Origin of the sequence: Streptomyces sp. NPDC085596 (assembly GCF_044541565.1) — a bacterium.
GTDB lineage: Bacteria > Actinomycetota > Actinomycetes > Streptomycetales > Streptomycetaceae > Streptomyces.
Genome location: NZ_JBITTC010000001.1, coordinates 912250 through 969490, shown reverse-complemented (window position 1 = coordinate 969490; position 57241 = coordinate 912250). Strand labels below are relative to the sequence as shown.

Below are 57241 nucleotides of genomic sequence, written 5' to 3'. Positions count from 1 at the left end.
ACGCCGAGGGATACCGCAGAACGTCACTTTGTCCGCCCGCGGAGCGCGCCATCATGGAAGCCCCGACCCGGCGCCGGGTCACCGGCCTGCGGCGTGAGGAGCCGGCCATGCTCTCCGGCGTCAGCGTCACCCACTACACCCGCCTGGAACAGGGCCGCGCGGCCGGCGCCTCCGACTCCGTCCTCTCCGCCATCGCCCGCACGCTCCGCCTGGCCGACGACGAGACGGCCCACCTACGGGCCCTGGCCCGCCGGCCCCGCCGTACGACCCCGTCCCGCCCGGAACACGCGAGCGCGTCGGTAGGGCAGTTGCCGGCCGCGATGCCGGGCGTCCCCGCCCTCGCCCTGGACCGCCGCAACGACGTACTCGCCTGGAACAAGCCCGGCCACGCCCTCCTGGCCGCCCACCTCCCCTAGGCCTCACCGGAGTCCCGGCCACCCGCCCCAACCTCACCCACATGCTCTTCCTGGACGAGCCCTACCGCGCCCTCTACCGCGACTGGCCCGCGGAAGCGGTCCTGGCCGTCGCTTCCCTCCGCCAGGTGGCGGCCCGCCACCCCGACGACCAACGCCTCGCCGACCTGGTCGGCCAACTGACGATCCACTCAGACCTCAGAGCGGGCGCTCCGCGAGCTGACGCAGGTCGCTCCGAGGGCATACCCAGTCATTCCCCGATCTGCGGAGCGGTGATAACGGTGCCGTCGGCTCCCCAACCGAAAATCCTGGTCGGCCTCCACACCTTCACGAACACCAGTGCAACCCTCCCCCCTCCCCAGTAGTCAATCCGTGCATGACGCACCGGATATCACCCCGCGCCCGCCAGGGAGCGCTCGCAGCCGTTCTGGGCGGAGTGCTGCTCGTGCCCGTCGTCGGGGTCGCCCCCGCATCGGCCGCCACGGCGGTCACCTGCACCTCTGCCAAGGCCGGGCTCGCGGCCAAGCTCAGTAAGGACATCGGGGCCGCGCTCGCCAAGCGGAAGGGGAGTGTCGCGCTCGGGGTGTATGAGCGCGGCACCAACACCACCTGCACGCTGCGCGCGACGAGCGCGTACGACTCGGCCAGTACCGTCAAGGTCACCGTGCTGGCCACCCTGTTGTGGGACGCGAAGAAGAAGAACCGGTATCTGACGAGCACCGAGACCTCGCTGGCCACGGCGATGATCACGAAGTCGGACAACACCGCGACCAGCAAGCTGTGGAAGCAGCTCGGTGCGACGAAGGTCAAGGGCTTCCTGAAGGCCGCCGGGATGACGAAGACGACGCCGGGTGCGAACGGCTACTGGGGTCTGACCCAGATCAACGTCACCGACGAGCAGAAGCTGCTCAAGCTCGTCACCGCCAAGAACTCCGTGCTGAGCGACAACTCCCGTGCCTACATCCTGAAGTTGATGGGCAAGGTCGTCTCCTCCCAGCGCTGGGGCACCCCCGCCGGCGCCCCCTCCACCGTCGCCGTCCACGTCAAGAACGGCTGGCTCCAGCGCGCCACCCACGGCTGGCGCGTCCACAGCCTCGGCACCTTCAACGGCGCCGGCCACGACTACACGATCACCGTGCTGACCCAGGACAACAGCACGATGGACTACGGCGTCACCACCATCCAGACCGTCGCCAAGGCCATCCACAAGGACCTGGTCCCGACCACGTCGAAGACGGCCCTGTACGTCCCGACCAGCACGCCCCGCGAGGCGTTCGTCGCGACCCCGCCGCAGGGCTGATCCTTCACCGGGCGCTCTCCCGCCGGTCACCGCGCACGCCCTACGGTGACCGGCATGCGCCCACGCACCGTGCTCGCGGCCCTGGCCGCCGCCACCCTCGCCGCCACCGGCACCGCGAACGCCAACGCCCCCCAAAAAGAAACCTGTTCGGCCTCCGTCGCCATCGACAGCTTCTCCGACGCCCTCGACAAGACCGCCTACGACGGCACTTACGTCGGCAACCTCTCCGCCCTCGCCGTCGACCGCGACGGTTCGCTCGCCGCGCTCTCGGACCGGTCCACCCTGTTCCGGCTGGACGCGAACGGTCCGACCGCCGCCGTGACGCTCCCGGACGACCTGGATTCAGAAGGGCTCGCCATCGACCGGGACGGCACCCGCCTGGTCACCTCCGAGACCGAGCCCTCCGTGCACCGGTACTCGCGCGAGGGGAAGCTCCTGGAGCGGCTGCCCGTGCCCGATGAACTGAAAGTCGCCCCCGCCGGCCGCGCCACCGCCAACCAGACCTTCGAGGGCCTGACCCTCCTCCCCGGCGGCCACACCCTCCTCGCGTCCATGGAGTACGCCCTCGCCGGCGACGACCCCGGCACCGTCCGCTTCCAGACCTGGACGCGGGACCACGGCCGGTTCCGGCTCGGCGCGCAGTACGCGTACCGCACCGACGACCCGGCGCTCGGTGTCCCGGAGGTGCAGGCCACCCCCGACGGCCGCTTCCTTGTCCTGGAGCGCGGCTTCGAAGCAGGCGTCGGCAACACCGTCCGGCTCTCCCTGGCCGACCCGCGGCACGCCACGGACACGTCACGCGTCGAGCACCTCACCGGACAGCCCGGCGTACGTCCCCTCCGCAAGACCCCGCTCGCCGACCTCGCCGCCTGCCCCACCCTCGGCGCGACCGCCCGCCAGCCCCAGCCGAACCCGCTGCTCGACAACATCGAGGGCATGACCGTCACCGGCCAGGACCGTGCGAAGAGGCTGAAGGTGCTCCTGGTCAGCGACGACAACCAGAACCCGGCCCAGACGACCCGCCTCTACCGGCTGCGCGTGCGGACTACGCGTGCGGACTAACTGAGACTGCCGTCCGCGTTCCAGTCCTCCGGGATCTCCGACGACAGACCGAGCGCGCGGGCGCGGTCCTCGACGTGGCGGCGGATCGTGTCGTGCGGGTCGCGGCGGCCCCGGCCGACCGCGTGGATCGCCCGGTGCAGATCCTCCGCGCCGTGCAGGTCCGCCGGGCGGACGGGGTAGCCGCCGTCCGGGAGGGACCAGCCCTCCGAGGCGCAGTAGCGCCGGGCCGCCGCGTCCAGGTCGGCAGCGTCCGGTGTGTCGATGCTGCCCTTGTCCATACCCGCCTCCAGCGCAGAATCCCTACGACGCGACGCATTCCAGCACAGACACGGACACCCCGCCCGCCGGGCGCCACGCCCCCGCCCGGAATACCCCCCTGCCACCCCGCGTTTGTGCCTCACGGAAGATCAGGCAGAGCGACGGAGGACACCCGCGTGGGACCGCAACGGGGATGGGCACGACGGCTGGCGGGTTACGCCTGGCGCCATCCGAAGGACGTCGTCCTGGCGCTCGGCGCCTCCCTGGGCGGCATGGCCGTCATGGCCGTGGTCCCGCTGATCACCAAGGTGATCATCGACGACGTGATCGGCGGCCACACCCGGGACATGGCCCCCTGGGCGGGCGCCCTGCTCGCCGCCGCCGTGCTGATCTACGCCCTCACCTACGTCCGCCGCTACTACGGCGGCCGGCTCGCCCTGGACGTCCAGCACGACCTGCGCACCGGGATGTACGACACGATCACCCGGCTCGACGGCCGCCGCCAGGACGAGCTGTCCACCGGGCAGGTCGTCGGCCGGGCCACCAGCGACCTCCAGCTGATCCAGGGCCTGCTGTTCATGCTCCCGATGACCATCGGGAACGTCCTGCTCTTCCTGATCTCGCTCGGCATCATGGCCTGGCTGTCGCTCCCGCTGACCCTGGTCGCGCTCGCCGTCGCCCCCGCCCTCGGCTGGATCGCCCGCCGCAGCCGGACCAGGCTGCACCCCGCCACCTGGTACGCCCAGGCCCAGGCCGCCGCCGTCGCGGGCGTGGTCGACGGCGCGGTGAGCGGCGTACGCGTGGTCAAGGGGTTCGGGCAGGAGGAGCAGGAGACCGGGAAGCTGCGCGAGGTCGGCCGCAGGCTGTTCGCGGGGCGGCTGCGTACCATCCGGCTGAACAGCAGGTACACCCCTGCCCTCCAGGCCGTACCCGCGCTCGGCCAGGTCGCCATGCTGGCCGTCGGCGGCTGGCTCGCGGTGCGCGGGCACATCACGCTGGGCACCTTCGTCGCCTTCTCCACCTACCTCGCCCAGCTCGTCGGCCCGGTGCGGATGCTCGCCGTGGTGCTCACCGTCGGCCAGCAGGCCCGCGCGGGCACCGAACGCGTGCTGGAGCTGATCGACACCGAGCCGACCCTGAAGGACGGCACCAAGACCCTCCCCGCCGACGCGCCCGCCTCCGTCGAGTTCGACGGCGTCTCCTTCGGCTACGACCCCGGGCGCCCGGTGCTCGACGGGCTCAGCCTGGAGATCCGGCCCGGCGAGACCCTGGCCGTCGTCGGCTCCTCCGGCTCCGGCAAGTCCACCCTCTCCCTGCTCCTGCCGCGCTTCTACGACGTCACCCACGGCGCCGTCCTGGTCGGCGGCCACGACGTGCGTGAGCTGACGCTGGACTCGCTGCGCGCCGCGATCGGCCTGGTCCCGGAGGACTCCTTCCTGTTCTCCGCCACCGTCCGCGAGAACATCGCCTACGGCCGCCCCGACGCGACCCAGGACGAGATCGAGGCCGCCGCCCGCGCCGCCCAGGCCGACCGCTTCGTCAGCGAGCTGCCCGACGGGTACGACACCAAGGTCGGCGAGCACGGCCTGACCCTCTCCGGCGGCCAGCGCCAGCGCCTCGCCCTCGCCCGCGCCCTGCTCACCGACCCCCGCCTGCTGGTACTGGACGACGCCACCTCCGCCGTGGACGTACGGGTCGAGCACGAGATCCACGAGGCGCTCGCCCACGTCATGGCGGGCCGCACCACCCTGCTCATCGCCCACCGCCGCTCCACCCTCAGCCTCGCCGACCGCATCGCCGTGCTGGACGGCGGCCGCCTGGTCGGCCTCGGCACCGACGAGGAACTCCAGGAGCGCTGTCCGCTCTACCGCAGGCTGCTCACCGACCCCGACGAGCTGGGCGCCCCCTCACCGGGCCGCGCCCGCCCGGTCGAGCCGGCCGAGGACACCTCCGTCCGCGACGAGCTGGACGCCGAGTTCGACGCCGAGCGCGGGGTCACCCCCCGGCTGTGGACCGGCGACCGCACCCCCAGGGAAGAGACCCTCTCCGGCACCCCGGCCACGCCCGAGCTGCTCGCCCAGGTCGAGGCGCTGCCCCCGGCCACCGACACCCCGGACGTGGACGAGGCCCGCGCGGTCCGCGCCGAGGACTCCTACGGGCTGCGCCGCCTGCTGCACGGCTTCGGGCGCCCCCTGCTGATCAGCCTGCTGCTGGTCGCCGTCGACGCGGGCTCGGGCCTGCTGCTGCCGGTGCTGATCCGGCACGGCATCGACGAGGGCGTCACCCGTACCGCCATCGGCGCGGTCTGGGCGGCCTCCCTGTTCGGTCTGCTCACCGTGCTGGTGCAGTGGACGGCGCAGTACGGCGAGACCCGGATGACCGGCCGCACCGGCGAGCGGGTGCTGTACGCGCTGCGGCTGAAGATCTTCACCCAGCTCCAGCGGCTCGGCCTGGACTACTACGAGCGCGAGCTGACCGGCCGGATCATGACCCGGATGACCACCGACGTGGACGCGCTGTCCACGTTCCTCCAGACCGGCCTGGTCACCGCGTTCGTCTCGGTCGTCACCTTCTTCGGGATCATGGGCACCCTGCTGGTGCTCGACATCCATCTCGCGCTCGTCGTGTTCGCCACCCTGCCCCCGCTGATCATCGCCACCTTCTTCTTCCGCCGGGCCAGCGTGAAGGCGTACGAGCTGGCGCGGGAGCGGGTGTCGGTGGTCAACGCCGACCTCCAGGAGTCCGTGGCGGGCCTCAGGATCGTGCAGGCGTTCCGCCGCGAGCGGGACGGCGGGCGCCGGTTCGCCGAGCGCAGCGACTCCTACCGGCAGGCCCGTATCCGGGGTCAGTGGCTGATCTCGATCTACTTCCCGTTCGTCCAGCTGCTGTCCTCGGTCGCGGCCGCCGCCGTGCTGATCTCCGGTGCCGGGCGGGTGGAGGCGGCCACGCTGACCACGGGCGCGCTGGTCGCCTACCTGCTCTACATCGACCTGTTCTTCGCCCCCGTGCAGCAGCTCTCCCAGGTCTTCGACGGCTACCAGCAGGCCACCGTCTCCCTCGGCCGCATCCAGGAGCTGCTGCGCGAACCCGCCTCCACCGGGTCCGCCGCCGCCCCGCTGGACGTGCTCTCGCTGCGCGGCGACATCGCCTTCGAGGACGTGTCCTTCGCCTACGGCGACGAGGAGGAGGCGCTCACCGGCATCGACCTGGCCATCCCGGCCGGGCAGACCGTCGCCTTCGTCGGCGAGACCGGCGCGGGCAAGTCGACCTTGGTCAAGCTGGTCGCCCGGTTCTACGACCCGACCTCGGGCCGGGTCACCGCCGACGGCACCGATCTGCGCGCCCTGGACCTCACCTCGTACCGGCACCGGCTCGGGGTGGTGCCGCAGGAGGCGTACCTGTTCCCCGGCACGATCCGCGACGCCATCGCCTACGGGCGGCCCGACGCGAGTGACGCCGAGGTGGAGGCGGCGGCGCGGGCGGTCGGCGCGCACGAGATGATCGCCACCCTCGACGGCGGCTATCTGCACGAGGTCGCCGAGCGCGGCCGCAACCTCTCGGCCGGCCAGCGCCAGCTGATCGCGCTCGCCCGCGCCGAACTCGTCGACCCCGACGTGCTGCTGCTGGACGAGGCGACCGCCGCGCTGGACCTGGCCACCGAGGCCCAGGTCAACCACGCCACCGACCGGCTCGCGGGCCGCCGCACCACCCTGGTGGTGGCCCACCGGCTGACCACGGCCGCCCGCGCCGACCGGGTCGTGGTGATGGAGCACGGCCGGGTCGTGGAGGACGGCCACCACACGGAACTCCTCGCCCTCGACGGCCGGTACGCCGATATGTGGCGGACCTTCGTGGGCCAGTCGGAGCCGGAGGAGCCGGTCGGCGTCACCCCCTGAGCGGCGCGTTTCGCTGACGGCCGTGCAACCATCCGGCACAGCCGGTGCGTCCGTACATCAGTACGTAGATCGCAAAAGTGTGCCCGTGGGGCGGGGAGGGACGGCCGTGGACGGTGGGGCGATACGGCGGCTCGCGGCGCTCGGCACGGCCGCGCTGACCCTGTCCGGGGTGTTCGCCCTCGCGGCCCCCGGCACCGCCGAGGCCGCCACCGCCGGGCGGTGTGCCGGGCGCGAGGTGCGCGCCCTGCCGTTCGCCACCGGCACCGTCCACCTCTACCGGCACAACGGCTACGTCTGCGCCACCACCGTCGCCAGGAAGCCCGGCACCGGCGGCCTGCTGCTGGTCAGTGTGCAGGCGCGCGGCAACCGGCCGGTGACCGACCGGGGCCGCTACAAGCACCACGCCGGACCCGTCACCGTCCACGCCGGGCACCGGTGCGTCAAGGTGCGCGGAGCGGCCGGCCGGGGTGCCGTCAGCTCCGGCTGGATTCTGTGCTGATCGCGCGAGGTGGCCAATACCCTCTGGTGTGAAGGCAGTTGCTCGGATAGCTTCCGGCGGACATCTGTCTCACAGGGGAGAGTGCGCATGCGCAAGGCGCTGAGATGGCTGCTGGCGCTCACGGTGCTCATCGGCACACTGGGCACGGCGGGCACAGCGGGGGCGGCCACCACCGCACCGCCGGCACCCACGGACATCAAGGACCGGCTGCTGGCGATACCCGGCATCAGCCTGGTGGAGGAGAAGCCGTACACCGGCTACCGCTACTTCGTCCTGAACTTCACCCAGCCGGTCGACCACCGGCACCCGGCCAGGGGCACCTTCCAGCAGCGGATCACCGTGCTGCACAAGGACACCAGCCGCCCGACCGTCTTCTACACCAGCGGCTACAACGTCTCCACCACGCCGTCCCGCCGCGAGCCCACCCAGATCGTGGACGGCAACCAGGTCTCGCTGGAGTACCGCTTCTTCACCCCGTCCCGCCCGGCCCCGGCCGACTGGTCCAAGCTGGACATCTGGCAGGCCGCCAGCGACCAGCACCGCGTCTACGAGGCGCTGAAGCCGCTGTACTCCGCCAACTGGCTGGCCACCGGCGGCTCCAAGGGCGGCATGACGGCCACCTACTACGAGCGCTTCTACCCCCGCGACATGGACGGCGTCGTCGCCTACGTCGCCCCCAACGACGTGGTGAACAACGAGGATTCGGCCTACGACCGCTTCTTCGCGAGCGTCGGCACCAAGGAGTGCCGCGACAAGCTGAACGCCGTCCAGCGCGAGGCCCTGGTCCGCCGCGAGCCGCTGGAGAAGCGGTACGCCCAGTACGCGGCCGACAACGGCTACACCTTCACCACCGTCGGCTCCCTGGACAAGGCGTACGAGGCCGTCGTCCTCGACTATGTGTGGGGCTTCTGGCAGTACAGCGGCCTCGCCGACTGCGACTCCATCCCGGCGGGCGCGGCCACCGCGACCGACGACGCGATCTGGGACTCGGTCGACACCATCTCCGGCTTCTCCGCCTACGCCGACCAGGGCCTGGAGCAGTACACGCCGTACTACTACCAGGCGGGCACCCAGCTCGGCGCGCCCACCATCGGCTTCCCGCACATCGAGCGGAAGCTGATCCGCTACGGCTACCAGCCGCCGCGCAACTTCGTGCCCCGCTCCATCCCGATGCGCTTCCAGAAGGGCGCCATGCGGGACGTGGACAGCTGGGTCCGCCACGACGCCCGGCACATGCTCTTCGTGTACGGGCAGAACGACCCGTGGGGCTCCGAGCGGTTCCGCCCCGGCGCGGGCGCCCGTGACTCCTACGTGTTCACCGCGCCCGGCATGAACCACGGCGCCAATGTCGCGGGGCTCGTCGCCGACGAGCGGGCCTTCGCCACCGCCCGCATCCTCAAGTGGGCCGGGGTGGCGTCCCCGGCGGTCCAGGCCGACCCGTCGGCGGCGAAGCCGCTGGCCCGGTTCGACGGCAAGCTGGACGTACGGGACGTGGAGCGCGAGCCCGCGCTGCGCCCGTAGGCAGGCCGGAAAGGGGGGTGCCGGTTCGTCCGGTGCCCCCCTTCTCCGTTTTCCGTCGCGGTGGGTGATGCCCCGTGAGTTCCCTTGACGGAAAGAAACTTCCCGGATATTGGTGACTTCCGAAAGTTTCCTTCAGCGGTTCTCTCCTTCGGAAGGGGCGCACGTGCACCACACCAGCACGGGAAGCACGGGAAACACCGCGGGGCCCTCCAGACGGTCCCTGTTCGCCGCGACGGCCGGCCTCGGCGCCGCGCTCGCCGTCCCCGCCGCCTCCGGCAGGGCCCACGCCGCCGCCCCCGACGACGCGGCGCTGCGCGCGATCATCGCGCGGATGACGCTGGAGGAGAAGGTCGGCCAGCTCTTCGTCTCCCGGATCTACGGCCACTCCGCCACCGCGCCCGACCAGGCCGACGTCGACGCCAACGTCAAGGAACTCGGCGTCCGCACCGCCGACGAGCTGATCGAGCGCTACCGGGTCGGCGGCATCATCTACTTCACCTGGGCGCACAACACCCGCGACCCGCACCAGATCGCCGACCTCTCGGGCGGCATCCAGCGGTCCTCTCTCACCCGGCCGCGCGGGCTGCCCATGCTCATCGCCACCGACCAGGAGCACGGCGCGGTCTGCCGCATCGGCAAGCCCGCCACCCTGCTCCCCGGCGCCATGGCGCTGGCCGCCGGCCGCTCGCGCACCGACGTACGCACCACCGGCCGTATCTCCGGCACCGAGCTGCGCGCGATGGGCGTCAACCAGGACTACGCGCCCGACGCCGACGTCAACGTCAACCCGGCCAACCCGGTCATCGGCGTACGGTCCTTCGGCGCCGACCCGGAGCTGGTCGGCACCCTGGTGGCGGCCGAGGTGAAGGGCTACCAGTCGGCCGGGGTCGCGGCCACCGCCAAGCACTTCCCGGGCCACGGCGACACCGCCGTCGACAGCCACACCGGCTTCCCGGTCATCACCCACAGCCGGGAGCTGTGGGACAAGCTGGACGCGGTGCCGTTCCGGGCCGCCGTCGCCGCGGGCATCGACTCCGTGATGACCGCGCACATCCAGTTCCCCGCGCTCGACCCCTCCGGCGACCCCGCCACCCTCTCCCACCCGATCGTCACCGGCATCCTGCGCGGCGAACTCGGCTACGACGGAGTCGTCATCACCGACTCCCTCGGCATGGAGGGCGTGCGTACCAAGTACGGCGACGACGGGGTGCCGGTGCTCGCGCTCAAGGCCGGGGTGGACCAGCTGCTCAACCCGCCGTCCATGGACGTGGCCTGGAACGCGGTGCTGGCCGCCGTGCGCGACGGCGAGCTGACCGAGGCCCGCGTGGACGAATCGGTTCTGCGCATCCTGCGGATGAAGGCGAAGCTCGGCCTCTTCCAGGGCACCCGTGTCACCCGCGCCGAAGTCGACCGGACCGTGGGCAACCGGCAGCACCTGGCCGCCGCCGACCACATCGCCGAGCGCACCACGACCCTGCTCGTCAACGAGGGCCGCCTGCTCCCGCTCGACCGCCGCCGGCAGCCGAAGATCCTGGTCGTGGGCGCCGACCCGGCCTCCCCGTCCGGCACCACCGGCCCGCCCACCGGAGTACTGGCCGCCGCCCTCACCGAACTGGGCTTCACCGCCACGGCGTTGTCCACCGGCACCGCACCCACTGCGGACACCATCGCCAAGGCGGTCACGGCCGCGCAGGGCGCCGACGCGGTGATCGTGGCCACGTACAACGTGACGGCGGCCAACTCCCAGCGCACCCTGGTCCAGCGGCTGCTGGCCACCGGCCGCCCGGTGATCGCCCTGGCCATCCGCAACCCGTACGACGTCGCCCAGCTCACCGAGGTGAAGGCGCACCTGGCGGCCTACTCGTGGACCGACGTCGAAATCCGCGCCGCCGCACGCGTCATCGCGGGACGGGTGAAGCCGCGCGGCAAGCTCCCGGTGCCGATCGCGCGGGCCGACGACCCCGCCCAGGAGCTGTATCCCCTCGGCCACGGACTGACGTACTAGGGGCCCGCGAAAAAAATTGAGCGGGCGTGCAACCCTTCGCCGCCATCCGGTGTCGTACTACGCGTCAGGGCTTCGGGGGGGATTCCGTGGGGGGATTGCGAAGCTCTGACGGGTAGGGGGAAAGCCGAGGGGGCGTCCCCGGTCGATTCGACCGGGGACGCCCCCTCGAAATATGTCAGGCGTCCAGCGCCGCCACTTCCGCCGCCGTCGGGTACGACTCCTGCGCCCCGCGCCGGGTCACCGCGGCCGCGCCCACCCGCGCCGCGAACGCCGCCGCCTCCGCCAACTCGGCGCCCGCGCCCAGCCGCCAGGCCAGCGCGGCCGTGAACGCGTCCCCGGCACCGGTGGTGTCCACCGCGGCCACCGCCACCGACGGCACCGCCCGCGAACCCGAGGCGTCGCACACCAGCGCACCCCGCGCGCCCAGCGTCACCACCACCGAGCGCGGGCCCAGCGCCAGCAGCCGCCGGGCCCACTCGGCGGGATCGTCACCGCTCTCCCCGTCGCCGAGCAGCACCCGCGCCTCGTGCTCGTTGACCACCAGCGGATCGCACGCGGCCAGCACCTCGGCGGGCAGCGGGCGCGGCGGGGACGGGTTCAGCACGAACCGGGTGCCCTCGGGCAGCCCCCGCACCACGGCCGACACCGTCTCCAACGGGATCTCCAGCTGCGCCGACACCACCCGTGCCGCGCCCAGCACCCCCGCCCGCACATCACCCTCGGTGAGGCGGGCGTTGGCGCCGGGGGAGACCACGATGCTGTTGTCCCCGGACGGGTCGACGGTGATCAGCGCGACCCCGGTCGGCGCCCCGCCGGTCAGCACGGCGGCCGTGTCCACCCCGGCCGAGCGGAGCGAGTCCAGCAGCAGCCGGCCGTGGCCGTCGTCGCCGACCCGCGCCAGCAGCGCCGTACGGGCGCCGAGGCGGGCGGCGGCGACCGCCTGGTTGGCGCCCTTGCCGCCCGGATGGACGGCCAGGTCACCGCCGAGCACCGTCTCCCCGGCACCCGGCCGCCGCTCCACCCCGACCACCAGATCGGCGTTGGCGGACCCCACGACCAGCAGGTCGTAGTCGTACATCAAGGCTCCCTTGCAGATGTGAGGCGCGGTCAGCCGGTGAAGCCGGCCACGTTCTCCCGGGTGACGACCTTCACCGGCACCTTCACCATCGGCGCGACCTTGCCGCCGTCCAGCGCCTTGAGGGCGTTGGTGACGGCGATCCGGCCGAGCTGGGTCGGCTGCTGCGCCACCGACGCGTACAGACTGCCGTTCTTGACGGCCTTGAGCCCGTCCGGGGTGCCGTCGAAGCCGACGACCTGCACGGACTTGCCCGCCTTCGCGCCGAGTGCCTTGATCGCGCCGAGGGCCATCTCGTCGTTGGCCGCGATGACGCCCTGCACGTCGGGGTGCGCCTGGAGCAGGTTGGACATCACGTCGAGCCCCTTGGCCCGGTCGAAGTCGGCGGGCTGCTGGGCCAGCACCTTGATGCCGGGGAACTGCTTCAGCCCCTTGGCGAAGCCCTCGGCCCGCTCGCGCGCGGCGGAGGTGCCCGCCTGGCCCTGGAGGACGACGATCCGGCCCTTGCCGCCGAGCTTCTCCGCGACCGTCTTCGCGGCCAGCTCGCCGCCCGCCACGTTGTCGGAGGCGACCAGCGCGGCCACCGGCGCCTTGTTGACACCGCGGTCCACGGCGATCACCGGGATGTCGGCCTTGTTCGCGGCCTTCACCGAGTTGCCGGCCGCGTCGGAGTCCACCGGGTTGACGATGACCGCGCCGTAGCCGGAGCTGGTGAAGTTCTGGAGCTGGTCGGCCTGCTGGGAGGCGTCGTCACGGGCGTCGGTGACGGTGAGGTCCACGCCCCGCTTCTCCGCCTCCGCCTGCGCGCCGGCCCTGATCTGCACGAAGAACGGGTTGTTGAGCGTCGACAGCGACAGACCCAGCTTGGGGTTCGCGGGGGCCGAGCGGTCGTGCAGGAAGGAGGTCGCGCCGACGATCGCCACCGTCACCACGGCCGCGAGCCCGTACGTCGCCGCCTGCTTGCCCCGGTTCCCGCCGCCGGTACCGGCCGCCACCGGGGTCGCCCCGGCCTTGCGGCGCACGGTGTCCAGCAGCACGGCCAGCGCGATGACGACACCGATCACCACCTGCTGCCAGAACGCGGAGACCGAGAGCAGGTTGAGGCCGTTGCGCAGCACCGCCAGGATCAGGGCGCCGATCAGGGTGCCCGACGCCTTGCCGGTGCCGCCCGCCAGCGAGGCACCGCCGATGACGACGGCCGCGATGGCGTCCAGCTCGTAGCCGTCGGCGGCCTGCGGCTGCGCCGAGGAGAGCCGGGAGGCCAGCACCACACCGGCGACGGCCGCGAACACCCCGGACAGCGCGTACACGGCGAGCTTCTGCCGCTTCACCCTCAGGCCGGAGAGGCGCGCGGCCTCCTCGTTGCCGCCGATCGCGTACATGGACCGGCCGATGTAGGTCCGCCCCAGCACGAAGGCCGCGAGCAGCCCCATCACCACCATGACCAGCACGGGCACCGGCAGCCAGTTGCCGAGGGTGTCCCCGAGGTGCGAGACGGAGTCCGGGAACGGGATCGGCACGCCCCCGGAGATCACCAGCGACAGACCGCGCGCCACCGACAGCATGGCCAGCGTGGCGATGAACGGCGGCAGCTTCCCGTACGCCGTCAGGAAGCCGTTGACCAGGCCCGCCGCGATGCCCGTGGCGAGCGCGAGGACCACCGCGAGGGCGACCGGGACGCCGTGCGACGTGGCGCTCCAGGCCAGCACGGTCGCCGACAGCGCGGCCACCGAGCCCACCGACAGGTCGATGCCCGCCGAGACGATCACGAAGGTCACACCGAAGGCGAGGATCGCCGTCACGGCCGCCTGCACACCGATGTTGAGCAGGTTGTCCGTGGTCAGGAAGTCACCGGAGAGCACCGACAGGGCTATCACGAGGACGATCAGCGCGGTCAGCGCGCCGTTGTCGAGCAGCAGCCGGCCGAAGCCGCCCGCCGTGGAACTGCCGGAGTCCGCCCGGCTCTTGAGGGTGTCAGTGGCCACCGGGGGCCTCCGTTTCGGTACTGGGGTCGATCGTGGGGGTGCCCACGGCGAGGGACATGACGGCGTCCTGGGTGGCCTCGGCGGCCGAGAGTTCGCCCGCGATCCGGCCCTGGGCCATCACCAGCACCCGGTCGCTCATGCCGAGCACCTCGGGCAGATCGCTGGAGATCATCAGGACGGCGGCACCGGCCGCGGTGAGTTCGTTGACGAGCTGGTAGATCTCGACCTTCGCGCCGACGTCGATGCCCCGCGTCGGCTCGTCGAGGATCAGCACCCGCGCGTCGGCCAGCAGCCACTTGCCGATGACGACCTTCTGCTGGTTGCCGCCGGACAGGGTGCGCGCGTGCTGGCCGAGGCCCGCCATCCGCACGTTCAGCCGCTCGGCGATCCGCCCGGCGGCCTCGTGCTGGCTCTTACGGTCCACCAGCCCGGCCCGGCTGGCCGAACGCAGGGTCACCAGGCCCAGGTTCTCCGCCACGGAGGCGTCCAGCACCAGGCCCTGGCCCTTGCGGTCCTCGGGCACCAGACCGATCCCGGCGGTCAGCGCCGCGTCCACGTCGTGCCGGCGCAGCGCGGTGCCGCGCACCTTGACCGTGCCCGCGTCGTAAGGGTCGGCGCCGAACACCGCCCGCGCGACCTCCGTACGGCCCGCGCCGACCAGCCCGGCGATGCCGACGACCTCACCGGCGTGCACCTCGAAGCTCACGTCGTGGAAGACCCCGTCACGGGTCAGCCCCTCCACCGCGAGCAACGGCGCGCCCCGCTCGGGACGTTCACGGGGGTACTGCTGCTCGATGGAGCGGCCCACCATCAGCCGGACGAGTTCGTCCTCGGGCGTGGACGCGGGCACCTGGCCGACGCTGCGGCCGTCCCGGATGACGGTGACCCGGTCGCCGAGGGCGGCGATCTCGTCCAGGTGATGGGTGATGAACACGATGCCGACGCCGTCCGCGCGCAGCGAGCGCACCAGCGTGAACAGCCGGCCGACCTCCTCGGAGGTGAGCACCGCGGTCGGCTCGTCCATGATCAGCACACGGGCGTCCAGGCTGAGCGCCTTGGCGATCTCCACCATCTGGAGCCGGGCGATGCCCAGTTCACGCACCCGGGTGCGCGGGGAGACGTCCAGGCCGACCCGCTTCAGCAGGACCTCGGCGTCGGCCTCCATCTTCTTCCGGTCGACCATGCCGAACCGGCGCGGCTGCCGGCCCAGGAAGATGTTCTCGGCCACCGTCAGATCGGGGACCAGGTTGAACTCCTGGTAGATGGTGGCGATCCCGAGCGCCTCCGCGTCCCGCGCGCTCCGCACACGGACTTCCGTGCCGTCGGCCAGGATGCGCCCGGAGTCGGGCGGGCAGGCGCCGGAGAGGGTCTTGATCAGGGTGGACTTGCCCGCGCCGTTCTCGCCGAGCAGGACATGGACCTCGCCCCGGCGCAGGCCGAAGTCGACGCCGTCCAGCGCGACCACACCGGGGAATGCCTTGCGGATGCCCTCGACGCGCAGCAGTTCGTCGGGATCGCTCACGGTGTGCTCCTCTGCACGGGGGTGCTCCTTCGCATGGGGGACGTGGGAGGAATCAGTACGGACGCCGGGGCCCCGCACGAGCGGCGCACCACCAGCCGGGCGTCGAGGGTGACGGACTCGGCGGTCCGCCCCTCGATCCGGTCGACCAGGGCGCGTACGGCGGCCCGGCCGAGTTCGCCGGTGGGCTGGGCGATGGCGGTGATCGGCGGTTCGGTGTGCACGAACCACGGGATGTCGTCGAACACCGCCAGCGCGATGTCGTCCGGCACCCGCAGCCCGCGGGCCCGGATCGCGTCCAGCGCGCCCAGTGCCATCAGGTTGTCGGCGGCGAACACCGCCCGGGGCGGCTCGGGCAGCGCGAGGAAGCCCTCGGTGACCCGGCGTCCGCTGGCCGCCTGGAAGTCGCCGTGGCCGATGTACTCGGCCGTCAGCGGCAGCCCGTACGCGGCCAGCGCGTCCCGGAAGGCGGCCACCCGCTCGCTGCCGGTCGTGGTGCCGGCCGGGCCCGCGATGATGGCGAGCCGCCGGTGCCCGAGCCCGTGCAGATGCGCCACCAGCTCCCGCACCGCCCGGCTTCCGTCGGCCCGGACCACCGGCACCTCGGCGCCCGGAATCCAGCGGTCCACGAAGACCAGCGGGGTGCCCGCGCGGGCCGCGTCCAGCAGCAGCGGGGAGCCGCCGGGGGCGGGGGAGACCAGCAGACCGTCGATCCGGCGGTCCAGCAGGGTCGTCACGTGGTGGTCCTGGAGGTCGGGCCGTTCGTCGGCGTTGCCGATGATCACGCTGTAGCCCAGCGCGCGGGCCGCCTCCTCCACCGAGCGGGCCAGCTCGGTGAAGTACGGGTTGAGCACATCGCCGATCACCAGCCCGAGGGTGTGGGTCTGGTCGGTGCGCAGGGAGCGGGCCACGGCGTTGGGCCGGTAGCCCAGCGTGGCCACGGCGGCCAGCACACGGGAGCGCGCCTCGGCGCTCACCGAAGGGTGAGCGTTCAGCACGCGCGAGACCGTGGCGACGGAGACACCCGCCGCGGCGGCGACGTCCTTGATGCTCGCCATCGACGGCTCCACCTCCTTGTGGAATCGTTTACAACGACGTGTTCCGGAGGATTGGAATCGATTACACGGGCCCCGGACAACCCCCTCAGGGGTGGCTGAAATCAGATTGTGATGAACCCCGCTCAGATGAGCGTGACCGTCCGGGGGTTCCGCCCGCCCCCGCTGTCGGCCCCCGCCGGTACCGTCGTCCCATGGCTCAACAGGCGGGGAACCCCACGGGCGAACGGCACTTGGCCGAGTTGGAAGGCGTGCTGGAGCGCATCACCTATGCCGACGAGGAGACCGGGTACACCGTCGCCCGCCTCGACACCGGCAGAGGCGGCGGCGACCTGCTCACCGTGGTCGGCGCGCTGCTCGGCGCCCAGGTGGGGGAGTCGCTGCGGATGGAGGGCCGCTGGGGCTCGCACCCGCAGTACGGCAAGCAGTTCACCTGCGAGAACTACACGACCGTCCTCCCCGCCACCGTCCAGGGCATCCGCCGCTATCTGGGCTCCGGACTGGTCAAGGGCATCGGGCCGGTCTTCGCCGACCGGATCACCCGGCACTTCGGCCTGGACACCCTGCGCATCATCGAGGAGGAACCCAAGCGCCTCATCGAGGTCCCCGGCCTCGGCCCCAAGCGCACGGCACGCATCACCGACGCCTGGGAGGAGCAGAAGGCGATCAAAGAGGTGATGCTCTTCCTCCAGACCGTCGAGGTCTCCACCTCCATCGCCGTGCGCATCTACAAGAAGTACGGCGACGCCTCCATCTCGGTCGTCAAGAACCAGCCGTACCGGCTCGCCTCCGACGTCTGGGGCATCGGCTTCCTCACCGCCGACAAGATCGCCCAGTCGGTCGGCATCCCGCACGACAGCCCCGAACGCGTCAAGGCCGGCCTGCAGTACGCCCTCTCCCAGTCCACCGACCAGGGCCACTGCTACCTCCCCGAGGAACGCCTCATCGCGGACGCGGTCAAGCTCCTCCAGGTCGACACCGGCCTGGTCATCGAGTGCCTGGCCGAACTCGCGGCACCCGGCGAGGAGGGCGAGGAGCCCGGTGTCGTACGGGAGAAGGTCCCCGGACCGGACGGCGGGGAGCCCGTCACCGCCGTCTATCTCGTCCCCTTCCACCGCGCCGAACTCTCCCTCGCCGCCCAGCTGTCGCGCCTCCTGCGCACCGGCGAGGACCGGATGCCCGCCTTCCGGGACGTGAACTGGGACAAGGCGCTCGGCTGGCTGAGGGGCCGTACCGGCACCGACCTCGCGCCCGAGCAGGAGGCGGCCGTCCGGCTCGCGCTCACCGAGAAGGTCGCCGTCCTCACCGGCGGCCCCGGCTGCGGCAAGTCCTTCACCGTCCGCTCGATCGTCGAACTCGCCCGCGCCCGGCGGGCCAGGGTGCTGCTCGCCGCACCCACCGGGCGGGCCGCCAAGCGGCTGGCCGAGCTGACCGGCGCCGAGGCGTCCACCGTGCACCGGCTGCTGGAGCTGAAGCCCGGCGGGGACGCCGCCTACGACCGCGACCGCCCGCTGGACGCCGACCTCGTGGTGGTGGACGAGGCGTCCATGCTGGACCTCCTCCTCGCCAACAAGCTGGTCAAGGCCGTACCGCCCGGCGCCCATCTGCTCTTCGTCGGCGATGTGGACCAGCTGCCCAGCGTCGGCGCCGGGGAGGTGCTGCGCGATCTGCTGGCCGAGGGCGGCCCGGTGCCCGCCGTCCGGCTCACCCGCGTCTTCCGCCAGGCCCAGCGGTCCGGCGTGGTCACCAACGCGCACCGGATCAACGCGGGCCAACACCCGCTCACCGAGGGGCTGGACGACTTCTTCCTCTTCGTGGAGGACGACACCGAGGAGGCCGGCCGGCTCACCGTGGACGTGGCCGCCCGCCGCATCCCGGCCCGCTTCGGCCTCGACCCCCGCCGGGACGTGCAGGTCCTCGCCCCCATGCACCGGGGCCCGGCGGGCGCCGGAGCCCTCAACGGCCTGCTCCAGCAGGCCGTCACCCCCGGCCGCCCCGACGTGCCGGAGAAGCGGTTCGGCGGCCGGGTCTTCCGGGTCGGCGACAAGGTCACCCAGGTCCGCAACAACTACGAGAAGGGCGAGAACGGCGTCTTCAACGGCACCGTGGGCGTGGTGACCTCACTCGATCCGGTCGAGCAGCGGCTGACGGTGCTGACGGACGAGGACGAGGAGGTGGGGTACGAATTCGACGAACTGGACGAACTGGCCCACGCCTACGCCGTGACCATTCACCGCTCCCAGGGAAGTGAATACCCGGCCGTGGTGATCCCAGTCACCACCGGAGCCTGGATGATGCTCCAGCGGAACCTGCTGTACACGGCGGTCACCCGCGCCAAGAGGCTTGTGGTGCTGGTGGGTTCGCGCAAGGCGATCGGGCAGGCCGTGCGCACGGTGTCGGCCGGACGGCGGTGCACGGCGCTCGACTTCAGGCTCGCCGGTTCCGGACGCGTCCGCGAAAATGATCGATCAAATGAGTCGTGAAGGTCACAGAGCACTTCCGGATGCCCCGCCCAGGGGGCAGGATGAGCAGGTTGACGGCACTGAGTGCCGCCAGTGGGCCAAGTGGCGACCCCGAGTGCACTCTCCTGAGCCAAATGGGGGATGGTAGAGACAGTCAGGGCACCTCGAAGATGAGGCACTAAGTCGGTGAGGGAAGACGTGAGCGAGCACACCAAGAACGACGCGGTAGTACTGAGGGTCGGCGACGGCGAGTACACCTATCCAGTGGTCGAGAGCACCGTCGGTGACAAGGGCTTCGACATCGGCAAGCTCCGCGCCCAGACCGGTCTGGTGACCCTGGACAGCGGCTACGGCAACACGGCCGCGTACAAATCCGCCGTCACCTACCTCGACGGCGAGGCGGGCATCCTCCGCTACCGCGGCTACCCGATCGAGCAGCTGGCCGAGCGCTCCACCTTCCTGGAGGTGGCGTACCTGCTGATCAACGGTGAGCTGCCGACCGTCGACGAGCTGGCCACGTTCAAGAACGACATCACGCGGCACACCCTGCTGCACGAGGACGTCAAGAACTTCTACCGGGGCTTCCCGCGCGACGCCCACCCGATGGCCATGCTGTCCTCGGTGGTCTCGGCGCTGTCCACCTTCTACCAGGACAGCCACAACCCGTTCGACGAGAAGCAGCGCGACCTCTCCACGATCCGGCTGCTCGCCAAGCTTCCGACGATCGCGGCGTACGCGTACAAGAAGTCGATCGGTCACCCGTTCGTCTACCCGCGCAACGACCTCGGCTACGTCGAGAACTTCCTGCGCATGACGTTCTCGGTGCCGGCGCAGGAGTACGACCTCGACCCGGTCGTGGTCTCCGCGCTCGAGAAGCTGCTGATCCTGCACGCGGACCACGAGCAGAACTGCTCGACCTCCACGGTCCGCCTGGTCGGCTCCTCGCAGGCCAACATGTTCGCCTCGATCTCCGCCGGCATCAACGCGCTGTGGGGCCCGCTGCACGGCGGCGCCAACCAGTCGGTGCTGGAGATGCTGGAGGGCATCCAGGCCAACGGCGGCGACGTCGACTCCTTCATCCGCAAGGTGAAGAACAAGGAGGACGGCGTCCGCCTGATGGGCTTCGGCCACCGGGTGTACAAGAGCTTCGACCCGCGCGCCAAGATCATCAAGGCCGCCGCGCACGACGTCCTCTCCGCCCTCGGCAAGGACGACGCGCTGCTTGACATCGCGCTCAAGCTGGAGGAGCACGCGCTCTCCGACGACTACTTCGTCTCGCGCAACCTCTACCCCAACGTCGACTTCTACACCGGTCTGATCTACCGGGCCATGGGCTTCCCGACCGAGATGTTCACGGTCCTGTTCGCCCTCGGCCGGCTGCCGGGCTGGATCGCCCAGTGGACCGAGATGATCAAGGAGCCGGGTTCCCGCATCGGCCGCCCGCGCCAGATCTACACGGGTGTCGTCGAGCGCGACTTCGTGCCGGTCGAGCAGCGCTGAGCCGTACCGGCTGAAGCCCCGGCCTGGTCCGGGGCTTGAGGTACAACCAGAAAGCGGAAGGCGCCCTGGCGTCGGTCCCCCCACGGGCCGACGTCCAGGGCGCCTTCCCATGCCCCGGTGCGGATTCCCCCCACGGGATCCGGGCCGGGCGCTCGGAGAGACAGCGCCTGAATTCGCTGTCCGAGCAGGACGGGCGAACCCGCCGTGCTCCAGTGACGTAAAACGCTTGCGGTCTGCCGGGACAGCGCACGCTGGGAGGGCCGCTCAAAGCTTCCCGGTGTACGTGCCCCGGCAACGCATCTCTGAGGCGGTCCCCCAAGACAACCCCAGATGCCAGCCGGCGCCCCCCAAGACGCTGGACTGACACCGCCAACTTAGACCTTCGAACCCCTTCGATGGTTACGTTCGCGTCACTGTGATCTGCGTCTCTTGCATACGTCCCATAGGTGCGCAAGAGCCCCGATACGGCGATCGGGACCCAAGCGTAAGGAAGATGCGCGAGCCTTGTGAAGAGCTTATGTGAGGTGCGCGCCGGACTCCAGGGGGACTCTTACTTCTCCTCGGGTACTTATGCCCTGCGACTTCCTGGCCGGCCTCAGCGGAACCGGCGCAGCCGCAGGCTGTTGGTGACCACGAACACCGAGGAGAACGCCATCGCCGCGCCCGCGATCATCGGGTTCAGCAGGCCCGCCGCGGCCAGCGGCAGCGCGGCGATGTTGTAGCCGAAGGCCCACACCAGGTTGCCCTTGATGGTGGCGAGGGTGCGCCGGGAGAGCCGGATGGCGTCGGCGGCCACCCGCAGATCGCCGCGGACCAGGGTGAGGTCCCCGGCCTCGATGGCCGCGTCGGTGCCGGTGCCCATGGCGAGGCCCAGGTCGGCGGTGGCGAGCGCGGCGGCGTCGTTCACCCCGTCCCCGACCATGGCGACGGTCCGGCCCTCGCCCCGCAGCCGCCGGACCACGTCCACCTTGTCCTCGGGCAGCACCTCGGCGATGACCTCGTCGATGCCGACCTCGCGCGCGACCGCCTCGGCGACCGTGCGGTTGTCCCCGGTGAGCAGCACCGGCGTGAGACCCAGCGCGCGCAGTTCCCGTACCGCCTCGGCGCTGGTCTCCTTCACCGCGTCCGCGACGGCGAGCACCGCGCGCGGCTGCCCGTCCCAGCCCGCCACGACGGCCGTACGGCCCTCCTGTTCGGCCCGGGAGCGGGCGGTGGCCAGTTCCTCGGGCAGGGTGTCGTAGAGCCGTCCGGCGGCCACCTCGTGGCCGTCCACGCGGCCGCGTACGCCACGGCCGGGGACGTTCTCGAAGTGCGCGGCCGGGGGCAGCGTGCCGACCCGTTCCTCGGCGCCGGCCGCGATGGCGCGGGCCACGGGGTGCTCGGAGGCGTGCTCCAGGGCGCCGACGAGGCGCAGCACCTCCTTCTCGTCCTCGCCGGGGGCGGTGTACACCTCCTGGAGGGTCATCCGGCCGGTGGTGACGGTGCCGGTCTTGTCGAGGACGACGGTGTCGACGCGGCGGGTCGACTCCAGCACCTCGGGACCCTTGATGAGGATGCCGAGCTGCGCGCCCCGGCCGGTGCCGACCATCAGCGCGGTCGGGGTGGCGAGGCCCAGGGCACAGGGGCAGGCGATGATCAGTACCGCGACGGCGGCGGTGAACGCGGCGACCGTGTCCCCGGTGACGCCGAGCCAGACGCCGAAGGTGCCGAGCGCGATGAGGATGACGACGGGCACGAACACGGCGGAGATCCGGTCGGCCAGGCGCTGCACCTCGGCCTTGCCGTTCTGCGCGTCCTCCACCATCCGGGCCATCCGGGCCAGCTGGGTGTCGCCGCCGACCCGGGTCGCCTCGACCAGCAGCCGCCCGCCCGCGTTGACGGTGGCGCCGGTGACCCGGTCGCCGGGGGAGACGTCGACGGGTACGGACTCGCCGGTCAGCATGGAGGCGTCGACGGCGGAGACGCCCTCGATCACCGTGCCGTCGGTGGCGATCTTCTCGCCGGGCCGCACCACGAACCGGTCGCCCACGGCGAGCGAGCCCACCGGCACCCGTGTCTCGCGCCCGTTCCGCAGTACGGTCACGTCCTTCGCGCCCAGCTCCATCAGCGCCCGCAGCGCGGCACCGGCACGGCGCTTGGAGCGGGCCTCCAGATAGCGGCCGAGCAGGATCAGCGCGACGACCCCGGCGGCGACCTCCAGATAGATGACGGAGGTGCCCTCGGTGCGGGAGACGGTGAACGAGAAGGCGTGCCGCATGCCGGGCATGCCCGCGTGACCGAAGAACAGGGCCCACAGCGACCAGCCGAACGCGGCCAGCGTGCCGACCGAGACCAGGGTGTCCATGGTGGCCGCGCCGTGCCGCAGGTTGGTCCAGGCGGCCCGGTGGAAGGGCAGGCCGCCCCAGACGACGACGGGCGCGGCGAGGGTCAGCGAGAGCCACTGCCAGTTGTCGAACTGGAGCGCCGGGACCATGGCCATCAGGATGACGGGCGCGGCGAGCAGGGCGGAGACGAGCAGCCGCTGCCGGAGCGCGGACAGCTCGGGGTCGCGCTCGGCCGGCCCGTCGGACCCGGCGGCCGGTTCGGGCTCCGGGGGCGGGGGCTCCTCGGCTGTGTACCCGGTCTTCTCGACGACCGCGATCAGGTCCGCGACGCGGACGCCGTCGCCGAAGCTGACCTTCGCCTTCTCCGTCGCGTAGTTCACTGTGGCGCTCACGCCGTCCATGCGGTTGAGCTTCTTCTCCACCCGTGCGGCGCAGGATGCGCAGGTCATGCCGCCGATGAGCAGCTCGACCCGGTTGCCGGCCTCCGCGGGGGCCGTGCGCCCTGTCTCTGCGGTGGTGCTGGTCATGCCCGGACTCCAGACATCGGACCGGACCTTACGGAATCCAGTATGAGCTGGTCGGTACGGCCCGGTCGGGGAAGGGTTTCGCGGTCCGCGCGCGGGGCGCGCGGACGGTCGCAAGCGGTGGTGCTCAGACCCGGCCGGTCAGCTCGAAGCCCGCCTCGTCGACGGCGGCGCGCACGGCCTCCTCGTCGAGCGGGGCCGCCGAGACGACGGTGACCTCGCCGGTGGAGGCGACGGCCTTCACCGAGCTGACGCCGGCGATCTGGGAGATCTCGCCGGAGACGGAGCCCTCGCAGTGGCCACAGCTCATGCCGCTCACCTGGTAGACGGCGGTGACGGAGCCGGGGGTGTCGGTCTGGGCGCTCATGTCGTTCTCCTCGTCAAGCACGCGGTCGGGGGCAGGTGATGGCACCTGATACCCATGGGGTCCTCGGGGAACCCCCACTCTTCGAACACTATACCCCTAGGGGGTATTCCCCAAGGGGGTGCCGAGTCAGGGGTGAATTCTCCAGCACCCTATGTATACGCCCGCTTTGTCGCAGTGCGACGAACGCCCGCACACCGTCCCCGGGGGAGGTGTGCGGGCGTTCGTGGGTCGGGATGGCGGGCGTCAGTCGTCTCTGCGGCCCCGGTTGCCGGGCCGGGAGGCGACCCAGGCGCGCACGGTGTCGGCGTACCAGTAGGGCTTGCCGCTCTCCACGAGGTCGGGCGGTGGCAGCAGGCCGTGTTTCCGGTAGGACCGTACGGTGTCCGGCTGCACCCGGATGTGTGCCGCGATCTCCTTGTAGGACCAGAGCCTGCGGTCGGTCATGCGTCGCACCTCCTGCGCGCGCCGCGGGGGCGGCCGGGGAACGGCCGTCGGGGGAGCCGGGCGCTGTGCTGGTGATCACCAAGCCTGTGCCCGGTCAACGACGCAGAGTGACCACGAGCAAGCGGCTGTGTGCCGGGTGTGACCGAGAACCCGCGTACGCGCGACATATGTGACAGGAGGGGCGCGTTCGTGACACAACCACAGCAGAAGAAGCCGGCGCGCGCCGGGCGTGGCAGGTTGACGCGTCCGGGCTGGTCGTCGCGCACGCCCGCGCGCGGTGCGTTTCAGCGGTGCGTTTATACGCCGCACGACCTCAGGAACGCGCGGGTGCGGCGGGCGATCGGCAGGGGGCGGTCCGGCTCGCAGGGGTACATGTCCTGCTCCACGATGGCGAAGAGGTCGGTGTCCAGCTTCGCCGCCGCTTCCAGGACCGGTCCCAGGGCGGGTACCCCGGCGGGCGGTTCGCACATCACGCCCCGCGCGACCGCCGGGCCGAACGGGGTGCCGTCCGCGCGGACCTGAGCCAGGATCTCCGGGTCGACCTGCTTCAGGTGGAGGTAGCCGATCCGCTCGCCGTAGGTCTCGATCAGTCCGACGCTGTCGCCGCCGCAGTATGCGTAGTGGCCGGTGTCCAGACAGAGGGAGACCAGGGCGGGGTCGGTGGCGTCGAGAAAGCGGGTGACGTTGGCCTCGGTGTCGATGTGGGTGTCGGCGTGCGGGTGGACGACGATCGTCAGGCCGTACCGCTCGCGCACCTCATGGCCCAGCCGCTCGGTCTGCGCGGTCAGGTCGCGCCACTGGGCCGGGGTCAGCTCGGACGGCTCCAGCACCTCGCCGGTCTTGTCGTCCCGCCAGAAGGACGGGATCACGACGAGATGGCGGGCGCCCGTCGCCCGGGTCAGCGCGGCGATGGCGGAGACGTGCTCCCAGGTCCTCTCCCATACCGCGGGGCCGTGGTGCAGCCCGGTGAAGACGGTCCCGGCCGACACCTTCAGGCCACGCCGGGCGGTCTCCTCGGCGAGTACCTCGGGGTCGGTGGGCAGATACCCGTAGGGGCCCAGCTCGATCCACTCGTAGCCCGACTCGGCCACCTCGTCGAGGAAGCGCCACCAGGGGACCTGCCGCGGGTCGTCCGGGAACCAGACACCCCAGGAATCGGGCGCCGACCCGATACGGACGCGGGACAGTGGGGAGGACGGCATCGACGTCATGGCCGCCAGCGTGCGGGCCGTCCGAAGAGGGTGTCAATAGCTGGTCCGAATGTCTGGACAAAACGTTGACAGGGCTCACCGGACCGGACTAGAAAGCCGGGGGAGAGTCCTGACGAAGGGGAGTCGATGGCGTACGACCTGATCACCATGGGACGCATCGGGGTGGACCTCTACCCCCTCCAGACCGGCGTCCCGCTCGCCCAGGTGTCCTCCTTCGGCAAGTTCCTCGGCGGCTCCGCCACCAATGTCGCCGTCGCCGCCGCCCGGCTCGGCCTCCGTACCGCCGTCATCACCCGTACCGGTGACGATCCGTTCGGCACGTACCTCCACGAGGCCCTGCGCGGCTTCGGCGTCGACGACCGCTGGGTCACCCCGGTCCCCGGACTGCCCACCCCGGTCACCTTCTGCGAGGTCTTCCCGCCGGACGACTTCCCGCTGTACTTCTACCGGCTGCCCAAGGCCCCCGACCTGGAGATCCACCCCGGCGAACTCGACCTCGACGCGATCCGCGCGGCCCGCGTCTTCTGGGTCACCGGCACCGGCCTGAGCGAGGAGCCCAGCCGCACCGCGACCCTCGACGCCCTCGCCCATCGCGCGAGGTCCGGCACCACCGTCTTCGACCTCGACTGGCGCCCCATGTTCTGGGGTGACCCCGACGCGGCCCGTCCCTTCTACGCCGAGGCCCTGCGCCATGCCACCGTCGCCGTCGGCAACCTGGACGAGGTGGAGATCGCCACCGGCACCCGCGAACCGCACGCAGCCGCCCGCGCGCTGCTGGCCGCCGGAGCCGAACTCGCCGTCGTGAAACAGGGACCCAAGGGCGTGCTGGCCGTCCACCGCGACGGCGAGAGCGCCGAGGTGCCGCCGCTGCCCGTCACCGTCCTCAACGGCCTCGGCGCGGGGGACGCGTTCGGGGGCTCGCTGTGCCACGGTCTGCTTCAGGGCTGGGACCTGGAGACGGTCATGCGGCACGCCAACGCGGCCGGGGCCATCGTGGCCTCCCGCCTGGAGTGCTCGTCGGCGATGCCGACCCCGGACGAGGTGTCGGCCGCGCTGTCCGCCGGAGCGGTGCGATGAGCAGCGCCCAGGTCGACGTGGCCGCGCTGGTCCATCTGCGCACCCGGCACCCCGAGGCGATCGCCGAGGCCGCCGCCCGGCGCGTACGACGCCCGCTGCTCGGGCCGAGCGAGCGGCTGCTGATCGTCGCCGCCGACCATCCGGCACGAGGGGCGCTCGGCGCGGGCGGCCGTCCCTTCGCCATGGCCAACCGCGCCGGCCTGCTGGACCGGCTGTGCCTGGCGCTCTCCCGGCCCGGCGTCGACGGGGTGCTGGCCACCGCCGACATCCTCGACGACCTGCTGCTGCTCGGCGCCCTGGACGGCAAGGTCGTCCTCGGCTCCATGAACCGGGGCGGTCTCCAGGGTGCCCGCTTCGAACTGGACGACCGCTTCACCGGACACCGCCCCGAGGACATCCGGCGCCGCCGCTTCGACGCGGGCAAGCTGCTGCTGCGCATCGACCACACCGACCCCGGCTCCCTGACCACCCTGGAGGCCGCCGCCCGCGCCGTCGACGCCATGGCGGAACGCCGACTCCCCTTGTTCGTCGAGCCGTTCCTCAGCCGACGCGGCCCGGACGGGCGGCTGCGCAACGATCTGTCCGCCGAGGCCGTCACCACCTCCCTCGCCATCGCCTCCGGACTCGGCGGCACCTCCGCCTACACCTGGCTGAAGGTCCCCGTCACCGAGAACCCGGACGACATGGCCGAGGTCATGGCGACCACCACCCTGCCCGCCGTCCTGCTCGGCGGCGAGGCGGGCGGCTCCCCCCAGGAGCAGGCCGCCGCCTACGAGAAATGGCGCGGCGCGCTCCAACTACCCACCGTGCGTGGCCTGGTGGTCGGCCGCACACTGCTGTACCCGGCGGACGGCGATGTGGCCGCCGCCGTGGACACCGCCGCAGGACTGCTGTGAGGGCCCGTATGACCAGCACCCGACTCCACCTCCCGCACGGCGAAGCCGGAAGCGGCCCGTACGCGCTCGACATCGGGCCGGGCCAGGAGGGCTGGACACACACCCGCCTGCGCGTCGTGGCGCTGGAACCGGGCGGCACCCATACCTTCGACACCGGTGACGCCGAGTGGATCGTGCTCCCCCTCCAGGGTGCATGTACCGTACAAATTAACGAGAACGAGTTTCAGATCCGGGGCCGGGAAAACGTGTTCGCGGCAGTCTCCGACTTCGCGTACGCCCCCCGTGACAGCCGGGTCCAGATCGCCTCCGGCGCGGGAGGCCGCTTCGCCCTGGCAGGAGCGAAGTGCGAGCGACAACTCCCCGCCCGCTACGGCCCCGCGCCGGAGGTCCCCGTCGAAGAGCGCGGCAGCGGCACCTGCGCCCGCCAGGTGCGCAACTTCGCCGCCGCCGACGCCTTCGACTGCGACCGGCTCATCGCCGTGGAGGTCATCACCCCCGGCGGCAACTGGTCGTCGTACCCGCCGCACAAGCACGACGAGCACCGGCCCGGCGAGGAGTCCGAGCTGGAGGAGATCTACTACTTCGAGATCGAGGGCGGCGGCCTCGGCTACCAGCGGGTCTTCCCGTCCCGCGCGGGCGGCGCCGACCTGCTCGCCGAGGTCCGCACGGGTGACGCGGTGCTCGTACCCGACGGCTGGCACGGCCCGTCGATCGCCCAGCCCGGCCACGCCATGTACTACCTGAACGTGATGGCCGGACCCGGCGCCGGCCGCGAGTGGCGGATCAGCTTCCACCCGGACCACACAGGGGGTTACCGGTGACCACCAGGCTCACGGTCGCGCAGGCGCTCGTCCGCTTCCTCGCCGCCCAGTACACCGAACGCGACGGCGTACGGCAGCGGCTCATCGGCGCCACCTGGGGAGTCTTCGGCCACGGCAACGTCGCGGGCATCGGCCAAGCCCTCGTCGAATACCGGGAGTTGATGCCGTACCACCAGGGCCGCAACGAGCAGGCGATGGTGCACGCGGCCGTCGGGTACGCCCGTCAGTCGGGCCGCCTCTCCACCCACGCGGTGACCACCTCCATCGGCCCCGGCGCCACCAACCTCGTCACCGGCGCCGCCCTCGCCACCATCAACCACCTGCCCGTCCTGCTGCTCCCCGGCGACGTCTTCGCCACCCGCCCCGCCGACCCCGTCCTCCAGCAGCTCGAACTCCCTTACGCGGGCGATGTGTCGGTCAACGACACCCTGCGCCCGGTCTCCCGGTACTTCGACCGGATCACCCGCCCCGAGGCCCTGATCCCGAGCGCTCTCGCGGCCATGCGGGTGCTCACCGACCCGGTGGGCACCGGCGCCGTCACCCTCGCCCTCCCACAGGACGTGCAGGCGGAGGCGTACGACTGGCCGGAGGAGTTCTTCACCGACCGGGTGTGGACCGTCCGCCGACCGGGCGCGGACCCCACCGAACTCGCGGAAGCGGTACGGGCGATCAGGGCGGCCCGGCGTCCCCTCGTCGTCGCGGGCGGCGGGGTCCACCACAGCCGTGCCGAGGACGCGCTGGCGGAGTTCGCCGCCGCCGCCGGCATCCCGGTCGCCTCCACCCAGGCCGGCAAGGGCTCGCTGCCGTACGACCACCCGCAGGACGTGGGCGGCATCGGCCATACCGGCACCCACACCGCCGGCGAACTGGCCCGCACCGCGGACCTGGTGATCGGCGTCGGCACCCGGTACACCGACTTCACCACCGCCTCCGGCACCCTCTTCGAGGACCCCGGGGTGCGCTTCCTCAACCTCAACATCGCGCCCTTCGACGGCCACAAGATGTCCGGCCTCCCGCTGGTGGCCGACGCCCGCAGCGGCCTGGTCGAGCTGACCGAGGCGCTGGGGATGCATAAGCACGGGGTGCCGGCCGCCTACGTGGCCGAGTACACCGACGGCAAGGCCCGCTGGGAGGCCCGTGTCGACGCCTGCTTCGCCGCCGAGGACCCGGACGCGGTGCCGACCCAGCCGCAGGTGATCGGCGCGCTGGACGCCCTGGTGGACGAGAGCGACATCATCGTGGGCGCCGCCGGCTCCCTCCCCGGCGACCTGCACAAACTCTGGCGGACCCGCGCCCGCGACCAGTACCACCTGGAGTACGGCTACTCCTGCATGGGCTACGAGATCCCCGCCGCCCTCGGCGTGAAGCTCGCCGCGCCCGGGCGGAACGTCTGGGCGCTGGTCGGCGACGGCACCTATCTGATGATGCCGACCGAGATCGTCACCGCCGTCCAGGAGGGCGTGGCGGTCAAGATGGTGCTGATCCAGAACCATGGGTACGCGTCCATCGGCGGCCTGTCCGAGTCGGTCGGCGCCGAGCGCTTCGGCACCGCCTACCGGCACACCGCCGAGGACGGCACCTTCACCGGGCCGCCGCTCCCGGTCGACCTCGCCGCCAACGCGGCCAGCCTCGGCATGCGGGTGCTGCGCGCCCGGACCGTGGCCGAGCTGCGGACGGCCCTCGCCGAGGCACGCGCCGCCGACACTCCCACTTGTGTCTACGTGGAGACCGAAACGTCCGACAGTGTGTCGGGCGCGCCTCCCGCCGCGGCCTGGTGGGATGTTCCTGTGGCCGAGACCGCGACCAGGCCGTCCACGGTCAAGGCACGCGAGCTGTACGAACGGCACCTGCCGGCCCGCCGCCGCCATCTGTGACAAGGAGCCCGAGGACATGACGAAGATCGTCAACCACTGGATCGGCGGCAAGACCGCCGAGGGCGCGTCGGGCGCGTACGGGCCGGTCACCGACCCGGCGACCGGCGAGGTCACCACCAAGGTCGCCTTCGCCTCCGTCGAGGAGGTGGACGCGGCGGTCGCCGCGGCCAAGGACGCCTTCGCCACGTGGGGACAGTCGTCGCTGGCCCAGCGCACCTCGATCCTGTTCAGGTTCCGCGCGCTGCTGGACGAGCACCGCGACGAGATCGCCGCGCTGATCACCGCCGAGCACGGCAAGGTGCACTCCGACGCGCTCGGCGAGGTCGCGCGCGGCCTGGAGATCGTGGACCTGGCCTGCGGGATCAGCGTCCAGCTCAAGGGCGAGCTGTCCACCCAGGTCGCCACCAACGTCGACGTGGCCGCGATCCGGCAGCCGCTCGGGGTGGTAGCGGGCATCACGCCGTTCAACTTCCCGGCGATGGTGCCGATGTGGATGTTCCCGCTGGCCATCGCGTGCGGCAACACCTTCGTGCTCAAGCCGTCCGAGAAGGACCCGTCGGCCGCTCTCAGGCTCGCCGAGCTGCTGGCCGAGGCCGGGCTGCCGGACGGTGTGTTCAACATCGTGCACGGCGACAAGGTGGCCGTCGACCGGCTGCTGGAGCACCCGGACGTGAAGGCGGTGTCCTTCGTCGGCTCCACCCCGATCGCCCGCTACATCCACACCACCGCCTCCGCCAACGGCAAGCGTGTGCAGGCCCTCGGCGGCGCCAAGAACCACATGCTGGTCCTGCCGGACGCCGACCTGGACGCGGCGGCGGACGCGGCGGTGAGCGCCGCCTACGGCTCGGCGGGCGAGCGCTGCATGGCCATCTCGGCGGTCGTCGCCGTGGGTGCCATCGGCGACGAGCTGGTGCAGAAGATCCGGGAGCGGGCCGAGAAGATCAAGATCGGCCCCGGCACCGACCCCACCGCCGAGATGGGCCCGCTGATCACCGCGGCCCACCGCGACAAGGTGGCGTCGTACGTCTCCGGCGCCGCCGACGAGGGCGCCGAGGTGGTGCTCGACGGCACCGGATACACCGTGGACGGCCACGAGAACGGCCACTGGATCGGCATCTCCCTGCTCGACAAGGTGCCGACCAGCGCGAAGGCGTACCAGGACGAGATCTTCGGCCCGGTGCTGTCCGTGCTGCGCGTCGACACCTACGAGGACGGCGTCGCCCTCATCAACGCCTCCCCCTACGGCAACGGCACCGCGATCTTCACCCGCGACGGCGGCGCCGCCCGCCGCTTCCAGCTGGAGATCGAGGCGGGCATGGTCGGCGTCAACGTCCCCATCCCGGTCCCGGTCGGCTACCACTCCTTCGGCGGCTGGAAGGACTCCCTCTTCGGCGACCACCACATCTACGGCAACGACGGCACGCACTTCTACACCCGGGGCAAGGTCGTCACCACCCGCTGGCCCGACCCGGCCGACGCCCCCGCGGGCGTCGACCTGGGCTTCCCGCGCAACCACTGAGCCGCGCGGACATCCGGGCCCCGGGACAGCATCCGCTGTCCCGGGGCCCGGTTTTTTTCGGCCGGCGCCTGCGGTTCCCGTACGGGCGACAAGGGCGGAAGCGCCTGCGAGATGGTGCTGTTCACGTCGTCAACGGCGGCTGATACCTGCGGATTTCGTAGGTGGACACCCATTGACGCGACGGTTTTCGTCGGTGTTCGATGCAGCGCCGGGAGCGAGACGTACGACACACAGCGAGCCGCCGGAGGCGATACCGCTCCCGCCCGAGTCCTCACCGCACGAGTCGATCGGACCGCCGCATGACCGACACGCTCCGCCCCGCCGAGCCCGCCACCGCCGAAGAGACCGGCGACGGGAGGCAGAAACTCAAGCGGTCCATCGGCGTCGTCGGCGGCACCCTGCTGACCCTCTCCTGCGTGACGCCCGCCTCCACGCTCTTCGTGGTCGTCCCCGACCTCTTCGGCACCCTCGGCACCGCGACCGCCCTCACCATCGCCATCGGCTCCCTGCTCTGTATCGCCGTGGCGTTCTGCTACGCCGAGCTGGGCACCCTCATCCCCAGCGCGGGCGGCGAGTACGCCATGGTCTCCACCCTCGCCGGACGGCTCGCGGGCTGGCTGGTGTTCGTGCTGTCCCTGCTGGTCGTCATGATCGTGCCGCCCGTCATCGCCATGGGCACCGCCGACTACCTCGCCCCCCTCGTCCACCTGGACCCCGCCCTCACCGGCGCCGGCGTCATGCTGCTCGCCACCCTCGCCGGACTGCTCGACCTGCGCGCCAACGCCTGGATCACCGGCGTCTTCCTGGTCCTGGAGGTGATCGCCGCGGCCGTCGTCGCCGTGCTCGGCTTCTCCCACGCCCACCGGGGTGCGGACAGCCTGGTCTCCCTGCGGGTCGCCGACGCGCACGGCGGCACCGACCCCGTGACCGCCCTGCTGGTCGTCTCCGGTCTCGCCATCGCCCTCTTCGTCACCCAGGGCTTCTCGACCGCCGTCTACCTCTCCGAGGAACTGGAGCACCCGCGCCGCGACGTGGCCCGTACCGTGCTCGCCACCCTCGCCATCTCCACCGTGATCATCCTGGTCCCGGTCGCCGCCATCACCGTGGGCGCCACCGACCTCACGGAGCTGACCGGCGGCGACCTCAGCGCCATGGTCACCGCCTGGTCCAACACCGCCGTCGGCACCTTCGTCAGCCTCTGCGTCGCCCTCGCCATCGTCAACGCGGGCATCGTGATGGTCATCCAGAACTCCCGCGTCCTGTTCGCCTCCGCCCGCGACAAGGCATGGCCCGCCCCGGTCAACAGCCTGCTGTCCCGGCTCGGCCGCTTCGGCTCGCCCTGGGTCGCCACCCTCGCCGTCGGCATCCCCGGCGCGCTGTTCTGCTTCGTCGACCTGGACACCCTCTACGGCGTCACCGGGGTCTCCGTCACCGGCATGTACCTGCTCGTCGCCATCGCCGCCCTGCTGGGCCGCCGCGACACCCACCGGCACATCCCCGCCTGGCGGATGCCGCTGTGGCCGGCCGTGCCCGTCCTGCTCATCGCCGTCCTCGGCTACGTCCTCGTCCAGCAGGACCCCGCCTACCTGCTGTGGACCGGCGGCATCACCGCCGTCGCCACCCTCTACTGGGCGCTGTACCTGCGGCCCCGCCGCGACACCCACTGGCTGGTCTCGCTCCCCGAGGACACCGAAGCCTGACCGGAGACCCCCTACCGCGCCCGCAGTACACCCGACCGGGCCCGTACTCCCGAAGGAGGGGCGGGGGTTCAGCCCGGCGGCGCCGTCCGGCGGGGAGGGCGGCCCGTACCGTTGGGTCATGGATCTTCGAGTGTCCCGGCTGCTGAAGAGGCCCCGGCGGGCGGCCGCCGCACTGGGGGCCGCCGTGCTGCTCGCCGTCACCGGTACGTGGACGGCGGCCGCGTCCGGCACCGACACACCCCGCGCGCACCGCAGCGACCGGGTCCTGACCATGGCGGACGGCACCCGCGTGGACACCTCCTACTTCACCTCCGGGGGCGGCGGCCGCCGCCCGGCCGTCCTGCTCGCCCACGGCTTCGGCGGCAGCAAGCGGGATCTGCGCGCCCAGGCCGAGGACCTCGCCGGACACGGGTACGCCGTACTCACCTGGTCGGCACGCGGGTTCGGCCGCTCGGGCGGAAAGATCGGGCTCAACGACCCGGCGCACGAGGTCGCCGACGTCTCCCGCCTCATCGACTGGCTGGCCACCAGGCCCGAGGTCCGTCTCGACAAGCCCGGCGACCCGCGCGTGGGCATGGCGGGCGGCTCCTACGGCGGCGCGATCTCCCTGCTGGCCGCCGGACACGACCCGCGCGTCGACGCCATCGCGCCCGCCGTCACCTACTGGGACCTCTCCGACGCCCTCTTCCCGAACGGCGTCTTCAAGAAGCTGTGGACCGGCGTCTTCTTCAACTCCGGCGGCGGCTGCGCCGAGTTCGAGCCCGCGCTGTGCCGGATGTACCAGCGCGTCGCCCAGTCCGGCATCCCCGACGCCGACGCCCGCGCGCTGCTCCGGCAACGCTCACCGTCCGCCGTGGCCGACCGCATCAAGGTCCCCACCCTGCTCTTCCAGGGCCAGACCGACTCCCTGTTCACCCTCGCCCAGTCCGACGCCGCCGAGCGCGCGATCCGGGCCAACGGCGCCCCCGTCGACGTCGACTGGATCGCGGGCGGCCACGACGGGGGAGACCTGGAGACCGGCCGGGTCCAGGGGCGGGTGCGGGACTGGTTCGACCACTACCTGGGGGGCGAGTCGGCCACCGGCACCGGGCCCGCCTTCCGGATCACCCGCACCGGAGGCATCGACTCCACCGACGGCAGCACCCGCAGCCGGGGCGCCACCGCCGGCACCTACCCAGGCCTGCGCGGCGACCCCCGCACCGTCGCCCTCGGCGGCCGCGAGCAGCGCGTCACCAACCCGGCCGGCGCCAGCCCGCCCGCCGTCTCCGCCCTGCCCGGCCTCGGTGGACTCGGCGGCCTCGCCCAGCTCTCCGCCCTCGGTACCGGCGTCTCCCTCGACTTCCCCGGCCAGTACGCCAAGTTCGACTCCCGGCCCCAGCGCACCGCCCTCCGCGTGACCGGCTCCCCGACCGCCCGCGTCCACGTCAAGGCCACCGGCGACGACGCGGTCCTCTTCGCCAAGCTCTACGACGTCGGCCCGAGCGGCAGCCAGGTGCTCCCCGGCCAGCTCGTCACCCCGCTGCGGATCACCGGTGCCAAGTCCGGCAAGGACGTCACCGTCACCCTCCCGCCCATCGACCACGAGGTGCAGCAGGGCCACCGGCTCCGCCTGGTCCTCGCCTCCACCGACCTCGGCTACGCCTCCCCGACCGCCCCGGCGACGTACACGGTCTCCCTCAAGGGCCCCCTGAGCGTGCCCACGGCCCCCGCCGTCACCACCGCGGCCACCCCGCTGCCCTCCTGGGTCTGGTGGCTCCCCCTCGCGGGCGCCGCAGTGGCCCTCGCCCTCCTCCTCACCGCCCGCCGCCGCACCACCGCCCCCGCACCCGACCCCGAGCTGGCCGAAGTCCCGCTGGTAATCACCGACTTGAGCAAGCGCTACGCCCGCTCGTCCGACAGGTACGCCGTACGCGACCTCTCCTTCCGCGTCGAGAAGGGCCAGGTACTCGGCCTGCTCGGGCCCAACGGCGCCGGCAAGACCACCACCCTGCGCATGCTGATGGGCCTGATCCGCCCCGACGGCGGCGAGATCCGCGTCTTCGGCCACGCCATCCGCCCCGGCGCCCCCGTCCTCTCCCGCGTCGGCGCCTTCGTGGAGGGCGCCGGCTTCCTGCCCCACCTCACCGGCCGGGAGAACCTGGAGCTGTACTGGCGGGCCACCGGCCGCCCGCCCGAGGACGCCCACCTGGACGAGGCCCTGGAGATCGCCGGACTCGGCGACGCCCTGGCCCGCGCGGTACGCACCTACTCCCAGGGCATGCGCCAGCGCCTGGCCATCGCCCAGGCCATGCTGGGCCTGCCCGACCTGCTGATCCTGGACGAGCCCACCAACGGCCTCGACCCGCCGCAGATCCGCGAGATGCGCGAGGTGCTGATCCGCTACGCGGCCGACGGACGCACGGTCATCGTCTCCAGCCATCTCCTCGCCGAGGTCGAGCAGTCCTGCACCCACCTGGTGGTCATGGACCGGGGCCGGCTGGTCGAGGCCGGCGCGGTCCGGGACATCGTCGGCTCCGGCGACACCCTGCTCGTCGGCACCGGCACCCCCGTGGCCGAGCCGGTCGTGGAGAAGGTGGCCGCGCTGCCCGGCGTCGCCTCCGCCGTACGCGCCGAGGACGGGCTGCTGATCCGCCTCGAACCCGGCGGCACCGCGGGCGAACTGGTCGTGGACCTGGTCCGGCTGGAGGTGCCCGTGCTCTCCGTCGGCCCGCACCGGCGTCTGGAGGACGCCTTCCTCACCCTGATCGGAGACTCCGCGTGAGCACGCTCACCGAAAGCGCGGAAACGGCACCCGGCTACCGCGCCTCCCGCACCCTGCCCGTACGCGTGGAGCTCGTCCGCCAGCTCGGTCGGCGCCGCACCCTCGTCATGGGCGCGATCCTGGCCGCGCTGCCGCTGATCCTGCTGGCCGCGTTCGCGGTCGGCGGCGACCCGGCCGGGCGGGGACGCCGGATCACCCTGATGGACACGGCCACCGCGTCCGGCGCCAACTTCGCCGCCGTCAGCCTCTTCGTCTCGGCGGGCTTCCTGCTGGTGATCCCGGTCGCCCTGTTCTGCGGGGACACCGTCGCCTCCGAGGCCGGCTGGTCCTCGCTGCGCTATCTGCTCGCGGCACCGGTGCCGAGGGCCCGGCTGTTGTGGTCCAAGCTCGTCGTGGGGCTCGGGATGAGCCTGGCCGCGATGGTGCTGCTGCCCACGGTGGCCCTGGCGGTGGGCACGGCCGCGTACGGCTGGGGTCCACTGCTCGTCCCGACCGGCGGGGCGGTGGATGCCGGTACGGCGGTGGGGCGGCTGGCCGTGGTGGTGCTGTACCTCTTCGTCTCGCAACTGGTCACGGCCGGGCTCGCGTTCTGGCTCTCCACCCGGACCGACGCCCCGCTCGGCGCGGTGGGCGGCGCGGTCGGGCTGACGATCGTCGGCAACGTCCTGGACGCCGTGACGGCCCTCGGCGACTGGCGGGACTTCCTGCCCGCGCACTGGCAGTTCGCCTGGGCCGACATTCTCCAGCCCCACGCCGAGTGGGCGGGCATGGCCCAGGGCGCCTCGGTCTCGGTCACCTACGCCCTGGTCCTCTTCGCCCTGGCCTTCCGCGGCTTCGCCCGCAAGGACATCGTGTCCTAGGGGGTGTCTCGCAAGCCCCGGAAACACGGCGGCGGCCCACCGGTCGAAACCGGTGGGCCGCCGCTGCGGGGGCTCGATCAGCCGTTGCCGGCGCCGTTGCCGGACAGCGCGGAGATGTCGTCCAGGATGTGGGAGAGCGGCTCGTCGCCCTTGGCCTGGGTGGAGTTCTCGACGCACTGCTGGTTCTGCGGCGAGGACAGGACGGGGATGTCCTGGATGCCGACGTTGACCAGGGCCACCAGGGACTGGGCGTTGAGCTTCGCCGGCAGGCCGATGCAGGGCTTGTTCAGCGAACCCTGGACCAGAGCCAGCTGCGGGCTCATGTTGCCGTAGGTGGCCGAGTTGCCGAACGACTGCGAGGCACCGTTCCCGCTGAACGACGTGGTGCCGTGGTCGTCACCGATGGCCAGGGCCTGCGGGGCGGCCGCGCCCGCGAGACCGGCGACGGAGGCGGCGACGGCCGCGGTTGCCCACAGCTTCTTCATGTTGGTTCCCTTCGAAAGGCGGACTCCGGGGAGGAGCTGCGTGATCGTCAACGGGTCGGCGGCCGTCGGGGTTGCGGTCTTTGACCCTATCGGGGTAGCGCAGTCCGATAAGTTAACAAACGCCCCCCCTGTCGTGCCCGCCCCCGGAAACACCGACGGGCCGCCGGTCATGTCGGCGGCCCGGAGGGCCGGGCCCCGCGCGGGACCCGAGAGCGTACGGAGGCTCAGTTGTTGCCGGCGCCGTTGCCGGACAGCGCGGAGATGTCGTCCAGGATGTGGGAGAGCGGCTCGTCGCCCTTGGCCTGGGTGGAGTTCTCGACGCACTGCTGGTTCTGCGGCGAGGACAGGATCGGGATGTCCTGCACGCCGACGTTGAGCAGACCCACCAGGGACTGCGCGTTGACCTTCGCGGGCAGGCCGATGCAGGGCTTGTTCAGCGAACCCTGGATGAGCGCCATCTGCGGGCTCATGTTGCCGTACGTCGCGGAGTTGCCGAACGCCTGGGAGGCGCCGTTGCCGCTGAACGACGTCGTACCGGTGTCGTTGCCGATGGCCAGGGCCGGCGACGCGGCGGCGGCGGAGACGCCGGCAACGGACGCGGCGACCGCGGCGACGGCCAGAACCTTCTTGATCACTTGCGATTCCCTTCTGGAGAAACCCCGTCCATCGGAGTGCCCGGCTCAACTGCCGGTCCGGGGAAGGGGTTGCTCCCGTTCACTCGGATGGCCGACGGGGCGCGCGGGAAATCGGTCGCGCGCCGTCGGGCGAATTCCGTCTCCTCCGTGCACACGAAGAGATCCGATCGGGTGACTTGCCGCAACCAATCGGCGCCCTCCCGGTTGATGTCTCCGCAGGAACGAACGTCTGGCGAGCAGCCAGGAAAGGAAAACGAAATGCTGAAGAAGGCAATGGCCGCGGCGGCGGTCGCCGCGTCCTTCATGGGCGTGTCGGCGGCGGCGGCCCCTCAGGCGCTTGCCATCGGCAACGACACGGGCACCACGTCGTTCAGCGGCAACGGCGCCACGGAGGCGTTCGGCAACAACGTGACCAACGGCGATCTCAGCCCGCAGGCCACGCTCGTGCAGAGCTCCCTGAACAAGCTCTGCGTCGGTCTGCCGGTCAAGGCCAACGTCCAGTCGGTGCTGGCCCTGGTCAACGTCGGCGTCCAGGACATCCCCGTCCTGTCCTCGCCGCAGAACCAGCAGTGCGCCGAGAACTCCACCCAGGCGAAGAACGACGAGCCGCTCTCGCACGTGCTCGACGACATCTCCGTCCTCGCGGGCAACGGCGTCGCCAACGACTGACGCGCGCCGGGGCTCCGCAAAACCGCCCGGCGGCACGGGAAAACCGTGCTGTCCGGGCGGTTTTCGTTGTCCTTTCCCGGGGCTCTCGGGTTGCTCCAACCTGTCAATTCCCTGGGGGCGTACGAGTGAATTGACAGGCGACGCGCGTTCCATAGTTTCTTCCGCCGTCTATTCCTCGTTCTACAGCCTGCCGGTCATGGTGCGAGCCGTTCAAGCTGTGCTCGCTCGGTTTCGGCCGTCACAGGGCATGACCGCAGAGAAGGGAAAGACCATGAAGAAGAGCGCTGCTGTCGTCGCCGGCGCCATCCTGGCTCTGGGTGGGGCGGCTCCCGCCTTCGCCGACGCCGGTGCCGAGGGTGCCGCGGTCGGTTCGCCGGGTGTGCTGTCCGGCAACGTGATCCAGGTCCCGGTCCACATCCCCGTCAACGTTTGTGGCACCTCCATCAACGTGATCGGCCTGCTGAACCCGGCGTTCGGCAACGCCTGCGTCAACGACTGACGCGAATAACGCAAGGCACCAGCCCCACGGCTGCGTTCAGGCCGGCCCCGGACCGTTGATCCACTTTGAATCTGCGTTCCGGGGCCGGCCTTCCCACTTCTACGAGCAGAAAGACCACGAGATTGCGACAGACCCTGAGCAAGGGCATGGTCGTGGCCGCCGCCGCGACAGGTGTGCTGTCCTTGTACGTCAGTCAGGCGCTCGCCGATTCGGGAGCGCACGGAGCCGCACAGGGCTCTCCCGGCGTGCTGTCCGGCAACATTGTCCAGGCGCCGGTGCACATTCCGGTCAACATCTGCGGGAACTCCGTCGATGTCGCGGCCGCGCTGAACCCCGCTGTCGCCAACGCCTGTGTCACCGGCGCCCTTCCGAAGGCGCCCACCACGGCACCGCCCGCGTCGTCCTACGGTGACGACGACGAGCCGAGCGCACCGGAGACGACCCCGCCCGCGTACGGCAAGGACGACGAGACGACGCCGCCCGCCTCGTACGGCAAGGACGAGGAGACCACCGCTCCGCCGTCCTACGGCCACGACGAGCCGAGCGCACCGGAGACCACCGCGCCCGCCTCGTACGGGGACGACGACGAGGAGACCACGCCGCCCCCTTCGTACGGGGACGACGAGGAGACCACGCCTCCGCCGTCGTACGGACACGACGACGAGACGACGCCGCCCCCTTCGTACGGGGACGACGACGAGACCGCGCCTCCGCCGTCGTACGGACACGACGACGAGACCACGCCTCCGCCGTCGTACGGACACGACGACGAGACCACGCCTCCGCCTTCGTACGGGGACGACGAGGAGACCACGCCCCCGCCGTCGTACGGCGACGACGAGACGACGCCTCCTCCGACCGGGCACACGACGCCTCCGCCCTACGGCGGCGAGGAGTCCACGCCTCCTCCGACCGGGCACACGACGCCTCCGCCCTACGGCGGGGAGGAGACCACCCCTCCGCCCTACGGCGGCGAGGAGTCCACGCCTCCTCCGTACGGCGGCGAGGAGTCCACGCCTCCGCCCTACGGTGGCGAGGAGACCACTCCGCCTCCCGGCGGGCACACCACGCCCCCTCCGGGAGGTCACACCACACCGCCTCCTGGCGGACACACCACACCGCCCAGCCTTCCGCACACCGGTGGTGACTCGCGGACCCTGTGGGCCACTTCGGCCGCCAGCGCCGTGCTGATCGCCGCCGGAGCCCTGTTGTACCGGCGCGGCCGGACCACGTCCCGCCACCGGTGACCACCGGGTGCCGGACCCGAGCGCCCGGCACCCAGGGGTGACGGCGCCGTACCGCCACGGCGCCGTACCGCATCCTTTCGGGCCGCGTCCCGTCCGGCACCTCGCCACGCCGACGGGCCGGGAGCGGCCAGCCGGGCGGCCCCGCACGGAGAACTCCGGCGGGGCCTTCGCCGTTCACCCACACGGGGGCGCCGGCCACCCGCCGGCCGTAACCGCGCTGGCGAGCACCCGGCGCATGTGACTGGGTGTCAGTGAAGGCGTCTCACCGGACGCGAGGGCAGGGCCGGCGGAGGGAGGGGCCGACATGGCTCCACAGTGGCGCAGGACCCGGCGCGGACGGCTGTCCGTCCTCGCCGCGGCGATCACCGTGTCGGTCGTCCTGGCCGGCCCCGGCTTCGCGGCCGGACCGCACCGGGCGGCCCCCGAACCGACACCCGCCCCGACCGCGACCCCGGCGCCTCCGGCCAGCAGGTCGGGCCCCGATTTCGGGGCGTTCCTCGGCTCCGGCCCGCTCGGGGTGGCCCGGATCGCCGGGCTGAGCCACTGGCTGGGCGGGGCCGAGCTGAAGGTCGCGCACACCTATCTGCCGGGCGGCCGCTGGCGCGACATCGAGGGCGCCCCCGGCTTCCTGGACGTGTGGGCGCACTGGCGGCGCGAGAAGCCCGACCGCACGCTCGTCCTCAACGTGCCCATGCAGGAGCGCAACGAGGAGCATCTGTCCGACGCCCAGGTACGGCTGCTGCTGCGGCAGGCCGCCGCCGGGCAGTTCGACCAGCACTTCCGTGCCCTGGCCGAGAAGCTGGTCGAGCTCGGCGTGCCGGACACGGTGCTCGTGCTCGGCTGGGAGATGAACGGCATCACCTACACCCACCGCTGCGGGCCCGACCCCGAGGCGTGGAAGGCGTACTGGAACCGCATCGTCACCACCATGCGCTCGGTGCCGGGGCAGCGGTTCCGCTTCGACTTCGCGCCCAGCAGGGGCCGGGACGCCGTGCCGTGGACCGAGTGCTACCCCGGTGACGACACCGTCGACATCATCGGCATGGACTCCTACGACCAGCCCGCCGGGATGCCCTTCGACGAGCAGATCACCGAGCCCTACGGCCTCCAGGCCCACGTCGACTTCGCCAAGGCGCACGGCAAGCCGGTCTCGTACCCGGAGTGGGGGCTGTTCCGCAACGGCGACAACCCCGAGTACATGCGGCGGATGCTGGCATGGATGGACGAGCACCGGCCGCTGTACAACACCCTCACCGACTACTGCCCGCACGGCGTGTGGCAGTGCCCGACGAACCCGAGGGCGTCCCAGATGTACCGGTCGACGCTGTACGGGCGGACGGACCAGCCGACGCCGACGCCGACGCCGACCGCCACGGTCACGCCTGCGCCGACCCCGACGCCGACCCCTACGGACCCGGTCACCCCGACCCCGACAGAGATCCCGACCCCCGAGCCGAACCCCGGTGCCTCGACCGGGACCAAGTCGCCCGCCGACTGTTCGGACCTGGCGCTGGGGGACTGGGTGGAGTTCTGGCTCGGGGGCCGGGTCTGCCTCCGCTTCGACCGGCTGCCCGGCGCCCGCTAGCCCGGCCGGCGCTCGCCGAAGCGGGTCAGCGCCGCCTTGCCGTGCCGCCGTGCCGCCGCGTCGTACAGGGCGGCCGACAGCAGCGGGGCGGTGCGGCGGCGGGCCAGCAGCAGGCGGCCGCTGGGGGCCGGGTCGGGGCGCCAGTGGTGCTTGTAGGGTTCGTCGCCGCGCATCAGGCTCAGCGTGCCGTGGGTGCCCGCCGCGGTGTGGGCGGCGCACGCGTCGAGCAGTATGACGGCCACGTCCGCCTTGCGTTCGCGCAGGGAGGGATGGGCGCCGTAGAGGTAGCCGCCGGCGAGGCTCGGGGAGAGCAGTGTGAGGTCGACGGCGACGACCTCCTCGCCGATGCGGAACTCGGTGACGACCGCGTCCCCGGAGCGCACCATCGGCTCCACCGCGCGCACCAGATGCTCCTGGAAGCGGGGTCGCAGATGCTCGGGCGTCACCTTCCGGCCCTGCCACTGGAGCCGGTGCAGCTCCAGCAGCCGGGCCACCGCGGCCTCCGCCTCACCGGGACCGGCCGTGCGCCGGGCCACCCCGAGCGCGGTCAGCTTGCGCAGCTTGGCCCGCACCCGCTGGGCCTTGCCGGACGGCAGCCGGGCGAGCAGGTCGTCCATGGGGACGGGCGGCAGCTCCAGGCACAGCGAGTCCGGCACCCGTCGGCGCGGGCCGGGCCAGCGGTCGTAGACGCGCTCCGCCGCGCCGCCGGGGCGTACTTCGCGCAGATCGATCAGGGCGGTGCGGGCCGCCGTCCACAGGGCGTCGGTCAGGGCGGTGAGGGCGCGGCCGTCGTCGGCGTCGTCGAGCAGGACGTCGCCGTAGTCGGAGACCGTGCCGCCCAGCGGGACCAAGGCGGGCAGCGGGTACCGGGTGAGGTTCAGCGGGGCGGCGGCGAGCAGGTCGCGGCCGGAGCGGACCAGCAGCACGCGGAGCCGTCCGGGCCGGCCGTACGACAGCCACCAGGAGTGCAGCCAGGCGTGGCTCTGGAACGGGGTCGCGGCGGCGCAGCGCCGGTGCAGGCGGCCCCAGGCCGGGGCGAGCGCGGCGAACGCCGGCTCGTCGGTGAGGAGTTGGGTGGTGAGCGCGGGACGCGCGAAGGAGGCGGGGCGCGCCGCGTACGTCGCCGTCACAGCCGGCTGTGGACGTCGGCGGCGAAGGCCGGGCCGGGCAGCGGTGCCGGGCGGGCGGTGCCGGGTTCCTCCCGCCGGCCGGGCCGGACCAGCAGCGCGAGCCCGCCGAGCAGTCCGCCCGCGCCCGCGCCGACCAGCGTGGTCACCCCGGCGGACGCCGAGGACGGTCCGGCCGGCCGGACCGCGCGCGAGAACTGGAGCAGCTCGACGTGGGTGGCCTTCTTGCTCGCGTCGGCCTGCTTGGTGAGCGCCGCGGCGACCGCGTTGGCCATGGCGGCGGCCTGCGCGGGCTGCTCGGAGGTGGCGGAGACGGCGACCATCGGGGCGTCCGGCGACGTGGCCGTGCGCACGCTCTCGCTCAGGGTCGTCACCGGCACCCCGGCCTGCGCCTGCGCCTCGGCGAGCACCGCGGGCTGGGTGGCGACCCGGCCGTACGCCTGGGCGAAGCCGAGCGCGGCGGAGGTGTCGGAGCGTTCGGCGGGTACGGCGATGACATAGCTGGTCGCGGTGTACGCGGGCGGCTTCAGCAGGCCGTACCCACCGCCGATCAGCCCGCCCGCGACGATCCCGGCGGCCACCAGCGACCAGGGCGGCAGGGAACGGGAGCCCGGCAGACGGCCGGTGCGGTGGCGCCGGGTGGGGTTCTCGGTCATGAGGGGCTGCCTCCGTGAGGGTGTCGGGGCGAGGGGACGGTGCGGGCGAGCGCCGACGCGTAGACGTCCATCAGCCGGGCGGCGCTGCGGGTGATGCAGTAGTGGCGGGCCGCCTCCGGGACGGTGCGCGGGCCGGGCCCGGTGGCGCGGACCTCGGCGAGCGCGGCGGCGTACTCCTCGGCGCCGCCGCGTACGCGCACCGCGTCCGGGGCGGCTTCGGGCGGCAGGTCCTCCACGGCCGGGCAGGAGGCGTAGCGCACCGGGAGGCCGGCCGCGAGCGCCTCGACGACGGCCAGGCCGAACGCCTCCTCCAGGGAGGGGGCGGCGAGCACGTCCATCGCGGAGGTCAGCGCGGGCAGGTCCGGGCCGGGCGAGCCGTCGGGGAGGCCGGGGACCTCGCCGGTGAAGACCACCCGGTCGGCTACTCCCGCTGTGGCGGCGGCACGGCGCAGTGCGCCTTCTTCGGGCCCGCCTCCCACCAGCAACAGGCGTGCGTCGTAAGGGAGTCGGACGAGGGCGTGCACCAGGATGTCGAAGCGTTTGCCGGGGGCGAGGCGTCCGATACCGCCGATCACGAACGCGTCTGCGGGAATGCCCAGTTGGGCGCGGACGCGTAGGCGGCGCTCCGCATCGAAGCGGAAGGGGTCCAGGTCGATGCCGTTGGGGACGACCGCGATACGCGGCTCCGGCACGCCCCAGCGGGTCAGACGGGCGGCGACCGTGGGGGAGACGGCGACGGTCGAGCGGCCCAGGCGTTCCCCGGCCAGATACAGCGCGCGTACACCGGAGTTGAGGGGGCGGCCCTCCATCTGGGACTCGCCCAGGGAGTGTTCGGTGGCCACGACCGCGCGTACTCCGGCGAGCCTGGCCGCCAACCGGCCGTACAGACAGGCCCGGTAGAGGTGGGTGTGGACCAGGTCGTAGCGGCCGCGCCGGATCAGCCGGGCCAGCCGGGGCAGCGCGGCCAGGTCCCGGTTGCCGCCCATGGCGAGGTCGGCCACCCGCACCCCGTCGGCCCGCAGCCCGGCGGCCACCGGGCCGGGGTTGGTCAGCGTCACCACGTCGCACTCGACGGGCAAGTGGCGCAGCAGAAGCCGGAGTTGCTGCTCGGCGCCGCCGATACCGAGGCCGGTGATGATGTGCAGCGCCCTCATCACAGCCCCGCCACGGGTCGGCGGCGCAGCCGGTGCAGCCGGTACTTCAGGAACAGGCGCAGGGCGTTGTCGTTCTGCCCGACATGCACGCGGGGCAGGACGTGCGGGCCGCTCAGCTCGCCGGGGTCGATGGCGCAGGCGTAGCGGTAACCGGCGTCCCGTACGGCGTCGATGACACGCCGGTCGACCGTGCCGTACGGGTAGCAGAAGCCCTCGACCGGGGCGCCGGTCAGCTCGGTCAGCAGGGCGCGGCTCTCGGTGATCTCGGCGCGCAGGGTGGTGTCGTCGGCGTGGGTGAGGTCGACGTGGGTCAGGCCGTGGGAGCCGATCTCCACCCCGGCGTGGTGGGCCTCCCGTACGGCGTCGGCGGTCAGCAGGGGTTTGCGCGGGCCGAGCGGGTCCCAGGTGTTCTCCCCGCCGAGCCTGCCGGGCAGCGCGAACAGGGTGGCCGTGCACTCCCAGCGGGCCAGCAGCGCGAGGGCGTCGGTGACGAAGTCGGCGTACCCGTCGTCGAAGGTGAGGCCGACCAGCCCGCGCCCGGCGCCCCGCGCGCGGGCGGCCAGCAGCTCACCGACCGACACGCCCCGCAGCCCCCGCCCGCGCAGCCAGCGCAGCTGGCGCTCCAGCCGGGCCGGGGTGACGGTGACGCGGTAGGGGTCGTCGGAGCAGTCTCCGACCGAGTGGTACATGGCGATCCACGGGACGGGGCCTCCTCTGCCCGGCCCCGAGGAGCCTGCGCGGAGGACGGATACGGACTCAACGGAAGACGGCATGGGCGAGCCTTCGGGTGTGGGTGCGTACGGAACGGAGGGCGGGTGCGAAGCCCTGGGCGCCCAGGGCCCAGCCGAGCAGGACGAAGACGGCGGTCACGGTGAGACCCCCGGCGGCGAGCCCCGCGAGCGGTCCCGCGGGCAGGCTCGCGGCCCACGCCCCGGCCAGGGCGGCCCCGAGCGCGGCGCCGGCCGGGCGGCTCAGCTCGCGCAGCACGTGCCGGGTGCGGATCGGCACCCCGCGCCGCCTGCCGTGCCGGGGGCCGCGCATCCCGGAGAGCAGCAGGGCGGCGGTGAGGGTGATGCCGGTGGCGTTGGCGGCGGCGATCCCGGTCACGCCCCAGGTGCCGACGGTGGCCGCGCCGATGGCACAGGTGGCGAGCACGCCGGTGGTCATGGCGCCGAGCGGGTACCAGGTGGGGCGGCCCGCCGAGAAGTAGGAGCGGACCAGGACGCCGGTGAGGGTCTGGCCGAGCAGACCGACGGCGTACACGCGCATCACGTCCGCCGTCGCCGCCGTGTCCTCGGCGGTGAACGCCCCGCGCTGAAACAGGAGTTGGACGATCTGCGGGGCGCAGGCCACGACCGCCGCCGTGCCCAGCAGCACCAGGCCGGAGGCGACCGCGAGGTCCCGCTCCACCCGGACGCGGGCCCGCTCGGTGTCGCCCTCGGCGAGCGCCCGCGCGACCACCGGGAAGGTGATCGTGCACAGCATCATCGACATCGTCATGGGGATCTGCGCGATCTTCTGCGCGTAGTTCAGATGCGAGATGGACCCGGACGGCAGGCTGGAGGCGAGGAACCGCTCGATCAGCACCTGCGACTGCCGGCACAGCGCGAACAGCAGGACGGTCGCCATCAGTGACAGGTCCACCGAGTGCGGCTTGGCGGTGGGGAGGGCCGGGGGCGGGTCCTCGTTCTGGCGACCGCGTAACCGGCCTACCAGGAAAGGCAGTTGGGTGAGGACCATCAGCACCCCGCCCGCCGCGACCCCGAACGCCGCCGACCGCACCCCCCAGGCCCCGCCGAGCGCGAACATCGCCGCGACGATGCCCGTGTTGTACGCGACATAGATCGCCGCCGGGGCCAGGAAGCGCCGGTGGGCGCGCAGGGCCGCGCTGAAGTACCCGGCGAGCCCGAAGGTGAGCACACAGGTCGCGGTGAGCCGGGTGCAGTCCACCGCGAGCGCCGGGTCGGGCAGGCCGGGCGCGAGGACCTGGACGAGCTGGGGCGCGCCGGCCGCGAGCACCGCCCCCACCACGGTGAAGGCCAGCGTCAGCCGGGGCAGCGTGCCCGCGACCAGGGCCCGTACGGGATCTCCCGGAGCGCCCTGGGCACGGCGGGCCAGCGCCATGCTGAACGCCGGGATCAGCGCGAACGCCAGCCCGTCCTCGATCAGCAGCGTGGCCGCGAACTCGGGCACCGTCCAGGCCACCAGGAACGCGTCCGTGTCCCGCCCGGCCCCGAACAGCCGGGCCAGCGACTGGTCCCGGACCAGCCCGAGCAGGGCACCCGCGGCGGACAGGGACGCGGTGAGCAGGGCGGCCCTGGCGAGGAACCGCCGGGTCACCGGGGCGTGTTCGGGCTCGGGCGGCGGAGGCTTCCAACTGGTCGTCTCCGGTCCCGGAGCGGGCGTCAGCGTCATCGCGCACCCCCGTCCAGGGAGTCCGGGGCCGCGCCCACCAGCGCCCACCACGCCACCAGCCCCAGGCACACCGCCGTCAGCACGGTGGAGGGGCCGCCGATGTCGGCGTACACGAAGTCGACGAGCTGCCAGAGCAGCAGCCCGCAGCCGATCAGCGCGCAGTCCAGGCCCCGGCCCGTGCGGTGGGCGGCCCGCAGCCCGCGCAGCCCGAGCACCAGCAGCGCCAGCCAGCCGCCCGCCAGGCACAGCAGCCCGAGCAGGCCCTGTTCGGCGAGGACCAGCAGATACATGTTGTGCGGGGACAGCAGCGGCTGCCGGCGGAAGCCGACGCCCGCGCCCTCGGTGTCGCTGCCCGAGGACAGCGCGAGCGAGGCGTGGCCGTCCCGGTACTCCGGGAAGCCCTTCAACCCGACTCCGGTCAGCGGGTGTTCGCGCCACATGCCGGTGGCCGCCGCCCACATGGTGTACCGGTCGGTGACCGACTGGTCGGGGGCGTCGGCGACCTTGGTGATGCTGTCGATCCGCTCCTGGAGCATCGCCGTACCCACCCCGAAGCCGCCGACCAGCACCAACCCGGCCGCGACCACGACCGCGCCCACCTTCAGCGCCCGGCGGACCCCGGCCAGCAGCAGTTGCGCGGTGAGGGTGACGGCGGTGGCGATCCACGCGCCCCGGCTGAAGGAGAGCGCCAGCGGCACCAGCAGCGCCAGCGCGCACACCGCCGCGACCGTACGTTCGCGGGCCGGTGCCTTCCCCAGCGCCAGCCCCACCGCGCACAGCAGCCCGAACGCCACCACGGTGGCCATGCCCATCACGTCGTACGGCCCGAAGGTGCCGACCGCGCGGATCATCCGGCCCTGGTACGAGGCACCGGTCCCGGTGGCGTACTGCTTGACGCCGACCGCACCCTGCCACAGCGCGAGTCCCACCAGCGCCCAGGCCAGCAGGCGGAAGTCCCGGCGGTCGCGGATCAGGAGCAGCACGGCGGCCGGGACCAGCACGAAGACCTGGAGATAGCGGCCGAGTCCGGCCACTCCCGCGCCCGGTGAGGCGGCGCCCATCGCGGCGAGCGCCGCCCCGGCCACCGGCAGCCCCAGCACCAGCGCGGACCTGGCGGACAGCGGGCGGGCCCGCTCCCGCAGCAGCCGCAGTACGCAGGCGCCGACCACCAGCGCGGACGCCGCGTCGGCCGGGCCCGCGCCGCCCCCCTCGCTGGAGGAGAGGGGCAGCGCGAGCAGGACGAGCACGGCGAACACCGGCAGCACCGGGGACCAGTGCCGGGGGCGGCCGAGCGGCAGCGCGAGGCTCATCCGTCAGCTCCCGGTGGACCGGACGACGGCGGCCGCGGTGCGCAGCAGGATGCAGATGTCCTGCCACAGCGACCAGTTGTCGATGTAGGCGTTGTCGTAGCGGGCCCGGTCCTCGATCGAGGTGTCCCCGCGCAGCCCGCTGACCTGAGCCAGACCGGTGATGCCGGTACGCATCCGGTGCCGGGCGGCATAGCCGGGGTAGCACTGGCTGAACTGCGTGACGAAGTACGGGCGTTCGGGGCGCGGGCCGACCAGGCTCATGTCGCCCCGGAAGACGTTCCACAGCTGGAGCAGCTCGTCCATCGAGGTCCGGCGCATGAAACGGCAGAACGGGTTCATCCGCCGCTCGTCCGCCACGCTCCACCGGGTCGCCGACTCCCGCTCGTCCACCGGGCGGTAGGTGCGGAACTTCAGCAGGGTGAAGGGGCGCCCGTCCTGGCCGATGCGCTCCTGCCGGAACACCACGCCCGGACCCTGGCTGAGCCGCAGCACCAGCGCGCAGCACAGGAGCAGCGGTGCGGCCAGCACCAGCAGGGCGCCCGACACCCCGAGGTCCAGCAGCCGCTTGCCGAGGCTGCCGCGCCGCCGGGCGCCGAGGTCGAGCCGGCGCACCGAGAACCCGGCGAGCTGCTCGCGCATCTCGTACGCCGGGCAGTCCGCGTCCACCTCCCACACCGCGCAGCCCGACTCGGCGAGCGCGCGCAGCAGCGGGCCCTTCTCGGTGCGCACGGCGGGGTCGACGGTGAGCACGGTGCCCACGCCGTTCTGGATGAGCGCCCGCTCCACCTGCTCACCCGAGGTCAGCACGGGGAGCCCGGCGCCGCCGTCCGGGTGGTCGGTGACCACACCCACGGGACGTACCCCGCAGTCCGGCTGCCGCAGCAGCGCGGCCGCCACCCGCTGGGCGGTCGCGGCGGGGCCGATCACCAGTGCCGTGCTCGGCTGCCGCAGCCGCAGTACCCGGCGCCGCCGGTGCACGATCGTCCGGCCCACACAGGCCACCACCGCGTGCGCGGACCAGCCGACCAGCAACGCGGGCAGGGACAGGGCGCGGGCGGGCTCCAGGGCGGCGGCCAGCGCGCCGAGCGCCAGCCAGACGACCGCGATCCGGCCGCAGACGGAGGGGAGTTCGTCGAGCACGCCGGTCACCGCGCGCGCCGGGCGCGGCCGCAGCAGCAGGGCGGTGGCGACCAGCGCGACGACGACGAGCGGCCCGCGCACGGCCGCATCCAGCACGGCCGCGCCCGCCAGCGCGGCGGCGAGGTCGGCGGCGAGCAGGGGAAGGGCCGAGACGGTCGGGGAGTGCGGGCGCCGGGCCGCGAACCGGAAGCCCTGTACGGGCCTTACGGCGTATCCGGAGTCCATGCCGGAGGCGCTGGGGGAGGGGACGATGCTTTCCGCGGTCACGGCTGGGTCGACTCCCTGCACTCAAAGGACATGGACGGCCGGGGGCCGAGGAGGTCGCGGTAGAGGTCCGCGATCCGCTCGGCGGTCAGCCGTACGTCGTGCGTGGTCAGGACGTGCCGGCGGCCCTGGGCGCCGAGGTCCGCGCGCAGCGGCGCGTCGGACAGCAGTCCGGTCACGGCCGCGGCCAGCGCGGCCGGGTCCCCGGGCGGCACCAGGCAGCGCCCGGCGAGCGCGGGCGGCAGGCTCTCGCGGGCCCCGTCGACATCGCTGAGCACGACGGGCCGCGCGCAGGCCAGCGCCTCCAGCGGAGCCAGCGCCATGCCCTCCCAGCGCGAGGGCAGCACCACCAGGTCGGCGGCCCGGTACCAGGGCAGGACATCGGCGACATCACCCGCGAACAGCACGCCGGGTTGGTCCGGCCGGCTCAGCGCCTCCCGGTCGGGTCCGTCGCCGACCAGCACGAGCCGGGCCTCCGGCACCGCGCGCAGCACCCGCTCCCACGCGGCCAGCAGCACGTCCTGGCCCTTCTGCCGGCACAGCCGTCCGACGCACACCACCAGCGGCCCGGCCCCGAGCCCGGCCGGCAGCCCGGCGCGGGCCGCCGCCGCGGGTGCGGGGGAGAAGCGTTCGGGGTCGATGCCGTTGGGGACCACGGCGTACGAGGCGCGCACCCCGGCGCGCAGGCCGGTCGTACGCTCCGCCTCGCTGACACACACCACCCGCTCGGCCCAGCGGGCGCCGAACCGCTCCCAGCGCAGGGCGAGCGCGGCGGTGGCCCCGCCGACGGCCTCGAAGGACCAGGCGTGCGGCTGGAAGACGGTCGGGACCCGGCCGCGCAGGGCGAGCCGGGCGGCCAGCCCGGCCTTGGCGCTGTGCGCGTGCACCAGTGCGGGCCGTACCTCCCCGGCGAGGCGGGCGAGCCGCCGTACCTCGCCGGGCAGTGCGGGCCCCGGTGACCGGGTGGCCCGCCAGAGCCGCACCTCGGCGCCTATCTCCTGTGCCTCCGTGGCCAGTCGGCCTCCTGGGCAGGCGATCACGACGCGCACGTCCGCCGCGAGCTGGGCCCGCGCCAGGTCGAGCACGACCCGCGCGACACCGCCGTCGACGGGCTGCGCGACATGCAGGACCCGTTCTCGGGCGTCGGAAACTGGCTGGTGCATGGGCGGGGTACCTCGCTCACAGGGGCGCTCGGATCTGGTCGGGACCGCGCCTCGCTGCCGGGCGTCCTTCGCGGTGAAGAGCACACCGGCCCTCGCCGCGTCCCGGTGAGGAACGAGCAGGTGGCCCGGCGGGTCACCGCCGCGGACGCGTGGCGCGGCCGAGATCGGACACCCTCGGGCGCGCGGGCGGACGCGATGACGTAGCCGGCCTGGCGCCAGACCCGTACGCGCCCCGCCGCACCGGTCGTGCGCTCCGGTACGTCGTCCGGTGGACCCCCGCCCGGCCACTCCCGTGCGCCCGGCGTACGACGGCGCGGCACGGTGCCTCCCGGAAGCGTGAGCCGGTGCCCGCCACGCGCGGCGTCCGGACCTGGTACGGAGGAGAGGGCCGCGACTCTAGTGAGCGCGGGCGCCCGGGCGGCGCAACGACGCGAACGCGCGGCACCGGGGACCGCGGTTCTCGCGGAGATCACCCCTTTGGCGGCACAACCCCTCGGGTCGGCACGCGTTGACACAGAGTCGGGCAGCTCGCCCGGACGTTCGTCTCGATTTTCAAGGAGCACCTCTCCATGTCGCGTATCGCGAAGGGTCTGGTCCTGACCTCCGCCGCCGTGGCGGCCGTCGCCGGCGGTGCCGGTATCGCCGCCGCCGACTCCGGCGCGCAGGCCGTCGCCGCGAACTCGCCGGGCGTCCTCTCGGGCAACGTCGTCCAGATCCCGGTGCACGTGCCGGTCAACGTCTGCGGCAACACCATCGACGTCATCGGCCTGCTGAACCCGGCCTTCGGCAACACCTGCGTCAACGACTGAGGTCGCACGCACCCCTTCGGCCCGGCCGTCCGCACGCGCATACCGCGTGAGCGGACGGCCGGGCCGCTTGCGTATGTGATCGCCCTCTGCACCAGGGGAATTTCATATGTCTTGTGTACACACGGTTTCCGGCCCGGCCGCGACTCGTTAGGCACGGTGTCGGAGATCCCTGGGGCGACGCGAGTTGCCGAGGAGAGGAACATGATGAAGTCCCTGAAGGCCGCCGCCGTCCTGGCCGGTTCCGTCGCCCTCACCGGCGTCGCCGCGCCCGCGTTCGCCTACTCCGGCGACCTGACGCCCAGCAGCCTCAACGGCGCCGTCGACCAGGTCGCCAAGGGCGGTCTGACGGTGCGTGACGTGATGCCGCTCCAGCACCAGTCGGACGCGCTGAACACCGAGAACAAGGACTCCGTCCTCAGCACCGTCAAGGGCGCGACCACCGCCCTGAACACGCACAACCCGCTGCTCGGCGGCCTGCCGCTGCAGAGCTGAGTCACCGTGGGGGAGGGCCGGACCGCACCGCGCGGACCGGCCCTCCCGCCGTGTTCGAGGCTTTCCCCCGATCGTGTGGAGCACCTCCCGGTAGTCCCCCGGACGAGTGAGCGGCCCCCCGGTCGGGCCCCGGCCCGTGGATAGGGTCGCGCGGTGACCTCAACCACAAGCGAAGCCTTCCGCGCCGCAGACCTCGGCACCCTCGTCGTCCTGGCCTGGAGCGGCGAAGCTCCCGACGGCATGGACATGCCCTACCTGCTGGCGTACTCCCTCGGGGACGCCGAGGGCGGACCGCGCGCCACCTCGGCCGCCGTCACCCAGCTGCTGGAGATGAACGGCCTGACCATCGGCACCGTCATCGACGGCGCCACCCGGCCCAGCCTGCCCGTCTCCCTGCTCGTCGAGGCCGGCCAGGCCGTCGTCAGGATGCCCCAGCTCGTCGCCCAGGCCGACGCCCCGCCCGAGTGGCTGGACGCCGTCGCCCGGCGCGGACACGCCTACCTCGTCTTCACCACCCGCGCCTGGCCCGAGGGCCGCCCCGGTGTGTACGTCGACCCGGCCGCGCTGGCCGACTTCGCCGGCGCCGAGGAGACCCTGATGACCGCCGCCCACGTCATGCTGCCGGCGCGCAGCCTGCGCTGACCCTCCCCGCCTACCCGGATGGCCGCTGCGCGGTGACCCCGAGCGTCCTCGCGCGGTTACCGCTGTGGACAACCCAACTGCGGACGAGGGAGTGAGCGATGGTCGTCGATGCCGGTGGTGTGGCCGTGGGGGCGGAACGGCAGGTCAGAGAGGGCTCGGGCAGACCTTCACGGCGGGAGGTGGCCCGCGGCCTGCTGGCCTGTGTGGCCGCCCTGGCGCTGGCCCCGGTGGTCGCCGCCTCCCGTCCGCTGCCCCCGGCCAAGGAGCCGGACGGGAACTCCTTCGACGAGACCTACCGCGGCCACCGCATCCAGGGCTTCCTGGTCCCGGCCGTCGCGCGCAGGGCGGCCGAGGGCGACTGGCAGATCACCGTCGACGGACGCCCGCTGCACCTGATGCGCCGCGCCGACGGCACCTGGATGAGCATGGTCGACCACTACACCTCGTACGCCACCCCGCTGGAGGCGGCCCGTGCCGCCGTGGACGAGATCGGTCCCGGCCAGCGGCTGCGCGAGATGGCCCCCGGTCCGGTCGGCGGCGAGCACGCGGGACACGGGATGGGGGGCCTGCATGGCGTACGTGCGTAAGAACGCCGGAGCGCTCACCGCGAGCGAGCGGCAGCGTTTCGTCAACGCCCTGCTGGAGGTGAAACGGCGCGGCGAGTACGACGAATTCGTCCGCCTGCACATCGACTACTACACGGCGGACGGCGAGAAGGGCCTGCGTGCCGCCCACATGGCCCCCTCCTTCCTGCCCTGGCACCGGCGCTTCCTGCTGGAGCTGGAGCGGGCGCTGCGCCGGGTGGACTCCTCGGTGACCGTGCCGTACTGGGACTGGACCCGCGACCGCACCACGACGTCCGTGCCCTGGACGAAGGACCTCCTCGGCGGCAACGGCCGCAAGAGCGACCGGCAGGTGACCACCGGGCCGTTCGCCTACGCGGCCGGGCACTGGGCCATCAAGGAGGGCATCACCGACGGCAAGTACCTCACCCGCGACCTGAGCCGCGCCGCCAACCCGCTGCAGCTGCCCACCAAGAGCGAGCTGCAGTGGGCCCTGGACGACCCGGCGTACGACGTCTCCCCGTGGGACTCGACCGTCACGCGGGGCTTCCGCAACAAGCTGGAGGGGTGGGGTACCGGCGGCGGCAGCGCCTCCTGGCACAACCACAACCGGGTGCACCGCTGGGTCGGCGGCGCGATGCTCGGCGGCGCCTCCGTCAACGACCCGGTGTTCTGGCTGCACCACGCCTTCCTCGACTACCAGTGGTACCGCTGGCAGCGTGCGCACACCAGCCACCGGTACCTCCCGGCCGCACAGCCCCGACCCGGGGACAAGCAGCGCGGCCGGGTCGTCGCGCGGTTCGACAAGATGCCGCCGTGGAACGTCACCCCGGACTCGCTGGAGGACGTGAGCGGGATCTACCGGTACGCGTGAGGCGTAAGGCGCTCGGGCATGTGGTCCGGGCATGCGAAGAGCCCCGGCGCTCAGGGTGCCGGGGCTCTTCGCGGGGGTGGGGCTCAGTTGCCGTAGCCACTGTCGCCGTAGCCGCCCTCCGGCGTTTCCTGCACCGGCTCGGGCTCGGTGGGCTCGCCGACGTTGGCGCAGGTGTTGCCGAAGGCCGGGTTCAGCAGGCCGACCACGTCGATGGTGTTGCCGCACAGGTTGACCGGGATGTTGACCGGGACCTGGACCACGTTGCCGGAGCCCACGCCGGGCGAGCCGACGGCCGCACCCCCGGCGTTCGCGTCGGCCAGCGCCAGACCGGCGCCACCGACCAGCACGGCACCGGTGCCGAGGGCCACGACGGCTGCCTTCGCAATGCGAGACATCACGTTCTCCTTATGTCGCTCGGGGGAGGGGAGGCGGCAGGGATCACCGCCGCACTTCCCGTACAACGGCACGCGGGGGAGGGGGTCACGGGGGAAAGGAGCGGGATCACCCTTTTACTGGGGGTGAATCTCGGGGAGGGTGATTCGCGGTGGTATGTCTGTCGGCGCTCTTGGGCACGGTGAAGGCGGGTTCCTCGGAGTCCTTGAGCAGTGGGCGAGTGATCAGCCGGTGAAGGACTCCGGGCCGAAGCGGCCCCAGGCGATGAAGGCGGCGAGTGCGAGGTAGGCCAGGTTCAGCGCCACGAACCCGAACTCGCGGCGCCGGCCGTGGGTGAGCATCGCCCCGATCATCAACAGCACCCAGCAGGCGGCGGTCACCGGGACCAGGACGGGCGCGCGGTCCAGAAGGGCGGGGAGCACGAGCCCGACGGCGGCGAGCAGTTCGAGCACGCCGAGTGCCTTGACGCTCCGGGTGTCGACTCCCTCGGTCCACCCTCCGCCATGCACGGAGGCCAGCTTCTCCTTCGGCACGAAGGTCTTGCTGACTCCGCCCACGAGAGCCACTACGGCCAACGCCCAGGCGCTGATCCACAGAGTGAGGTCCATCTGTCCCACTTCCCTTGCCGGTCGACATCGCTTCCGGGAAGGAGACGGGGGACAGTCGCGTTTTGTGACATGCCCCGGCTCAGTGAAACTCGTGTACCGACACGGCCGTTGCACGGGCCACGCAGTTTCGGGGCGGAACCGTCCGTAGCGGGTTCGCTGTCGTGTCCTGTCGTGAACAGACCCGACTCCTGCCTCCCTTGGGCGGCCTCCGCGCTGTTCGGCGCTCTCGTGGGCTGCGCCGCGTGGTCGTTGACCGTCTGGGCCCGCGCGTACTGCGACGCGGGGTACGACGCAGGGGGGCGCTTCGAGCTCAACTTCCTGCTCCCGGTGGTCCTGGGAGCGGAAGCGCTCGCCGGGCTCTCCTCTCGAGCGATCGGCCGCTGCCTGGCACGTGGCACGCCGGAGGTGGTCCGCGTCTGGCTGCCGACGATGGTGGTGGTCGTCGTGACGGTGGGGTCGGCGTGGTGGTTCTTCGCATCCCGAGGGACCTTGGAGGGCTACCCCGGCGACTCCGGCTCGTGCCCGGCGAGCAATGTTCCGCCGCAGTGGCCGGGGTGGATTCCGGTGTGAATGGGCCAGTGACGAGGCTGGGTTGGTCGTCAGGCAGCGGGGCATCCTTCCCGGTCGGTACGGGTGAGCCTTGAACCCAGCGGAGCCACGTCATCGGCCTCCCTGGCAGTGCAGGGGAGTGGAACCTCCCTCAGCCTGCCTTCGTGCAGCATCCAGAGCCCGAAGCATTCGTCGTCCTGGTCCCGAAGCAGGACCTGAACCGACTCAGGGCTGGGCCAGGCCATCTGCTCCAGGTGAGGCAGGAGTCCTGCCCAGTTGAGTCGCCAGAAGTCGATGGACCATGCGTCCATGCCAGGGATCAGTTCAAAGCACTGGTGCCATTCACGATGCTCGTCGGGCTGAGTAAGAGGCTCCATCACGTCGCGGGCTCCGCGAGCGATGACGATGACTTCGCAGTCTCTACTCATGCGCGCCATGATCAGGCCCGCGTTCGGAAGAGGTCAACGGCCGACCGCGCACGAGTGGCCCCGGGCCACCTACGCCCGGTGCGTCGAGGGACAGCTTCCCGGCCTCAAGGGGCGGCTGGGGCGGACTTCACGGCGCGACCACTGTCATGTCACGAACGTGTCCGGAAGACGATCAAGAGGCAACTCGGGCGCCGGCACCGGCCGTCTGGGAAAACAGAAAGCCACACGGGCGAACAGTCGCCCAGCTCACTCGCCCGCTCTCCACGAGCGGCAGCCCCACGCAGAGGACAGGCACCAGCATGCGCACTCGGAAGATCTCGGTACTGACCATGACCGCAGTGGCCCTCGGCCTGGCGCTGACGGCATGCAACAACGACGGCGGCGAAAGCACGCCCTCTTCCGCGAGCAGCTCATCGGCGACGGCCACGAGCACCCCGCAGTCCGACACTGCGGAGGGCAAGTCGTCCGGCACGCCCGCCAAGTCCGGCACGAAGTGCACGGACCAGATCGACTACGCGGGCGACTCCCGTTCGAACGCCGAGATCAACTCCATCGGCGAGGACAGGGGTGCGTGCCCGCCGGTGCAGAAGTCCGGCGCGGCGTCGG

Annotated in this window: 50 protein-coding genes; 29 read left to right on the top strand and 21 right to left on the bottom strand. The window is 72.5% G+C overall.

Annotated elements, in window-relative coordinates; genetic code table 11:
• Window positions 1-53: 53 nt before the first annotated feature.
• Genes ACIGA3_RS04415 through ACIGA3_RS04400 form a run of 4 tightly spaced genes read left to right on the top strand, consistent with a single transcriptional unit; the run spans window position 54 to window position 2775 of the window.
• Window positions 54-416: a helix-turn-helix domain-containing protein gene (locus ACIGA3_RS04415; protein ID WP_399710400.1), complete on the top strand. Its 363-nt coding sequence runs from the start codon at window positions 54-56 to the stop codon at window positions 414-416.
• Between the two features lie 41 nt (window positions 417-457).
• A complete protein-coding gene (locus tag ACIGA3_RS04410; RefSeq protein WP_399710398.1) occupies window positions 458-778 on the top strand; it encodes a hypothetical protein in 321 nt (106 codons plus the stop codon).
• Between the two features lie 11 nt (window positions 779-789).
• The gene (locus tag ACIGA3_RS04405) at window positions 790-1713 is read left to right on the top strand and encodes a serine hydrolase (RefSeq protein WP_399710397.1); all 924 of its coding nucleotides are present in this window, start codon (window positions 790-792) and stop codon (window positions 1711-1713) included.
• A gap of 54 nt (window positions 1714-1767) precedes the next feature.
• Window positions 1768-2775: an esterase-like activity of phytase family protein gene (locus ACIGA3_RS04400; protein WP_399710395.1), complete on the top strand. Its 1008-nt coding sequence runs from the start codon at window positions 1768-1770 to the stop codon at window positions 2773-2775.
• Here ACIGA3_RS04400 and ACIGA3_RS04395 read toward each other — a convergent pair.
• The gene (locus tag ACIGA3_RS04395) at window positions 2772-3053 is read right to left on the bottom strand and encodes a hypothetical protein (RefSeq protein WP_399710393.1); all 282 of its coding nucleotides are present in this window, start codon (window positions 3051-3053) and stop codon (window positions 2772-2774) included. The genes ACIGA3_RS04400 and ACIGA3_RS04395 overlap by 4 nt on opposite strands.
• Before the next feature lie 156 nt (window positions 3054-3209).
• On the opposite strand from ACIGA3_RS04395, the gene ACIGA3_RS04390 reads away from it, so the two are divergent.
• The 4 genes from ACIGA3_RS04390 to ACIGA3_RS04375 all read left to right on the top strand — a co-directional run bounded on the left by ACIGA3_RS04390 (window position 3210) and on the right by ACIGA3_RS04375 (window position 10954).
• A complete protein-coding gene (locus ACIGA3_RS04390) occupies window positions 3210-6929 on the top strand; it encodes an ABC transporter ATP-binding protein (protein WP_399710391.1) in 3720 nt (1239 codons plus the stop codon).
• A 106-nt stretch (window positions 6930-7035) separates the two neighbouring features.
• Entirely contained in the window at window positions 7036-7428 is a 393-nt protein-coding gene (locus tag ACIGA3_RS04385) for a hypothetical protein (protein WP_399710389.1), read from the top strand.
• Window positions 7429-7515: 87 nt separating this feature from the next.
• Window positions 7516-8949 (top strand): S28 family serine protease, encoded by a 1434-nt coding sequence (locus ACIGA3_RS04380; RefSeq protein WP_399710387.1) that lies wholly within the window; start codon window positions 7516-7518, stop codon window positions 8947-8949.
• A gap of 163 nt (window positions 8950-9112) precedes the next feature.
• The gene (locus tag ACIGA3_RS04375) at window positions 9113-10954 is read left to right on the top strand and encodes a glycoside hydrolase family 3 protein (RefSeq protein WP_399710385.1); all 1842 of its coding nucleotides are present in this window, start codon (window positions 9113-9115) and stop codon (window positions 10952-10954) included.
• A gap of 175 nt (window positions 10955-11129) precedes the next feature.
• Here the strand turns inward: ACIGA3_RS04375 and ACIGA3_RS04370 are convergent, their stop codons facing one another.
• The 4 genes from ACIGA3_RS04370 to ACIGA3_RS04355 are packed head-to-tail and all read right to left on the bottom strand — an operon-like array spanning window position 11130 to window position 16591.
• Complete coding sequence (locus ACIGA3_RS04370) at window positions 11130-12032, bottom strand: ribokinase (protein WP_399710384.1); 903 nt, start codon at window positions 12030-12032, stop codon at window positions 11130-11132.
• Window positions 12033-12061: 29 nt separating this feature from the next.
• Window positions 12062-14014 (bottom strand): substrate-binding domain-containing protein, encoded by a 1953-nt coding sequence (locus tag ACIGA3_RS04365; protein ID WP_399710382.1) that lies wholly within the window; start codon window positions 14012-14014, stop codon window positions 12062-12064.
• Entirely contained in the window at window positions 14004-15536 is a 1533-nt protein-coding gene (locus ACIGA3_RS04360) for a sugar ABC transporter ATP-binding protein (RefSeq protein WP_399710380.1), read from the bottom strand. Before ACIGA3_RS04360 ends, ACIGA3_RS04365 begins: the two co-directional genes overlap by 11 nt.
• Window positions 15533-16591, bottom strand: a complete 1059-nt coding sequence (locus ACIGA3_RS04355) for a LacI family DNA-binding transcriptional regulator (RefSeq protein WP_399710378.1) — start codon at window positions 16589-16591, stop codon at window positions 15533-15535. The genes ACIGA3_RS04360 and ACIGA3_RS04355 overlap by 4 nt, the downstream gene beginning before the upstream one ends.
• A gap of 191 nt (window positions 16592-16782) precedes the next feature.
• Here ACIGA3_RS04355 and ACIGA3_RS04350 point away from each other — a divergent pair, with 191 nt between their 5' ends.
• Both ACIGA3_RS04350 and ACIGA3_RS04345 read left to right on the top strand, forming a co-directional pair.
• Window positions 16783-19071, top strand: a complete 2289-nt coding sequence (locus ACIGA3_RS04350) for an ATP-dependent RecD-like DNA helicase (protein ID WP_399710376.1) — start codon at window positions 16783-16785, stop codon at window positions 19069-19071.
• Between the two features lie 177 nt (window positions 19072-19248).
• On the top strand, window positions 19249-20550 hold the full coding sequence (locus ACIGA3_RS04345) for a citrate synthase (protein WP_399710374.1): 1302 nt from the start codon (window positions 19249-19251) through the stop codon (window positions 20548-20550).
• 595 nt (window positions 20551-21145) lie between these two features.
• On the opposite strand, the gene ACIGA3_RS04340 is transcribed toward ACIGA3_RS04345, so the two are convergent.
• The 4 genes from ACIGA3_RS04340 to ACIGA3_RS04325 form a co-directional block, all read right to left on the bottom strand.
• Complete coding sequence (locus ACIGA3_RS04340) at window positions 21146-23401, bottom strand: heavy metal translocating P-type ATPase (RefSeq protein WP_399710372.1); 2256 nt, start codon at window positions 23399-23401, stop codon at window positions 21146-21148.
• A gap of 124 nt (window positions 23402-23525) precedes the next feature.
• Complete coding sequence (locus ACIGA3_RS04335) at window positions 23526-23765, bottom strand: heavy-metal-associated domain-containing protein (RefSeq protein WP_399710370.1); 240 nt, start codon at window positions 23763-23765, stop codon at window positions 23526-23528.
• Window positions 23766-24008: 243 nt separating this feature from the next.
• A complete protein-coding gene (locus tag ACIGA3_RS04330) occupies window positions 24009-24209 on the bottom strand; it encodes a helix-turn-helix transcriptional regulator (protein WP_399710368.1) in 201 nt (66 codons plus the stop codon).
• A 296-nt stretch (window positions 24210-24505) separates the two neighbouring features.
• Window positions 24506-25420 (bottom strand): sugar phosphate isomerase/epimerase family protein, encoded by a 915-nt coding sequence (locus ACIGA3_RS04325; RefSeq protein WP_399710366.1) that lies wholly within the window; start codon window positions 25418-25420, stop codon window positions 24506-24508.
• 126 nt (window positions 25421-25546) lie between these two features.
• On the opposite strand from ACIGA3_RS04325, the gene iolC reads away from it, so the two are divergent.
• The 8 genes from iolC (at window position 25547) to ACIGA3_RS04285 (ending at window position 36928) form a co-directional block, all read left to right on the top strand.
• Window positions 25547-26497 (top strand): 5-dehydro-2-deoxygluconokinase, encoded by a 951-nt coding sequence (gene iolC, locus ACIGA3_RS04320; protein WP_399710364.1) that lies wholly within the window; start codon window positions 25547-25549, stop codon window positions 26495-26497.
• Window positions 26494-27393, top strand: coding sequence for a deoxyribose-phosphate aldolase (locus ACIGA3_RS04315; protein ID WP_399710362.1), 900 nt, complete (start codon window positions 26494-26496; stop codon window positions 27391-27393). The genes iolC and ACIGA3_RS04315 overlap by 4 nt, the downstream gene beginning before the upstream one ends.
• Before the next feature lie 8 nt (window positions 27394-27401).
• Entirely contained in the window at window positions 27402-28214 is an 813-nt protein-coding gene (iolB, locus tag ACIGA3_RS04310) for a 5-deoxy-glucuronate isomerase (protein WP_399710360.1), read from the top strand.
• Window positions 28211-30088: a 3D-(3,5/4)-trihydroxycyclohexane-1,2-dione acylhydrolase (decyclizing) gene (iolD, locus tag ACIGA3_RS04305; protein ID WP_399710358.1), complete on the top strand. Its 1878-nt coding sequence runs from the start codon at window positions 28211-28213 to the stop codon at window positions 30086-30088. The genes iolB and iolD overlap by 4 nt, the downstream gene beginning before the upstream one ends.
• Window positions 30089-30104: 16 nt before the next feature.
• The gene (gene mmsA / locus ACIGA3_RS04300) at window positions 30105-31607 is read left to right on the top strand and encodes a CoA-acylating methylmalonate-semialdehyde dehydrogenase (protein ID WP_399710355.1); all 1503 of its coding nucleotides are present in this window, start codon (window positions 30105-30107) and stop codon (window positions 31605-31607) included.
• Window positions 31608-31906: 299 nt separating this feature from the next.
• Window positions 31907-33307 carry an APC family permease gene (locus ACIGA3_RS04295; RefSeq protein WP_399710353.1) on the top strand — a complete coding sequence of 467 codons (1401 nt, stop codon included), beginning with the start codon at window positions 31907-31909 and terminating at the stop codon, window positions 33305-33307.
• 118 nt (window positions 33308-33425) lie between these two features.
• Window positions 33426-36068 (top strand): alpha/beta fold hydrolase, encoded by a 2643-nt coding sequence (locus ACIGA3_RS04290; RefSeq protein WP_399710351.1) that lies wholly within the window; start codon window positions 33426-33428, stop codon window positions 36066-36068.
• Window positions 36065-36928 carry an ABC transporter permease gene (locus ACIGA3_RS04285; protein WP_399710349.1) on the top strand — a complete coding sequence of 288 codons (864 nt, stop codon included), beginning with the start codon at window positions 36065-36067 and terminating at the stop codon, window positions 36926-36928. The genes ACIGA3_RS04290 and ACIGA3_RS04285 overlap by 4 nt, the downstream gene beginning before the upstream one ends.
• Window positions 36929-37005: 77 nt before the next feature.
• On the opposite strand, the gene ACIGA3_RS04280 is transcribed toward ACIGA3_RS04285, so the two are convergent.
• Together ACIGA3_RS04280 and ACIGA3_RS04275 are read right to left on the bottom strand one after the other, a co-directional pair.
• Window positions 37006-37413, bottom strand: coding sequence for a rodlin (locus ACIGA3_RS04280; protein WP_131589631.1), 408 nt, complete (start codon window positions 37411-37413; stop codon window positions 37006-37008).
• Between the two features lie 224 nt (window positions 37414-37637).
• Window positions 37638-38048 (bottom strand): rodlin, encoded by a 411-nt coding sequence (locus ACIGA3_RS04275; protein ID WP_399710347.1) that lies wholly within the window; start codon window positions 38046-38048, stop codon window positions 37638-37640.
• Window positions 38049-38306: 258 nt separating this feature from the next.
• On the opposite strand from ACIGA3_RS04275, the gene ACIGA3_RS04270 reads away from it, so the two are divergent.
• The 4 genes from ACIGA3_RS04270 (at window position 38307) to ACIGA3_RS04255 (ending at window position 42048) form a co-directional block, all read left to right on the top strand.
• Window positions 38307-38717, top strand: coding sequence for a rodlin (locus tag ACIGA3_RS04270; RefSeq protein ID WP_399710345.1), 411 nt, complete (start codon window positions 38307-38309; stop codon window positions 38715-38717).
• A 271-nt stretch (window positions 38718-38988) separates the two neighbouring features.
• Entirely contained in the window at window positions 38989-39216 is a 228-nt protein-coding gene (chpD, locus tag ACIGA3_RS04265) for a chaplin ChpD (protein ID WP_399710343.1), read from the top strand.
• Between the two features lie 122 nt (window positions 39217-39338).
• Window positions 39339-40463 carry a chaplin family protein gene (locus ACIGA3_RS04260; protein WP_399710341.1) on the top strand — a complete coding sequence of 375 codons (1125 nt, stop codon included), beginning with the start codon at window positions 39339-39341 and terminating at the stop codon, window positions 40461-40463.
• A gap of 304 nt (window positions 40464-40767) precedes the next feature.
• The gene (locus ACIGA3_RS04255) at window positions 40768-42048 is read left to right on the top strand and encodes a glycoside hydrolase family 26 protein (RefSeq protein ID WP_399710339.1); all 1281 of its coding nucleotides are present in this window, start codon (window positions 40768-40770) and stop codon (window positions 42046-42048) included.
• Here the strand turns inward: ACIGA3_RS04255 and ACIGA3_RS04250 are convergent.
• The 8 genes from ACIGA3_RS04250 to ACIGA3_RS04215 form a co-directional block, all read right to left on the bottom strand.
• Window positions 42045-43178, bottom strand: a complete 1134-nt coding sequence (locus ACIGA3_RS04250; RefSeq protein ID WP_399710338.1) for a GNAT family N-acetyltransferase — start codon at window positions 43176-43178, stop codon at window positions 42045-42047. The genes ACIGA3_RS04255 and ACIGA3_RS04250 overlap by 4 nt on opposite strands.
• Entirely contained in the window at window positions 43175-43831 is a 657-nt protein-coding gene (locus ACIGA3_RS04245; protein WP_399710336.1) for a lipopolysaccharide biosynthesis protein, read from the bottom strand. The genes ACIGA3_RS04250 and ACIGA3_RS04245 overlap by 4 nt, the downstream gene beginning before the upstream one ends.
• Window positions 43828-44985, bottom strand: coding sequence for a glycosyltransferase (locus tag ACIGA3_RS04240; RefSeq protein WP_399710334.1), 1158 nt, complete (start codon window positions 44983-44985; stop codon window positions 43828-43830). The genes ACIGA3_RS04245 and ACIGA3_RS04240 overlap by 4 nt, the downstream gene beginning before the upstream one ends.
• Entirely contained in the window at window positions 44985-45674 is a 690-nt protein-coding gene (locus tag ACIGA3_RS04235) for a polysaccharide deacetylase family protein (protein ID WP_399710332.1), read from the bottom strand. Before ACIGA3_RS04235 ends, ACIGA3_RS04240 begins: the two co-directional genes overlap by 1 nt.
• Before the next feature lie 67 nt (window positions 45675-45741).
• Entirely contained in the window at window positions 45742-47400 is a 1659-nt protein-coding gene (gene murJ / locus ACIGA3_RS04230) for a murein biosynthesis integral membrane protein MurJ (RefSeq protein WP_399710330.1), read from the bottom strand.
• Window positions 47397-48710, bottom strand: coding sequence for an O-antigen ligase family protein (locus tag ACIGA3_RS04225; protein ID WP_399710328.1), 1314 nt, complete (start codon window positions 48708-48710; stop codon window positions 47397-47399). The genes murJ and ACIGA3_RS04225 overlap by 4 nt, the downstream gene beginning before the upstream one ends.
• A gap of 3 nt (window positions 48711-48713) precedes the next feature.
• On the bottom strand, window positions 48714-50117 hold the full coding sequence (locus ACIGA3_RS04220) for an exopolysaccharide biosynthesis polyprenyl glycosylphosphotransferase (protein ID WP_399710325.1): 1404 nt from the start codon (window positions 50115-50117) through the stop codon (window positions 48714-48716).
• Entirely contained in the window at window positions 50114-51277 is a 1164-nt protein-coding gene (locus tag ACIGA3_RS04215) for a glycosyltransferase (RefSeq protein ID WP_399710323.1), read from the bottom strand. Before ACIGA3_RS04215 ends, ACIGA3_RS04220 begins: the two co-directional genes overlap by 4 nt.
• Before the next feature lie 569 nt (window positions 51278-51846).
• On the opposite strand from ACIGA3_RS04215, the gene chpG reads away from it, so the two are divergent.
• The 5 genes from chpG (at window position 51847) to ACIGA3_RS04190 (ending at window position 54657) form a co-directional block, all read left to right on the top strand.
• A complete protein-coding gene (chpG, locus tag ACIGA3_RS04210; RefSeq protein WP_030813959.1) occupies window positions 51847-52086 on the top strand; it encodes a chaplin ChpG in 240 nt (79 codons plus the stop codon).
• Window positions 52087-52290: 204 nt separating this feature from the next.
• Window positions 52291-52578, top strand: a complete 288-nt coding sequence (locus tag ACIGA3_RS04205) for a hypothetical protein (RefSeq protein ID WP_388994491.1) — start codon at window positions 52291-52293, stop codon at window positions 52576-52578.
• Between the two features lie 153 nt (window positions 52579-52731).
• Window positions 52732-53220: a DUF5949 family protein gene (locus tag ACIGA3_RS04200; protein ID WP_399710321.1), complete on the top strand. Its 489-nt coding sequence runs from the start codon at window positions 52732-52734 to the stop codon at window positions 53218-53220.
• A gap of 98 nt (window positions 53221-53318) precedes the next feature.
• On the top strand, window positions 53319-53807 hold the full coding sequence (locus ACIGA3_RS04195) for a tyrosinase family oxidase copper chaperone (RefSeq protein ID WP_399710319.1): 489 nt from the start codon (window positions 53319-53321) through the stop codon (window positions 53805-53807).
• Window positions 53791-54657: a tyrosinase family protein gene (locus tag ACIGA3_RS04190; protein WP_399710317.1), complete on the top strand. Its 867-nt coding sequence runs from the start codon at window positions 53791-53793 to the stop codon at window positions 54655-54657. Before ACIGA3_RS04195 ends, ACIGA3_RS04190 begins: the two co-directional genes overlap by 17 nt.
• A gap of 83 nt (window positions 54658-54740) precedes the next feature.
• On the opposite strand, the gene ACIGA3_RS04185 is transcribed toward ACIGA3_RS04190, so the two are convergent.
• Both ACIGA3_RS04185 and ACIGA3_RS04180 read right to left on the bottom strand, forming a co-directional pair.
• Complete coding sequence (locus tag ACIGA3_RS04185) at window positions 54741-55052, bottom strand: chaplin (protein WP_399710315.1); 312 nt, start codon at window positions 55050-55052, stop codon at window positions 54741-54743.
• Between the two features lie 222 nt (window positions 55053-55274).
• Window positions 55275-55658: a DoxX family protein gene (locus ACIGA3_RS04180; RefSeq protein WP_399710313.1), complete on the bottom strand. Its 384-nt coding sequence runs from the start codon at window positions 55656-55658 to the stop codon at window positions 55275-55277.
• 171 nt (window positions 55659-55829) lie between these two features.
• Here ACIGA3_RS04180 and ACIGA3_RS04175 point away from each other — a divergent pair, with 171 nt between their 5' ends.
• The gene (locus ACIGA3_RS04175) at window positions 55830-56228 is read left to right on the top strand and encodes a hypothetical protein (protein ID WP_399710311.1); all 399 of its coding nucleotides are present in this window, start codon (window positions 55830-55832) and stop codon (window positions 56226-56228) included.
• A gap of 706 nt (window positions 56229-56934) precedes the next feature.
• On the top strand, window positions 56935-57241 hold a 307-nt coding region (locus ACIGA3_RS04170; protein ID WP_399710309.1), incomplete at its 3' end, for a hypothetical protein.

Bases quoted from the DNA above. Each gene is read 5' to 3' on its own strand.
- ACIGA3_RS04180 (WP_399710313.1), bottom strand. From the start codon at position 55,658: ATGGACCTCACTCTGTGGATCAGCGCCTGGGCGTTGGCCGTAGTGGCT.
- chpD (WP_399710343.1), top strand. From the start codon at position 38,989: ATGAAGAAGAGCGCTGCTGTCGTCGCCGGCGCCATCCTGGCTCTGGGT.
- ACIGA3_RS04245 (WP_399710336.1), bottom strand. From the start codon at position 43,831: ATGACCGAGAACCCCACCCGGCGCCACCGCACCGGCCGTCTGCCGGGC.
- ACIGA3_RS04350 (WP_399710376.1), top strand. From the start codon at position 16,783: ATGGCTCAACAGGCGGGGAACCCCACGGGCGAACGGCACTTGGCCGAG.
- ACIGA3_RS04235 (WP_399710332.1), bottom strand. From the start codon at position 45,674: ATGTACCACTCGGTCGGAGACTGCTCCGACGACCCCTACCGCGTCACC.
- ACIGA3_RS04400 (WP_399710395.1), top strand. From the start codon at position 1,768: ATGCGCCCACGCACCGTGCTCGCGGCCCTGGCCGCCGCCACCCTCGCC.
- iolC (WP_399710364.1), top strand. From the start codon at position 25,547: ATGGCGTACGACCTGATCACCATGGGACGCATCGGGGTGGACCTCTAC.
- ACIGA3_RS04190 (WP_399710317.1), top strand. From the start codon at position 53,791: ATGGCGTACGTGCGTAAGAACGCCGGAGCGCTCACCGCGAGCGAGCGG.
- iolB (WP_399710360.1), top strand. From the start codon at position 27,402: ATGACCAGCACCCGACTCCACCTCCCGCACGGCGAAGCCGGAAGCGGC.
- ACIGA3_RS04280 (WP_131589631.1), bottom strand. From the start codon at position 37,413: ATGAAGAAGCTGTGGGCAACCGCGGCCGTCGCCGCCTCCGTCGCCGGT.
- ACIGA3_RS04270 (WP_399710345.1), top strand. From the start codon at position 38,307: ATGCTGAAGAAGGCAATGGCCGCGGCGGCGGTCGCCGCGTCCTTCATG.
- ACIGA3_RS04330 (WP_399710368.1), bottom strand. From the start codon at position 24,209: ATGACCGACCGCAGGCTCTGGTCCTACAAGGAGATCGCGGCACACATC.
- ACIGA3_RS04240 (WP_399710334.1), bottom strand. From the start codon at position 44,985: ATGAGGGCGCTGCACATCATCACCGGCCTCGGTATCGGCGGCGCCGAG.
- ACIGA3_RS04335 (WP_399710370.1), bottom strand. From the start codon at position 23,765: ATGAGCGCCCAGACCGACACCCCCGGCTCCGTCACCGCCGTCTACCAG.
- ACIGA3_RS04415 (WP_399710400.1), top strand. From the start codon at position 54: ATGGAAGCCCCGACCCGGCGCCGGGTCACCGGCCTGCGGCGTGAGGAG.
- ACIGA3_RS04370 (WP_399710384.1), bottom strand. From the start codon at position 12,032: ATGTACGACTACGACCTGCTGGTCGTGGGGTCCGCCAACGCCGATCTG.
- ACIGA3_RS04405 (WP_399710397.1), top strand. From the start codon at position 790: ATGACGCACCGGATATCACCCCGCGCCCGCCAGGGAGCGCTCGCAGCC.
- ACIGA3_RS04355 (WP_399710378.1), bottom strand. From the start codon at position 16,591: ATGGCGAGCATCAAGGACGTCGCCGCCGCGGCGGGTGTCTCCGTCGCC.
- ACIGA3_RS04255 (WP_399710339.1), top strand. From the start codon at position 40,768: ATGGCTCCACAGTGGCGCAGGACCCGGCGCGGACGGCTGTCCGTCCTC.
- ACIGA3_RS04215 (WP_399710323.1), bottom strand. From the start codon at position 51,277: ATGCACCAGCCAGTTTCCGACGCCCGAGAACGGGTCCTGCATGTCGCG.
- ACIGA3_RS04380 (WP_399710387.1), top strand. From the start codon at position 7,516: ATGCGCAAGGCGCTGAGATGGCTGCTGGCGCTCACGGTGCTCATCGGC.
- ACIGA3_RS04340 (WP_399710372.1), bottom strand. From the start codon at position 23,401: ATGACCAGCACCACCGCAGAGACAGGGCGCACGGCCCCCGCGGAGGCC.
- ACIGA3_RS04325 (WP_399710366.1), bottom strand. From the start codon at position 25,420: ATGACGTCGATGCCGTCCTCCCCACTGTCCCGCGTCCGTATCGGGTCG.
- ACIGA3_RS04185 (WP_399710315.1), bottom strand. From the start codon at position 55,052: ATGTCTCGCATTGCGAAGGCAGCCGTCGTGGCCCTCGGCACCGGTGCC.
- murJ (WP_399710330.1), bottom strand. From the start codon at position 47,400: ATGACGCTGACGCCCGCTCCGGGACCGGAGACGACCAGTTGGAAGCCT.
- ACIGA3_RS04295 (WP_399710353.1), top strand. From the start codon at position 31,907: ATGACCGACACGCTCCGCCCCGCCGAGCCCGCCACCGCCGAAGAGACC.
- ACIGA3_RS04315 (WP_399710362.1), top strand. From the start codon at position 26,494: ATGAGCAGCGCCCAGGTCGACGTGGCCGCGCTGGTCCATCTGCGCACC.
- ACIGA3_RS04395 (WP_399710393.1), bottom strand. From the start codon at position 3,053: ATGGACAAGGGCAGCATCGACACACCGGACGCTGCCGACCTGGACGCG.
- chpG (WP_030813959.1), top strand. From the start codon at position 51,847: ATGTCGCGTATCGCGAAGGGTCTGGTCCTGACCTCCGCCGCCGTGGCG.
- mmsA (WP_399710355.1), top strand. From the start codon at position 30,105: ATGACGAAGATCGTCAACCACTGGATCGGCGGCAAGACCGCCGAGGGC.
- ACIGA3_RS04195 (WP_399710319.1), top strand. From the start codon at position 53,319: ATGGTCGTCGATGCCGGTGGTGTGGCCGTGGGGGCGGAACGGCAGGTC.
- ACIGA3_RS04410 (WP_399710398.1), top strand. From the start codon at position 458: ATGCTCTTCCTGGACGAGCCCTACCGCGCCCTCTACCGCGACTGGCCC.
- ACIGA3_RS04205 (WP_388994491.1), top strand. From the start codon at position 52,291: ATGAAGTCCCTGAAGGCCGCCGCCGTCCTGGCCGGTTCCGTCGCCCTC.
- ACIGA3_RS04290 (WP_399710351.1), top strand. From the start codon at position 33,426: ATGGATCTTCGAGTGTCCCGGCTGCTGAAGAGGCCCCGGCGGGCGGCC.
- ACIGA3_RS04225 (WP_399710328.1), bottom strand. From the start codon at position 48,710: ATGAGCCTCGCGCTGCCGCTCGGCCGCCCCCGGCACTGGTCCCCGGTG.